Source organism: Halomonas aquatica, assembly GCF_040196335.1.
Lineage (GTDB): Bacteria > Pseudomonadota > Gammaproteobacteria > Pseudomonadales > Halomonadaceae > Halomonas > Halomonas aquatica.
This window is the reverse complement of record NZ_JBEGCJ010000003.1, coordinates 511,597-569,002: the sequence shown is the minus strand read 5'-3', so window position 1 is coordinate 569,002 and position 57,406 is coordinate 511,597. Positions and strand designations below refer to the sequence as shown.

The following is a 57,406-nucleotide window of genomic DNA, read 5'->3' as shown; positions in this document are numbered from 1 at the left end:
GCCCGCGAGCGTGGGCATATCCTCGAGGGCCTGGCTGTCGCCATCTCCAACATCGATGAGGTGATCGAGCTGATCAAGGCCTCGACGAACGCCTCCGAGGCCAAGGAGAAGTTGCTGGCCAAGTCCTGGCAGCCTGGGCAGGTCACCGGCATGCTCGAGCGTGCCGGCGCCACCTCGTGCAAGCCCGAGGACCTTGAGGAGGGCTTCGGCCTCAGCCGGACCGGCAGTGAGTACCGCCTGTCGCCGGCACAGGCCCAGGCGATCCTCGAGCTGCGCCTGCACCGCCTGACCGGGCTCGAGACCGAGAAGCTCCTCGACGAATACCTGTCGATCCTCGAGAAGATCGCCGAGCTCACCGCCATCCTGGCCTCCGCCGACCGCCTGCTCGAGGTGATCCGCGAGGAGCTCATCGCCGTGCGCGACCAGTTCGGCAATCCGCGCAAGACCGAGATCCAGGCCAGTCACCTGGACCTGCGCCTCGAGGACCTGATCGCCGAGGAGGACATGGTGGTCACCGTGTCTCGCACCGGCTATGCCAAGACCCAGCCGCTCTCCGATTACCAGGCACAGCGTCGTGGTGGTCGAGGCAAGTCAGCCACGGCCATGAAGGATGAGGATGTCATCGAGCACCTGCTGGTGGCCTCGACTCACGATACCGTGCTGCTCTTTTCCAACCGCGGCAAGGTCTACTGGCTGAAGGTCTACGAGATGCCGGTGGCCAGCCGTGGCTCCCGTGGCAAGCCGCTGGTCAACCTGCTGCCGCTTGACGAGGGCGAGGACATCAACGCCATCCTGCCGGTGCGTGACTACGACCCGGAGAGCTACATCTTCTTCGCCACCGAGCGTGGCACCGTCAAGCGCACCAGCCTCGAGCAGTTCTCGCGGCCGCGCAGCGTGGGCCTGATCGCCATCGACCTGGAGGAGGGCGATCGCCTGGTGGGCGCCGCCATCACCAGCGGCAGCGACCATGTCATGCTGCTCTCGTCCAACGGCAAGGCGATCCGCTTCGAGGAAGGCCGGGTCCGTGCCATGGGGCGCACCGCCCGCGGCGTGCGTGGCATGCGCCTGCTGGGTGGCGCCGAGGTGATCAGCCTGATCATCCCGCAGAGCCAGCAGATCGATGCCGAGGCCGACGTCGAGGACGAGGCCGAAGAAGACGCGATCGTCGAGAACGGCAACGGTGGGCAGATCTATATACTCACCGCCAGCGAGAACGGCTTCGGCAAGCGCTCCCGTCTCGAGGAGTTCCCGCTGCGAGGCCGTGGCGGCCAGGGCGTGATCGCGATGCAGACCAGCGAGCGCAATGGCGCTCTGGTGGCGGCCATGCAGGTGTATTCCTCTGACGAGATGATGCTGATCACCGACCGCGGCACCCTGGTGCGCACCCGGGTCGAGGAGGTATCCATCACCTCGCGCAACACCCAGGGCGTGATGCTGATCCGCCTGGGCAACGACGAGAAGCTGGTCAAGACCGTTCGGGTCGACGAACTCGAAGAGGGCGAGTCCGAAGAGACAGTGGGATCCGGAGAGACAGTGGAAACGGACATCGAGGAAGGCGCCGCGTCAGCCGGCGATGATGCACCGACCACCGGCGAGGAATAAGGACACACAACGCTGATGACACGTCACTACAACTTCTGTGCCGGCCCGGCCGCCCTGCCGGCGGCCGTTCTGGAACGCGCCCGGGACGAGATGCTGGATTATCGAGGCCGGGGCCTCTCGGTGATGGAAATGAGCCACCGAGGCGAGGCGTTCGTGGCCATTGCCGAGCAGGCCGAGGCCGACCTGCGCGAGCTGCTGGCGGTTCCCGACAACTACCATGTCCTCTTCACCCAGGGGGGCGCGAGCCTGCAGTTCTCCGCGGTGCCCTATAACCTGCTGGGACACGGGGGCCGCGCCAACTTCCTGCATACCGGCATCTGGAGCAAGAAGGCCATCGCCGAGGCCCGCCACCTGTTCGGGGACGTGCACGTGGCCGCCAGCAGCGAGGAGAACGGCCATAGCGCGGTGCCGCGTCAGGAGGACATCGTCCTCTCGGATGATGCCGCCTATCTGCACTACACGGCCAACGAGACCATCGGGGGGCTCGAGTTCGACTACATCCCCGGCAGTGTAGAGGGAGGGCTGCGCCGCTCGGACGGCACCGAGGTGCCGCTGGTCTGTGACATGTCCTCGAGCATCCTCTCGGGACCTATCGATGTCTCCCGTTTCGGAGTGATCTACGCCGGTGCCCAGAAGAACATCGGCCCGGCAGGCCTGGTGGTGGTGATCGTGCGTGATGACCTGCTGGATCGCGCCCGGGCCGACATGCCCACGCTCTTTGGCTACCGTGAGCTGGCCGAGGCCGGCTCCATGATCAACACCCCGGCCACCTATAGCTGGTACCTGGCGGGGCTGGTCTTCGACTGGCTGAAGGGCGATATCGGCGGGCTGGCCTCCATGGATGCCCTTAACACCCGCAAGGCCTCCCGACTCTACGCCGCCATCGACAACAGCGCGCTCTATGCCAATCCGGTCACGCTCCGTAATCGCTCGCGGATGAACGTGCCTTTCGTGCTCGCCGACCCCAGGCTCGACCGGGACTTCCTGGCCGAGGCCGAGGCGGCGGGTCTGCTCAATCTCAAGGGGCACCGCAGCGTGGGCGGCATGCGAGCCAGCCTCTACAATGCCGTGCCCGAGGACGCCGTTGAGGCGCTGATCGCCTTCATGGCCGATTTCGAGAAACGCAGGGGATAATTCATGACCGAGCCTTTCGTAAGCCTAGACGCGCTTCGGCAGCGCATCGACGCCCTGGACAACGATATCCTGCGCCTGATCAGCGAGCGCGCCGCCTGTGCCCAGGAGGTCGCCGCGATCAAGACCGAGTATGAACCCGACGGCGTCTTCTACCGTCCCGAGCGTGAGGCCCAGGTGCTGCGCCGAGTCATGGAGCTCAATAGTGGCCCCCTGGACAGCGAGGAGATGGCGCGGCTGTTCCGCGAGATCATGTCGGCCTGCCTGGCCCTGGAGCAGCCGGTCAAGGTCGCCTACCTGGGGCCGGAGGGAACCTTCACCCAGCAGGCGGCCCTCAAACACTTCGGTGAGAGCGCGATCAGCCTGCCGATGGCCGCCATCGATGAGGTGTTCCGCGAGGTGGAGGCCGGCGCCGTCAACTATGGCGTGGTGCCGGTGGAGAACTCCACCGAGGGGGTGATCAACCACACACTCGACTCCTTCATGGACTCGTCGCTGAGAATCTGCGGCGAGGTAGTGCTGCGCATCCACCATCACCTGCTGATATCCGAGACCACGCGTCGGGACAAGGTGTCACGGATCTACTCCCACCCACAGTCCTTCGCGCAGTGCCGCAAGTGGCTCGACGCCCACTTCCCCCAGGCCGAGCGGGTGCCGGTCGCCTCCAATGCCGAGGCGGCTCGACTGGTCAAGACCGAGTGGCACAGCGCGGCCATCGCCGGCGACATGGCCGCCAAGCTCTATGGACTGTCCAGGCTGGCCGAGAAGATCGAGGACCGTCCGGACAACTCCACGCGCTTCCTGATCATCGGCAACCAGGACGTCCCCGTGTCCGGTGAAGACAAGACCTCGCTGGTGGTCGCGATGCGCAATCAGCCCGGGGCACTGCACGACCTGCTCGAGCCCTTCCATCGCCACCAGATCGACATGACGCGCCTCGAGACGCGCCCGTCGCGCAGCGGTGTGTGGAACTACGTCTTCTTCATCGACTTCAAGGGGCATCGTGAGGAGCCGCGTGTCGCGGCCATGCTGGAGGAGGTCAAGCTGCGTGCCGCCGACGTGAAGGTACTGGGGTCCTACCCGGTCGGCGTGCTCTAGGCATGGTCGTGGAGGTCCGCGAATCCCGCATCCTGATCGTCGGGCTGGGCTTGATCGGCGGCTCGCTGGCCGCCGCCCTGCGAGCCGCCGGGTTCGGGGCGGCTGAGAACAGTGCCGCCGGGACGATGACGAAAACCGAGATCCTGGCCTGCGATCCGGATGCAGGCGAGATCGAACGCGGTATCGAGATGGGGCTGATCGACCGGGGTGACACCCGCCTGGCGCCGCTCATCGAGGGCGCCTCGCTGGTGGTGCTGGCGGTGCCTGTGCTGGCCATGGCCAGCGTGATGCGTGAACTGGCCGGTTGTCTCGAACGGGCCGCCCCGGGAGTGGTCGTCACCGATGTCGGCAGCACCAAGTCGGCGATCCGCGAGGCGGCCATTGCCGCCTTCGGACGGATGCCGGCGAACCTGGTGCTCGGCCATCCCATCGCCGGTTCGGAGAAGAGTGGCGTGGCCGCCGCCGACCCCGATCTCTATGTCCGCCACAAGGTGATCCTCACCCCCGAGCAAGACACCGACCCGGCCGCCACAGCCCGGGTGCGTGCGCTCTGGGAGGCCTCCGGGGCCGAGGTGCTGGAGATGGACGTGGCCCGACACGACCAGGTGCTGGCCCGCACCAGCCACCTGCCGCACCTGCTGGCGTTCTCGCTGGTCGACACCCTGGCCCGCCAGGACGAGCGCCTGGAGATCTTCCGCTATGCCGCGGGTGGGTTTCGCGACTTCACCCGCATCGCCGGCAGCGACCCGGTGATGTGGCGGGACATCTTCATCGCCAACCGTGATGCGGTACTCGCTTCCCTGGACGACTTCGAGGCCGGGGTGTCGCGACTTCGCCACGCCGTTGAGAGCGGCGACGGCGATGCCATGCTGGCCACCTTCGACCGCGCCAGCCATGCCCGACACTATTTCGAATCCCTGCTCAACCAGACCAGTTATCAGGCGGAGTACCAGATGCAACAACACGGCAAGCTGAGCTTCCGGGCCAGCCCCGGCGGCAGCGTCACCGGGCGGATCCGCGTGCCCGGCGACAAGTCGATCTCCCATCGCTCCATCATGCTCGGGGCGCTGGCCGAGGGCGTCACCGAGGTCAAGGGCTTCCTCGAGGGCGAGGACAGCCTGGCCACCCTGCAGGCCTTCCGCGAGATGGGCGTGGCCATCGAGGGCCCGTACCAGGGGCGCGTGACGATTCACGGTGTCGGGATGCACGGCCTCAAGGCTCCCGCCGGCCCGCTCTACGTGGGCAACGCTGGTACCGCCATGCGGCTGTTCTCGGGGCTTCTGGCCGGTCAGGCCTTCGACACACAACTCACCGGTGACGCCTCGCTGACCCGGCGTCCCATGGGCCGAGTGGCAGATCCGCTGCGAGCCATGGGTGCCGAGATCGATACCGCCGAGGGTGGTCGGCCACCACTTCACATCCACGGCGGCAAGTCGCTGAAGGGCATCCGCTATGACATGCCCATGGCCAGCGCCCAGGTGAAGTCCTGCCTGCTGCTCGCCGGGCTCTATGCCGAGGGCGAGACCCGTGTGCGCGAGCCGGCGCCGACCCGCGACCATACCGAGCGGATGCTCTCCGGCTTCGGCTATGCGGTCCACCGCGAGGGGGACACCTGCTGGCTCGAGGGCGGCGGTCGGCTGACCGCCGCGCCCATCGACGTGCCCTCGGACATCTCCTCCGCCACCTTCTTCCTGGTGGCGGCGGCGATCACGCCGGGGTCGGACCTGGTGCTCGAACATGTCGGCATCAACCCGACCCGCATCGGGGTGATCAACATCCTCAGGCTGATGGGCGCCGATCTGCGCCTGGAGAATGAGCATGAGGTGGGCGGCGAGCCGGTGGCCGACCTGCACATCCGCTACGCGCCGCTCCAGGGCATCGACATCCCTGTGGACCAGGTGCCGCTGGCGATCGACGAATTCCCGGCGCTGTTCATCGCCGCGGCCAACGCCCGGGGAGTGACGCGCCTGCGCGGGGCCGAGGAGTTGCGTGTCAAGGAGTCCGACCGCCTCAAGGCCATGGCCGACGGACTCGCCACCATCGGGGTCGAGCACACCCTGCTCGAGGACGGCATCGACATCGTCGGTGGCGATCGCCCAGAGGGCGCCAACTATGGCGGCGGACGGATCGACAGCCTGGGGGATCACCGCATCGCGATGTCGTTTGCCATCGCGGCCCTTCGCGCCGGGGAGCCGATCGAGATCGACGACTGCGCCAACGTGGCCACCTCCTTCCCCGGCTTCATCGACCTGGCGCGTCGCGTCGGGCTGACCCTCGAGGAACACCAGGAGGCGTCATGAGGGACACGGCACCGGTACTCACCATCGACGGCCCCGGCGGGGCCGGCAAGGGCACTATCAGCCGCCTGGTCGCAGAGCGTCTGGGCTGGCACCTGCTGGACAGCGGGGCGCTCTATCGCCTGACCGCCCTGGCGGCCGTGAAGCACGAGGTCCCGCTGGACGACGAGTCGAGCCTGGCCGAGGTCGCGGCAGGCCTCGACGTGGTCTTCGTCGCCGAGCCCGAGTCGACTCGCGTGCTGCTGGAGGGAGAGGACGCCACCTCGACCATCCGTACCGAGCAGGTGGGTGATGCGGCCTCACGGGTCGCTGCCTTGCCGGCAGTGCGAAAGGCCCTGCTGCAGCGCCAGCATGATTTTCGTATGGCCCCCGGGCTGGTCGCCGACGGACGCGACATGGGGACCGTGGTGTTCACCGAGGCGCCGCTGAAGATCTTCCTCACGGCGAGCGCCGAGGAACGGGCCCACCGCCGCCAGCGCCAGTTGCAGGAAGCGGGGGTCGATGCTAGTCTATCGAGTCTTCTGAAGGAGATTCAGGCGCGCGATGCACGCGATATGCAGCGCAGCGTGGCCCCGCTCAAGCCGGCCGATGATGCCGTCATGCTTGACACCACGCGCCTGACGATACCGGAAGTGGTGGATCGGCTGACGGAACTGCTGACCGAGCGCGGTCTGGCACCCGCCACCTGAAACTCCCTTGCGGCGCCCCCGGCAGTATGTGATGACGTGGTCCGGCACTTTTTGGTTTGATAATCCAACGCCGTGAGCCGGGCCAGGTCGAACCAGCGCTAACATCCCCGGGGGCTTGGTAAATAAGGCCCGCACTCGCTGGTGGTGCGGAGAAGGCGGCAACGCCGTACTCAACGTTGATCACGTAGGAACATCATGAGCGAAAGCTTTGCTGAACTGTTTGAACAGTCTCTCCAGGATATCAACATGGAGCCGGGCGCCATCGTCGTGGCTACCATCGTCGACATCGACGGCGACTGGATCACCGTCAATGCCGGCCTGAAATCCGAAGGTCAGATCCCCGCGGCGCAGTTCCGCGACGAAAATGGCGAGCTGTCCATCGCCATCGGTGACGAGGTGCATGTCGCCCTGGAAGCCGTCGAGGACGGTTTCGGCGAGACCCGTCTCTCCCGCGAGAAGGCCAAGCGTGCCGAAGCGTGGAAGGTGCTGGAAGCGGCCTTCGAGAAGGAAGAGATCGTCAAGGGCGTGATCAACGGCAAGGTCAAGGGTGGCTTCACCGTCGACGTCGACTCCATCCGTGCCTTCCTGCCTGGTTCCCTGGTGGATGTCCGCCCCGTGCGCGACACCACTCACCTGGAGAACAAGGAACTCGACTTCAAGGTCATCAAGCTCGACGCGAAGCGCAACAACGTTGTCGTATCTCGTCGCGCCGTGCTCGAGGCCGAGAACAGCGCCGAGCGTGAGGCCCTCCTGGCCACCCTGCAGGAAGGCCAGCAGATCATCGGTATCGTCAAGAACCTCACCGACTACGGCGCCTTCGTCGACCTCGGTGGCGTCGACGGCCTGCTGCACATCACCGACATGGCCTGGAAGCGCATCAAGCATCCGAGCGAGATCGTGGCCGTGGGTGACGAGATCAACGTCAAGGTGCTCAAGTTCGATCGCGAGCGCAACCGTGTCTCCCTGGGCCTGAAGCAGCTGGGCGAGGATCCGTGGGTCAACATCAAGGATCGTTACCCGGAAGGTACCAAGGTGCACGCCACCGTCACCAATCTCACCGACTACGGCTGCTTCGCCGAGCTGGAAGAGGGTGTCGAGGGTCTGGTTCACGTTTCCGAGATGGACTGGACCAACAAGAACATCCATCCGTCCAAGGTCGTGCAGGTCGGCGATGATGTGGACGTCATGGTGCTGGACATCGACGAGGAGCGTCGTCGCATCTCCCTGGGTATCAAGCAGTGCACCACCAACCCGTGGGAAGACTTCAACGCGCGCTACAACAAGGGCGACCGCGTCACCGGCACCATCAAGTCGATCACCGACTTCGGCATCTTCATTGGCCTGGAAGGCGGCATCGACGGGCTGGTGCACCTGTCCGACATCTCCTGGACCGATACCGGCGAGGAAGCCGTTCGCCAGTTCAAGAAGAGCGACGAGGCGGAAGCCGTCATCCTCTCCATCGATCCGGAGCGTGAGCGCATCTCGCTGGGCATCAAGCAGCTCGATACCGATCCGGTGTCCGAGTTCCTGGCCGTCAACGACAAGGGCTCCATCGTCACCGGCCGTGTGGTCGAGGTCGATGCCAAGGAAGCCCAGGTCGAGCTGGCCACCGATGTCGTCGCCGTGCTGAAGGCCTCCGAGATCAGTGCCGACCGCGTCGAGGATGCTCGCAACGCGCTGAACGAGGGCGACAGCGTCGAGGCCCGTATCATCGGTGTCGACCGCAAGAATCGCCAGATCGCCCTGTCCATCAAGGCCAAGGACCAGGACGATACTCGTCAGAACCTCAAGAAGCTGCGTGAAGAGAGCCCCGAGGCCTCTGGTGCCACTACCATCGGTGACCTCATCAAGCAGCAGATGGACCAGGACTGATCATCGCGGGCTTGTTCCCGCATCAGTCGACAAGGCGCCGCCCCTCGGGGCGGCGCTTTTTTTGGCAACGACATGGTCGTTTCGTAAGGCGGGGCGAACATGTCGCGCATGTCGCGACACGTCTTCGAGCCGCGGTACTTACTTGAATCAAGTTGTTTTCGAAAGTTGTTTTCTAAGTTTGCCGGGTAAAGTGCAAGATTGTTGTTTGCCGAACTAGGGATTAGTGCTCATACTCTTGCCAATGTAGTTGTTAAAGGTAATAATGCCGCCGCATCCCGTAATCTCGATAAGGAACATGGTATATGTCATCACTGCTCAGTAACTACATGCAGATGGAACAGCAACTGAAGCAACTCCAGTCAGACATGGACAAGCTGCAGAACGACGACCGCCTCAAGGCCGAGCTCCAGTTCAAGGAAAAGCTCGAGAAGTTGATGCGTGAGTTCGACAAGAGTGCAGCCGATGTCATTGCCCTGCTGAATCCCAAACCGTCAGCCCAGGGCAGTGCAGCCGCCCCGGCCAGTGGCGGCGCTCGGCGCAAGCGCAAGCTGAAGATCTACAAGAACCCCAATACCGGCGAAGTGGTGGAAACCCGCGGCGGTAATCAGAAGACGCTGAAGGCCTGGAAAGACCAGCACGGATCCGACACCGTCGAGTCCTGGCTGGTGCGTGTCGAGCAGTAATCGTCGACAGCACATCAGGCTAACGGCGCCGCCCTTCGGGGCGGCGCCGTTGTTTGAGCCCCATGTCCTGGCCGTTTAGAACCAAGCCCTGGCCGTTCAGAACCAAAGTCCTGGTCGTTCAGAAACAAAGCCGTGGTCGTTCAGAACCAAAGTATTGCAAGAGCAGGTCTTCGCCTGTCGACCCTGCGCGAGCACGGGTAGATGATTCACCCGGTCATTGCCGGTATAATTCCTTCATTCCCTAGTACTGGCGATGGCGCTTTCATTCAACTTCCCGCCTGGCCGTCGCCTCGACACCATTGGAAACGCATGAAACAACAGAATTCCCGCCAGCCCATGGACGAGCGAGATAAGTTACGCAAGTTCCGCGAGCTCGACGATGCCTTCGCCGAGGCATTACGTGGACTCGAGAGTCCCGGCGGTGAGCCGACCGGCCCCAGCGACGCGGCGGAGGTGTCTCTTGAGCGTGAGTCGCTGGAACGTCAGTTGCTGGAAGGTCAGAAGCAGGACGCGGCGGCCAGAGCCCGGCAAGAGCAGGCACGTCAGCATGCCTTCGAACAGCGCCTGAAGGCCTTGATGAACGAGTACGCTCAGCCGGAGGAAAGCGTCAGCAGGCTGCTGGAGACCCTCAGATCCCTCGGGCGCATCGCCTGAGGCGATCCGATACGAATTGCTCACCGATATCGATACACCCTCAGGCTCGGCAGGAAGACCGAGTCTTCCAGCCGCTCGTCGCTTCGTCGGGCCCTTGTACGCTTGGCGGGAGGGGTCGGGGCAGGCTCGTTGTGGTCGGGTAGTCGGCCGTCGGTGCTGGGAACGAACAATGGTAGGGCGATGTTCATGGCGCGGCGGCTTCGGCCATCCTCGAGGGGCTCTCGGTAGAAGAGGTTGGCTCGCATCAGGGGGGCCTGGGTCTGCACCTGGGCCAGCGGCTCACCATCGGGGATGCCGGCCAGTCTGCGCAACTGGATGCGGATATGCGGTGCCTCGCTGTCGAGTGCCAGTAGCTTCTGTTCGGCCTCGCGCACCGTCAGACGCTTGATGGAACGTCCGCTGGAGTACCAGGCGAGGCGCACACGAGCCACCGGAGCCTCGGCCAGGGGAATCGCTCGCCAGCACTGCTTGAGGTGCAGCCTCGCCAGTCCCGTGCCTTGCAGATGATCGTGCAGGGCCGGGTGGCGGAATGGCAGCACCGCCTTGATCTCGGGAATCAGCAACGGCACCTCGGTGCGGATCTCCGCGATCAGCGAGGCGAAGGCCTGCTTGGTGGCATTTACCCTGTGGGCCGCCTCCATCATCTTCTCGTCGGCGGCCACGAGGCCTACATGGCTGCGGGTCGCGCGGCCGTCCTGACCATCCTGGTACCAGACATCGAGCAGGCAATGACGGAGCCAGGCCGCGTCGGTCGTCTCGTGCTCGAAGGACCAGGCCGATGTCCCCGAAGCCTTCCAGGCCGCCACCAGCTCATCGGTCTGCTCCACCAGGCGGTCGAAGACGGCCTCCAGTTCCGCCAGCAGCCGATACTCCGGGGGTTGCCCATCCGGTGTCACGAGGGGTTGTCGTCCCGGTCGGCGCGGGCAAGCAGGGCGTCGAGGTCGGTCTCGTCCATGGCAGGCTCGCCGGCGATGCGGTGCGATTCGTCGGCCCAGGCGCCGAGGTCGAGTAGCCGGCAACGCTTGCTGCAGAAGGGGCGGTAGGGGTTGTCCTCGCTCCACAGCACCTTCTTGCGGCATTGCGGGCAGGCGACGTTCAGGGGGCGTGCGGTGTCTTGCGTGCTCATGGGGTATCGTCCTGGCCGGTATGTCGGCAAAGCATGGGGAATCAGGAAGAGTGAGGCAAGCCGGTGGCGCGGTAGCGGCGGTCGAGCTCCGCCACCTGGGCCGCCAGGGTGTCCTCGTCGGCGGAATTGTCGATCACGTCGTCGGCGCGGTCCAGGCGTTCCTGCCGTGACATCTGGGCGGCGACGATGGCGCGGGCCTGGGCCTCGTCCACGTCGTCCCGCGATGCGGTGCGGGCGACCTGAGTCGCCTCTGGTACGTCGACGACCAGGCAGCGGTCGACCAGGGCATGCTGGCCGGATTCGAACAGCAGGGGAGAGACCAGCAGCACATAGGGGGCGGCCTGTGCCTGGAGCCGCGCCAGGTGGGCGATGAGCCGCTCTCGGATGCGCGGGTGGGTGATGGCCTCCAGTCGGCGTCGCTCGGCGGCATCGCCGAAGACGATCGCACGCAGTGCCCGACGATCGAGGCTGCCGTCGGGGGCGATGACTTCGTTGCCGAAGTGTTCGGCAATCTCGTCGAGGGCCGGCTCGCCCGGTGCGACGATCTCGCGGGCCACCTCGTCGGCATCCACCCAGGGAATCCCCAGTGCGGCGAAGGCGCGCGCCACCGTAGACTTGCCCGAGGCGATGCCACCCGTCAGGCCAATGATCATCCTTGCCTCCCGTGAATGACTGCCGTCCTGTTGGTGGAGATTAATACAGCAGGCCAGTGTAGATCGCCATCAGGGGCTCACCCGCCAGCAGGGCGATCAATCCCGCCATGACAAGCCATGGCCCGAAGGGCAGGGGAGCGCCGCGAAGTCGCGGGATCGCCAGCTGGATGAGAATGCCGACCACCGCGCCGGACCCGGCGGAGAGGATCAGCACCAGCGGCAGATACTGCCAGCCCAACCAGGCACCCAGGGCCGCCAGCAGCTTGAAGTCGCCGTAGCCCATGCCCTCCTTGCCGGTGACCAGCTTGAACAGCCAGTAGAAGCTCCACAGCACCAGGTAGCCGGCCATGGCGCCGACCACCGCCGAGGGCAGCAGCAACGGCTGGAACAGCAACTGGTAGAGCAGGCCCGCCCACAGCAGCGGCAGGGTGAGCAGGTCAGGCAGCAGCTGGGTGCGCAGGTCGATGACCGCCATGGCCAGCAGCGCCAGGCAGGCACCCAGAATGAACAGGGCCTGAAGCGTCGGGCCGAATAGCGCCAGCACCGAAAGCGCCAGCACGCCTCCGGCCAGCTCTACCAGAGGATACTGGGGGCTGATCCGTGCATCGCAGCTGGCGCAGCGCCCTCGGCGCTTGATCCACCCCAGCAGCGGGATGTTGTCATGCCAGGCGATGGGCGCCTCGCACCGCGGGCACAGCGAGCGGGGAGTGACCAGGTTGAAACGTGGCGTCTCCTCCGGCGCCAGCTCCAGCGCCTCGCGGGCCTCGGCGCGCCAGCCCTGCATCATCATCACCGGCAGGCGCGTGATCACCACATTGAGGAAGCTGCCCAGGCACAGGCCCAGGACGGCCGCGAGCATCCAGAGCATCAAGGGGGGGAGGTCGGCGAGCAAGGGGTGACTCCTGTCCAGTCGGTTCCAGGCCCCATTGTATCGGGGGATAGCCTCGATTGCCCGGGTTCCCCGCGCGGGCTGTCCAGGTGTCCGGCTTTGGTCTAGAATCGGCTCCTTTTCATCTTCCACGGGGGCGCCCTCATGACCCAGATGCTCGGACCGGTGATGCTGGATCTCGAGGGCCAGCACCTGACCCCCGAAGAGGGAGATCTGCTGGCGCGTCCCGAGGTCGGCGGGGTGATACTGTTCGCCCGCAACATCGGCTCGGCCGACCAGGTTCGCACCCTGTGCGACGAGGTCCGCCGGATCCGTCCCGATCTGCTGCTGGCGGTCGACCAGGAGGGCGGGCGCGTCCAGCGCCTGCGTGAGGGCGTCACCCGATTGCCGGCCATGGGCCGCCTGGGGCGTGATTTTGCGGTGCAGCCCGAGGTCACCCTACGCCTCTGTCAGGATGCCGGCTGGTTGCTGGGCATGGAGATGGCGGCCTGCGGCCTTGACCTCTCCTTTGCACCGGTCCTGGACGTCGATGGCGGTACCTCGAGCGTGATCGGGGATCGCAGCTTCTCCGCCGACCCCATGGCCGTGGCCCGGATGGGACGCGCCTTCCTTGACGGCCTTCACGAGGCGGGCATGGTGGGCGTAGGCAAGCACTTCCCTGGGCATGGCGGCGTCGCGGCCGATTCCCACCACGAGCTGCCGGTAGATACACGGCCGTTGCAGGCGCTGCGTGACCACGACCTGGTGCCCTTCGCCCAACTGGCCTCACGCCTCGATGCGGTGATGCCCGCCCATGTCGTCTACTCCGATTTCGATCATCGCCCGGCCGGCTTCTCGCCAACCTGGCTGGGCATGCTGCGCCAGGGCCTGGGGTTCAAGGGGGTGATCTTCTCCGACGACCTGAGCATGGCGGGTGCGGCCTCCGCCGGCACCCCGGGCGAGCGAGCCCGCGCGGCGCTGGCCGCGGGTTGCGACATGCTGCTGGTCTGTAACGACCGTGCTGCGGCCCTGGAGGTCATCGATGCCTGCCGCGGCCGCCAGGTTCGGCGTCTGTCCAGGCTTCGTTATGGCCGTGCCCGACCGGACCTTCAGGCGCTGGGCGCGCTCTCGCGCTGGCGCCGTGTACATGCCCATCTGGAAGCCCTGGCGGCCCGCTAGTGGCCGCACTCCCCCTCGATTCCACCTGCCGATGACGAGTTGCTAGCCGATGCCCAAACATGATGCCGATCCCCATCAGTCGCTGGCCGACATGCGCGAGCTCATGGACAATGCCGACTGCCTGATCTCGCAGCCCGAGGTCGAGCGTGCGCTGGACCGCATGGCCGAGCAGATCACCCGTGACCTGGGAAACACGCTACCGGTCTTCTATTGCGTGATGAACGGCGGGCTGATCACCACCGGCCACCTGTTGACCCGCCTGGGCTTCCCCCTGGAGGTCGACTACCTTCACGCCACGCGGTATCGGGGCGGCATCCGCGGGGGCGAGCTGTTCTGGCGGGTCTCCCCTGAAGTGCCCATGGCTGGTCGCCATGTGGTGATCGTCGACGACATCTTCGACGAGGGCGCCACCCTCGCCGCCATCCTCGACTACTGCCGGGAGGCCGGGGCGGCAAGCATCTCCACCGCGGTGCTGGTCGACAAGCAGCACGAGCGCAAGGCGGTGCCGGGCCTCAAGGCGGATTACTGCAGCCTTGAGGTCGCCGACCGCTACGTGTTCGGCTTCGGCATGGACTACAAGGGCTACTGGCGCAACGCCCCGGGCATCTACGCCCCGAAGGGGATGTAAGCCCCAAGCAGCCAAGAAAAAACCTCCAGCAATGACCCTGCTGGAGGTTGTCTCTTATCATCGTAGTGGGCGAGAGCAGTATCTCGCTCGGCGCTTACGCCAATCCCAGCTCGTGGGTGGCTTCCTCGCGCATCTTGAACTTCTGGATCTTGCCGGTGACGGTCATCGGGAACTCGTCGACGAACTTCACGTAGCGCGGTACCTTGTAGTGGGCTATCTGGCCCTTGCAGAAGGCCTTGAGTTCCTCTTCGTCGAGGCTCTCGCCCTCACTGAGCTTGACCCAGGCCATCACCTCTTCGCCGTACTTCTCGTCGGGCACGCCGATCACCTGGACATCCGAGATGGCCGGGTGGGTGTAGAGGAAGTCCTCGATCTCCCGCGGGTAGATGTTCTCGCCGCCGCGGATGATCATGTCCTTGATGCGCCCGACGATCGCCACGTAGCCCTCGTCGTCCATGGTGGCGAGGTCGCCGGTGTGCATCCAGCCCGCCTCGTCGATGGACTTGGCGGTGGCCTCCTCGTTCTCCCAGTAGCCGAGCATCACGCTGTAGCCGCGGGTACACAGCTCGCCGGTCTCGCCGCGGGCCACCACTGCGCCGGTGTCGGGGCTGACCAGCTTGACCTCCAGGTGAGGGTGGATGGTTCCCACTGTGGTGACGCGCTTCTCCAGCGGTGCGTCGGTCTGGGTCTGGGTGCTGACCGGGCTGGTCTCGGTCATGCCGTAGCATATGGTGACGTCCTGCATGTTCATCTTGTCGATGACCTTGCGCATCACCTCGATGGGGCAGATGGAGCCGGCCATGATGCCGGTGCGCAGGGAGGAGAGGTCGAAGCTCTCGAAGTCCGGGTGCTCCAGTTCGGCGATGAACATGGTGGGCACCCCGTAGAGGGTGGTGGCCTTCTCCTCGGAGACGGCACGCAAGGTCTCGCTAGCCTCGAAGCCATCGCCGGGATAGATCATGGTGGCGCCGTGGGTCATGCAACCCAGGTTGCCCATCACCATGCCGAAGCAGTGGTAGAGGGGCACCGGGATCACCATGCGGTCGGTCTCGTCGAGGTTCATGGTGCGGGCCACGAAGAAGCCGTTGTTGAGGATGTTGTGGTGGGAGAGGGTGGCGCCCTTTGGCGCGCCCGTGGTGCCGGAGGTGTACTGGATATTGATCGGGTCGTCGAACTGCAGGGTGGCCTGGATGTCGGCCAGGTGAGCGGCGGAGACCTCGTCGGCATGGCCGAGCATCCTGGACCAGGTCAGCATGCCGGTCAGGGCACGCTGCTCATCGAGGCAGACCACCCGGGCGAGGTCAGGCAGCCGCTTGCAGGCGAAGGTGCCGGGCGCTCCATCGCGCAGTTCCGGGGCCAGTTCGGCCAGGGTGGCGACATAATCGGAGGCCTTGAAGGCACCCTGCAGGATCAGCGTCGAAGCACCGGATTGCTTGAGGGCATATTCGAGCTCGTGGGTGCGGTAGCTGGGGTTGATGTTGACCAGGATGGCGCCGATCTTCGCCGTGGCGAACTGGGTGATGGTCCATTCGGCGCAGTTGGGCGACCAGATGCCGACCCGGTCGCCCTTCTCAACTCCCAGATCGATCAGGGCGCGCGCCGCTAGATCCACGGCCTCTTGCAGCTCCTTCCAGCTGTAGCGCAGCCCCTGGTGGCGGCTGATCAGGGCATCGCGCTCGGCGAAATGTGCCACGGTATCGTCGAAGCAGTCACCGATGGTCTGGCCCTTGAGGGGGGTGTCACTGATACCACTGACGTAGCTGATCGATGGTTGTTGGCGTGTCATGGTGTTTCTCGTCTTGTTGTTGCCTGTGGCGGTTTACGTGAAACGCAGGATGACGTCGTTGTAAGTGGCCGGCAGTGGTGAGGCGCGCGCATGGTGCTCAGGCCTAGTGGCCGAGGCTGCGCAAGACCTCCCGGGCACGGTCGTCCACGTCATCGAGCTCCATGCGCATCAGACGGATATCCTCCAACTGGCGCTCGAGGTTGGCGCGCTTGTCGGCCAGTATTTCCAGCAGGCGCTGCAGCTGGCGCGCGTTACCGTCGGGCATGGCGTCATACATCATCACCACCTCGCGGATCTCTGCCAGCGAGAACCCCAGTCGCTTGCCGCGCAGGGTCAGCTTCAGTCGTACCCGATCCTTCTCGCGGTAGATGCGCTTCTGGCCTTCGCGACGCGGCGCCAGCAGGCCCTCCTGCTCGTAGAAGCGGATGGTGCGTGGCGTGACCTCGAACATCCTTGCCAGTTCACCGATGGTGTACTGTCGGTGCTGGCGTGGCAGGGCGTCCGGGCTGCTTGCCTTGTCCGGGGTGGTTGACTGTGTCATGACGTTGATCCTGTGGCCGGGTGGTGAACCGGCGGTTTCCCACCTCGTCTGGCAACATTAGACGAGGTTGACGTTAACGTAAAGTGCTTGTTCGACCATGGAGTGATATGGGATAAACCTAGCAAATGCTAGGTTGGTGTCGAGACGGTTCACCCATCCACAGCCGAACACGAGGGATTCCCATGGACTTCTCGCTGACCGATGACCAGAAGGCGCTGGCCGCGGCCGCGGCTGATTTTGCCAGCGCCGAGCTTGCCGACCACGCGGCCGAGTGGGACGCGACCTCCCACTTCCCGGTGGACGTCATCCGCCGAGCGGGAGAGGCAGGCTTCCTGGGTATCTATACCCCGGAGGAGCATGGCGGCCTGGGTCTTTCGAGGCTCGAGGCCTCGCTGATCTTCGAGCAGCTCTCCCAGGGCTGCATCTCCACGACCGCCTACCTGACCATCCACAACATGGTGACCTGGATGATCGCCAGCTGGGGTGACGACGCCCTTCGGGAGACATGGGTACCCGCCATGGTGGCCGGCGAAGCGCTGGGCTCCTACTGCCTGACCGAGCCGGGTGCTGGCTCCGATGCGGCCAGCCTGCGCACCAAGGCCGTCAGGGAAGGCGATGAGTATGTCATCTCGGGCAGCAAGATGTTCATCTCCGGGGCGGGAGCCACCGAGGTGCTGGTAGTGATGGCCCGCACCGGAGCTCCCGACAGCGGGGCCGGCGGCGTCTCGGCGATCGTGGTGCCGGCGGATGCCGCGGGGGTCGAGTACGGCAAGAACGAGGAGAAGATGGGCTGGAAGAGCCAGCCGACCTGTCTGGTCAGCTTCGACGGCGTGAGGGTGCCGGTCACCAACCGCCTCGGCCAGGAAGGCGAGGGCTTCAAGTTCGCCATGAAGGGCCTCGATGGTGGACGCCTTAACATCGCCAGCTGCTCCCTGGGGGCGGCCCAGCAGGCCCTGACCCTGTCGCGGGACTATATGGCCGAGCGCAAGCAGTTCGGCCGCGAGCTGTCGAGCTTCCAGGCCTTGCAGTTCAAGCTGGCCGACATGGCAAGCGACCTCACCGCGGCCCGGTTGATGGTGCGCCACGCCGCCTGGCGCCTCGACCAGGGAGATCCCGAAGCGGCCGCTCACTGTGCCATGGCCAAGCGGTTCGCCACCGACATGGGCTTCAACGTCTGCAACGAGGCCCTGCAACTGCATGGCGGCTATGGTTACATTCGTGAATATCCTCTGGAGCGGCTGGTTCGCGATACTCGGGTACACCAGATACTCGAGGGCACCAATGAGATCATGCGCCTGATCGTCGCCCGTCGCCTGCTGGCCGACGGCGTCATCGAGTCGCTCCAGTAACCGTTCCCTGACACCAGATCCAGGAGATCCCCGGATGACGGACCTTGCAGTGCTCTTCGACGAGTTGCCCACCCGTGATGGCGGCCGTATCGGTGTGGCCACCCTGAATGCCCCGAAGTCGCTCAACGCCCTGTCGCTGGAGATGATTCGCCAGCTCGAGGCAAAGCTCGAGGCCTGGGCGGTGGATCGCAGCGTGGTGGCCGTGTGGCTCGAGGGCAGCGGGGACAAGGCCTTCTGTGCCGGTGGTGACGTGGTGGCCCTCTACCGCTCGCTGACCGAGGAAGGCGAGAACCGTGGCGCCGGCCGAGACGGCATTTTCGCCGAGACTTATTTCACGGCGGAGTATCGGCTCGACTACCACATACACACCTATCCAAAGCCGTTGATGGTGTGGGGAGACGGTATCGTCATGGGCGGGGGGCTGGGCCTGATGTCCGGGGGGGGGCAGCGCCTGGTGACCGAGACTACCCGTATCGCCATGCCGGAGATCACCATCGGCCTCTATCCCGATATCGGGGCTAGCTGGTTCCTGGGCCGCATGCCGTCCGGGGTAGGGGCCTATCTGGGCCTCACCGGGGCTCAGCTCAATGCCCGGGATGCCATCGACCTGGGCATGGCCGACCGCTTCATCCCACGGGATCGTCGTGAGGCGCTGCTAGGTGCCCTTCAGGAGGCCGATTATGGTGATCGCGCTCCGCGTGCCCTGCGGGCCGGCGTCCAGTCCGTGATCGATGATCATGAAGACCGCCAGGCGGCACCGGCAGCACAGGTCTGGCCGCATCTCGATCATATTCAGTCTCTGGTGGGGTGGGTCGGCGCCGCCAATGCGGTCAAGCGTATCCTGCGCGACACCACCGAGGATGCCTGGCTTGCTGTCAATCGCTCCCGGCTCGAGGCCGGCTGCCCGATGAGTGCCCAACTGGTGTGGCTGATGCTCGAGCGCCATGCCCACACTGGCCTTGCCGATGCCTTCCGCGAGGAGCTGAGCCTCTCGGTGCAGTGCTGCCGCAAGGGTGACTTCGTCGAGGGGGTTCGTGCCCTGCTGGTCGACAAGGACAAGTCGCCCCGCTGGTCCCATGCCTCGACGGCCGCGGTTCCCGAGGCCGACATCCAGACCCTGATGACTACGCTCTGGTCCAGCGAGTCACACCCGCTTCGCGACCTCGGTCGTCGCATCGACTAAGCGTATCGCGTCGGCTTAGTCGCTCGCGCTTTCATGAACAACGCATACCGCAACAATAACGCTATAGGAGCCATGCCAATGAACATCGCCTTTATCGGTCTCGGTAACATGGGGGCTCCCATGGCTATCAACTTGGTCAAGGCCGGCCATGACGTGACCGTCTTCGACCTGGTCGAGAGCGCCATCCAGGCGCTGGAAGCCGAGGGCGCGAGCCGTGCCGCCAGCGCCGAGGCGGCCGCCTCGGGCGCCGAGGTGGTCGTCTCCATGTTGCCCGCCGGCCCCCACGTGAAGAGCCTCTACCTGGGGCGCGACGGCGCGCCGGGCCTGCTGGACGCTCTGGACGACAAGCCGCTGTTGATCGATTCCTCGACCATCGCCCCGGACGATGCACGCTTGGTGGGCGCTGCCGCCACCGAGCGCGGCTTCACCTACCTGGATGCCCCGGTCTCCGGCGGGATCGGGGGCGCCAAGGCCGGCACCCTGACTTTCATCGTCGGCGGCGATCAAGACGGCTACGAGAAGGGCAAGCCCCTGCTCGAGACCATGGGCAAGAACATCTTCCATGCCGGGGAGGTGGGCGCCGGTCAGGTGGCCAAGATCTGCAACAACATGCTGCTGGGCGTCCTGATGTCGGGGACCGCCGAGGCGCTGGCGCTGGGCGTCAAGAATGGCATGGACCCGGCGGTGCTCTCCGAGATCATGAAGCAGAGCAGCGGCGGCAACTGGGCGCTCAATGTCTACAACCCCTGGCCGGGGGTCATGGAGGGCTCCGCGGCGTCCCGAGACTACCAGGGCGGCTTCCTGACCGACCTGATGGCCAAGGACCTGGGGCTGGCCTGGGAGCTGGCGCTGGGGTCGAAGGCCACCGTGCCGATGGGCTCCCAGGCGCGCAACCTCTTCGCCCTGCACAGTGCCCAGGGCAGTGGCCAGCTGGACTTCTCCAGCATCCAGAACCTCTATCGGGAAGGCGAGGAGAAGTAGTCACGTATGACCTGCGCCACCCGCCTGTCAGGTGACGTCGAAAACGGGCACACTTTCGTGCCCGTTTCTCGTCGAGAGCCCGCATGAGCACACCCGCATCATCGCCTTCCTCCGCCACACCCTCTTCCTCGACCCCGCGTCCTGGGCGTCGCGACCTGCTCGAGGGGCCCATCGCGACCACCCTGCTGCGCAAGAGCCTGCCGGTGGTCGGCGGCATGATCGCCATGATGAGCTTCAACCTGGTGGATACCTGGTTCATCTCCCGGCTCGGGACCGAGGAACTGGCGGCGGTCTCCTTCACCTTTCCGGTGGTGTTTACGGTCATCAGCCTGGCCATTGGCCTGGGCATCGGCACCTCGGCGGTGGTGGCACGTCGGCTGGGGCAGGGCGAGCTCGGGACGGTGCGCCGTCGGGCCACCGATGCGGCCTTGCTGGCGCTGGTAGTGGGAGTCTGCATGACGCTGCTGGGCCTGGCCACTCTGGACCCTCTGTTTCGGCTGCTGGGGGCCGACGACGTGCTGATGCCCCATATTCGCGACTACATGGGCATCTGGTACCTGGGGGCGGCCGCGATGATCGTCCCACGGGTGCTCAACAGCATCCTGCGCGCCCATGGCAACACCGCCACTCAGGGGCTGATGATGGCCCTGGCCGCCGGCGTCAACGTGCTGCTCGACCGGTGGCTGATCTTCGGGGCCGGGCCGATCCCGGCCATGGGAGTTTCCGGGGCGGCGCTGGCCACCGTGCTCAGCTGGGGGGTGATGGCGGCAGCCCTGGTCTGCCATCGCGAGCTGCGTGAGCTCTTCGACCTGGCCGGCCTCACCCTGCAGGGGCTGGCCGCCTCCTGGCGCGAGCTCGGGCGCATCGCGGGCCCGGCGGCCCTCACTAGTGTCTTTACCCCCGTCGCCCTGGGGCTGGTGACGCGCATCATCGCCGACCATGGTCACGACGCCGTGGCCGGTTACGGCGTCGGCACCCGCATCGAGGCCATCTCCCAGATCGTCGTGCTGGCGCTCTCTATGACCCTGTCACCGCTGGTCAGCCAGAACGCGGGTGCCGGCCAGCATGATCGGGTACGCCGGGCGATCCTCGGCTGCTTCGTCTTCGTGCTGGCCTGGCAGTTGCTGGTATGGGGGGTGCTTCAGCTGCTGGCTCCCTGGCTGGTGGCAGGCTATGCCGAGAAGGCCGAGGTGGCCCAGGTGTTGCGAACCTTCCTGTGGCTGGTGCCCCTCGGGCTCGGGGCCCAGGGTGTGGTGATCCTGGCAGTCTCGTCGCTCAACGCCCTGCATCGTCCGGCGCTGGCCATGCGCCTGTCGGTGGTCAGGCTCTTCGCGCTCACAGTGCCGCTGGCCTGGCTGGGCGGGCGGTTGGCCGGCAGCACCGGTGTCTTCGCCGGGATGCTCTCGGCCAACCTCCTGGTCGGGCTGGTCGCCTGGGGGCAGATCCGCCTCCAGCTGTCGCGTCAGTCGACGTGACGCGGGTCTCGGGGAAGGTGCCGCCGGGCTTGGCACAAGGAGTATTTTGGTCTACATTCGGTATAAATATAGAAATTAATGGAACGCCACTCGAGGAATCTTCATGAGCCAGATCACCCCCGTCACCTGGGACGACCCCTTCCGCCTCATCGACCAGTTCAGCGAAGATGAGCGCATGGTCCAGCAGACGGCCCATGACTACTGTCAGGAGAAGCTCTTCCCGCGGGTGCTGGAGGCCAACCGCCATGAGCGCTTCGACCGCGAGATCATGAACGAGATGGGTGAGCTGGGCTTGCTCGGCGCCACCATCGACGGCTACGGCTGTGCCGGGCTCAACTATGTCAGCTACGGGCTGATCGCCCGCGAGGTGGAACGGGTCGACTCCGGTTATCGCAGCGCGATGAGCGTGCAGTCTAGCCTGGTGATGTATCCGATCCATGCCTTCGGCAACGAGGCCCAGCGCGAGAAGTACTTGCCAAAGCTGGCCAGCGGCGAGTGGGTGGGGGCGTTCGGCCTCACCGAGCCCGACCACGGCTCCGACCCGGGCGGCATGAGCACCCGCGCCACCCGGACCGCGGACGGCTGGCGGTTGAACGGCACCAAGACCTGGATCACCAACTCGCCCATTGCCGATGTCTTCGTGGTCTGGGCCAGGGATGAAGAGGGCGTGGTCAACGGCTTCATCCTCGACAAGGGCATGAAGGGCCTCTCCGCGCCCAAGATCGAGGGCAAGTTCAGCCTGCGTGCCTCCATCACCGGCCAGATCTCCATGCAGGATGTAGAGGTCGGAGACGAGGCTCGTCTGCCCGGCGTCACCGGCCTCAAGGGGCCGTTCTCCTGCCTCAATCGCGCCCGCTACGGGATCGCCTGGGGCACCATGGGCGCTGCCGAGGCCTGCTGGCATGCTGCCCTCCAGTACACCCTGGATCGCAAGCAGTTCGGCCGCCCGCTGGCCGCCAACCAGCTCATCCAGAAGAAGCTCGCCGACATGCAGACCGAGATCGCCTTGGGCCTGCAGGCTGCCCTGCGGGTGGGGCGGATGATCGACGACGGTCAGCTGGTGCCAGAGGCGATCTCGCTGATCAAGCGCAACAACTGCGGCAAGGCGCTGGATATCGCGCGTGTGGCCCGTGACATGCACGGCGGCAACGGCATCAGTGACGAGTATCACGTGATCCGACATGTGATGAACCTCGAGGCGGTGAATACCTACGAGGGTACCCACGACGTGCATGCCCTGATCCTGGGGCGCGCCCAGACAGGTATCCAGGCCTTCACCGGCTGACGAATAGACACCGTAGACGACCAATCAGGGGCGCCTTTTGCCTGTTCAGCCCCGAGCGCGCAAGGAGCTCAAGATGAGCGGACCGCTGGAGGGCATTACGGTGCTCGATCTTTCGCGGGTACTGGCCGGGCCCTGGTCCGGCCAGCTGCTGGCCGACCTGGGTGCCCGGGTGATCAAGGTAGAGCACCCCACCCGGGGCGACGACACCCGAGGCTGGGGGCCGCCCTGGCTGGCCGAGGATCATCAAGCCGAGCGGATGGCGGCCTACTACCTCTGCACCAACCGCGGCAAGCAGTCGCTGGCGGTAGATATTGCCACCGAGGGTGGCCAGGCCCTGATCAGGGAACTGGCCAAGGGCGCCGACATCCTGCTCGAGAACTTCAAGGTCGGCGGCCTCGAGAGGTACGGCCTCGATTACCCCAGCCTGAAGGCGCTCAACCCGCGGCTGATCGGCTGCTCGATCACCGGCTTCGGCCAGGATGGGCCCTATGCGCATCGCGCGGGCTATGACTTCATGATCCAGGCCATGGGTGGCCTGATGAGCCTCTCAGGTGAGCCCGACGGCATGCCCATGAAGACCGGCGTGGCCATCACCGACGTGATGACCGGGCTCTACGCCACGGTCGGGGTGCTGGCCGCGCTGCAGGAACGTTCTCGCACCGGAAGAGGCCGCCACATCGACCTAGCGTTGCTCGACGTGCAGGTCGCGACGCTCGCCAATCAGGCCCTCAACACCCTGGTCACCGGCACGTCGCCACAGCGTCACGGCAACGCCCATCCCAACATCGTGCCCTATCAGGCCTTCGCCTGCCGCGACGGACACCTGGTGCTCACCGTGGGCAACGATGCCCAGTTCGCCCGCCTGGCCGACCTGTTGGGTCATCGGGAATGGGCCGAGGACCCCGCCTACGCCACCAACGCTGCCCGGGTCGGCAACCGGGAGGTACTGGTGCCGATGATCCAGACGCTTCTGTTGGGCCGCGAGCGGGACGATTGGCTCGCCGAGCTGGAAGCGCGCGGCATACCCGCCGGGCCCATCAATACCTTGACCGAGGTCTTCGACGACCCCCAGGTGCGTCATCGAGGCCTGCACAGGGAACTGCAGCGCGGGACGCTCGAGGTGCCCCAGGTGGCCAATCCGCTGCGCTTCGACGGTGAGCCCCTTACCAGCGATATTGCGCCGCCAGGGCTCGGGCAGGATAGCGATGCGATACTCGCCGAGATGGGTCTCACACCGGACGATATCGCCCGGCTGAGGCGCCAGGGCGTGATCCGTTAGCGCGGCGAGAAACGGCGGGTGAGCCCGGTCTCGGCGATCATCCGGGTGGATATCTCCTCCACCGAGAAGCGGGTGGTATCGATGTAGGGGATGTGCAGCTGGCGATAGAGGCCCTCGGCCTGCTCGACCTCCTGGACGCACTGGTCCATGGAACTGTAGCGGCTGTTGGGCCGGCGCTCGTGGCGGATCGCCGCCAGCCGCCTGGGGTCGATGGTCAGTCCGAACAGCTTGTGACGATGAGGGGCCAGGGCCTTGGGCAGCTTGAGGCTACCGTTGTCGTCCAGGTCATCCTCGGTGAGCGGGTAGTTGGCGGCGCGGATGCCGAACTGCAGCGCCAGATAGAGCGAGGTCGGGGTCTTGCCGCAGCGGGAAACCCCTACCAGGATGATGTCCGCCTGGTCGTACTGGTGGGTGCGCGCCCCGTCGTCGTTGTCCAGCGCGAAATGCACCGAGTGGATGCGGTCCATGTAGACGTCGTCGCGGCCGATGGCATGGGTGCGTCCGACGCTGTAGGACGAATGGGCCTCCAGCTCCTCCTCCAGCGGCTTGAGGAAGGTCGAGAAGATGTCGACCTTGAAGCCGGGCGCCTTGCGGATCACCTCTCGAATTCCCTCGTCGACGATGGTGTCGATGATGATTGGCTGCTCGCCGTCGCGCACAGCCGTGGCCTCGATGATCGCCACCAGGGTATGGGCCTTCTCGAGGGAGTCGATGTAGGGCTTGGTGAGCATGCGGATATCGACGTTCTCGAACTGGGCCAGCAGGCTGCGCCCGAGGCTCTCAGCGGTGATGCCGGTTCCGTCGGAGATGAAGAAGGCGGTGCGCGTCATGGCGGGTCGCTGTCGTCCGGTCGGGAGGGGGACCTATTGTCGGTGCTGGTAGACGCGGGGACAAGAGGCGAGATGCCTGGCCCCGTGTGGGCTTGCCACTACAGGAAACGGCCGAATCGCCATGCTGTTGTAAAAATCCTACAGTGACTTCGATGTTAGACCAATGGCGAATATGGAAACCCGCTGATAGAGTCGCCATCATCTCATCATGCCTGGGTATTTCGAGACAGCTCATCGAGACAGCTTCTCGAGACAGCTTCTCGAGACAGCCCTTCAAGGGAGCTCCCTGAGTGAGACCTGCGAGCGAGGCCCGCCAGCGTGATGCACCCATCGACATTATTCTGGGAGATCCCATGGACGATTACATTCAGTGGTTCGATCAATTGGGCATGGACGATGTCGAGCGGGTAGGGGGCAAGAATGCCTCCCTCGGCGAGATGATCTCCAACCTTTCCGGCGCGGGTGTCACGGTTCCCGGCGGCTTCGCTACCACGGCCCATGCCTATCGCGAATTCCTCTCCCATGAAGGCCTGAACGATCGCATCAACCAGGCCCTTGCGACCCTGGATGTCGACGACGTCAATGAACTGGCCCGGGTCGGGGCCGAGATCCGCCAGTGGGTCATCGACACGCCGTTGCCGCCGACCTTCGAGCAGTACCTGCGCGAGAGCTACGAGACGCTGTTGGCCATGCACCCCAGGCTCAAGGTGGCGGTACGCAGCTCGGCCACGGCCGAGGACCTGCCGGATGCCTCCTTCGCCGGGCAGCAGGAAACCTTCCTCAACATCGAGGGCTTCGACAACATCAAGCGTGCCGTCCACGAGGTCTTCGCCTCGCTGTTCAACGATCGTGCCATCTCCTACCGCGTGCACCGTGGCTATGCCCACGAGAATGTGGCGCTGTCGGCGGGCATCCAGAAAATGGTGCGCTCCGAGACCGGCGCCTCGGGCGTGATGTTCACCCTGGACACCGAATCCGGCTACCGTGACGCGGTCTTCGTCACCGCCTCCTGGGGGCTGGGCGAGACGGTGGTGCAGGGGGCCGTGAACCCCGACGAGTTCTACGTGCACAAGTCGACCCTGGCCGCGGGGCGTCCGGCGGTGCTGCGCCGCAACCTCGGCTCCAAGCTGATCAAGATGGTCTACACAGACGACACCAGTGCCGGCAAGTCGGTGGCGACCGTGGACGTGCCGCTGGCCGACCGTGGGCGCTTCTGCATCAACGACGAGCAGATCATGGACCTGGCGCGCCAGGCGATGACCATCGAACAGCACTATGACCGCCCCATGGACATCGAGTGGGCACTGGATGGGGACGACGGCAAGCTCTACATCGTCCAGGCCCGTCCCGAGACGGTGGTCTCCCAGCAGGAGGGCGGCAAGCTCGAGCGCTTCCAGCTCAAGGAGAAGGGCCGCACCCTGGTGGCAGGCCGGGCCATCGGCCAGCGTATCGGTAGCGGGGCCGTGAAGGTGGTCTTTTCCCCGGACGACATGCAGAAGGTCCTTCCCGGCGACGTGCTGGTCACCGACATGACCGACCCGGACTGGGAGCCGATCATGAAACGGGCCTCCGCCATCGTCACCAACCGCGGGGGACGCACCTGCCATGCGGCGATCATCGCCCGTGAACTGGGCATCCCCGCCGTGGTCGGCTGTGGCGATGCCACGGAGATGCTGGCCGACGGTCGTGACGTCACCGTCTCCTGCGCCGAGGGGGACACCGGGCACGTCTATGACGGCCTGCTGGATTTCGACCGTCGCGTGACGAGCGTCGATGCCATGCCCGAGATTCCCTTCAAGATCATGATGAATGTGGGCAACCCGGATCGCGCCTTCAGCTTCGCCAGTCTGCCCAATGCCGGTGTCGGCCTGGCGCGTCTCGAATTCATCATCAATCGCATGATCGGCGTGCATCCCAAGGCATTGCTTGAGTACGACACCCTGCCCGCCGACCTGCAGCAGACCATCGATCTGCGCACCGCCGGTTACGACGGCCCGGTCGAGTTCTATGTCGAGAAGCTGGTCGAGGGGATCTCCACCCTGGCCGCCGCCTTCTATCCCAAGCGGGTCATCGTGCGCCTGTCGGACTTCAAGTCCAACGAGTACGAGAACCTGATCGGCGGCAAGCTCTATGAGCCCGGGGAGGAGAACCCCATGCTCGGGTTCCGCGGGGCGTCGCGTTACATCTCCGAGTCGTTCCGCCCCTGCTTCGAGCTGGAGTGCCGTGCCCTCAAGCGGGTCCGCGAGGTGATGGGCCTGGACAACGTCGAGATCATGGTGCCCTTCGTGCGAACCCCCGACGAGGCCCGCGAGGTCGTGGAGCTGCTGGCCGCCAACGGTCTCACGCGTGGCGAGAATGGCCTCAAGGTCATCATGATGTGTGAGCTGCCGGCCAACGCCCTGCTGGCCGACGAGTTCCTTGAGTACTTCGACGGCTTCTCCATCGGCTCCAACGACCTGACCCAGCTGACCCTCGGTCTGGATCGCGATTCGGGCATCATCGCCCACCTCTTCGACGAGCGTAATCCGGCCGTCAAGAAGCTGCTGTCCATGGCCATCCAGGCCTGCCGCGCCCAGGGCAAATACATCGGCATCTGCGGCCAGGGTCCCTCAGACCACCCGGACCTCGCCAAGTGGCTGATGGAGGAGGGCATCGATTCGGTGTCCCTGAATCCGGATGCCGTGCTCGAGACCTGGTTCATGCTGGCCGGGGAAACGCTGGGGTAAGTCGCTCACTGCTCCCTGCGACCATCGACCCCGCCTCTCGAGGCGGGGTTTTCGTTGCCATGCACGAGGCAGGAGGATGTGTCCTCACAACAGACATCGTTCTTGCACTTAGTCTGCTTGATGTGGGACTACACTGATGACGTATTTTCCCATCGAGGAGCTTGTCATGAAACGCACGGGTTTTCTTTACCCTCTGATGCTTGGCGCCGCCCTAAGCTTGGTACTCGCGTCCACCCCCCTGCTGGCCAACCCCGGTAACGGACAGGGTGAAGGACAGTCGACCTGGAAAAAGTCGGGGGACGGGCAAGGCAAAGAGCAGCGGGGCGGTGGTCAGAGCCAGGGAAAAGGTCAGCGTGGCCAAGGGCAGGACGGCGATGACGACCGCTATCGCCATGAGTCGCGTGAACGTGAGCGCAAAGAATATCGGGAGCGGGACGATGATCGGGAATGGGCACGTCGGCCGAGGGTCGATGAACGCGAGATTCGCGATATCTTCCGCCGCCGGCAGGAGTACCTCTACGCTGACGACATTGACAGCCTGCCGCCCGGCATCCGCATGAATCTGCAACGGGGCAAGCCTCTGCCTCCCGGTATCGCCAAGAAATTCGACAATCAGGTGTACCGAGATCTGCCGAACTACGATGGCTATGAATGGCGCCGAGTGGGGACCGATGCGGTGCTGGTCGATCTCACCAACGAGATCATCTACGAGGTGATTCAGGATATTCTGCGCTGACTGGCCGCCGGCTCGCTGTGCCGGCCCTTCGCCGACGGCCGCCTGGACCCTCTCATGACCAACGCCCCGAGCTGTCTCATTCTTCCCACATCGGCTTATTTGGGTGAATGTACGTGAGTTGGTGGGTGAATGTTCGTAGTTGAGGGTTCGTAGTTGAGGGTTCGTAGTTGAGAGTTCGTAGGTGATAGTTCGTAGGTGATAGTTCGTAGACGAGCGTTGTCACAGGTGGGCCGCTAGAGGACAGCAGTCAGAGGCGACCAGCCAAAGGAGAATGGCCATGGTGGAACCCCTTGGGGTGGCGCAGGTGTACCGCAGCTGTCGGGTCGATGCGTTCGATTTCGAGGTCACCAGCGAACTCGAGTCGTTGGACCTCCTGACCGGGCATGAGAGGGCCCGGGATGCACTGAGTTTCGGTACCGCGATTCGCAGCGACGGCTTCAACCTCTTCGTGCTGGGCCAGCCAGGGCATGACCGGCAGAGCCTGGTGGGTCGTTTCCTCTCCGAGAAGGCACTAAGCGGCTCTCCTCCCCGGGACTGGTGCTATCGCTACAACTTCGATGACCCGGCCATGCCGCTCGCCCTCTCCCTGCCGCCTGGCATGGGGCAGGCGTTACGGTCGGATCTCGAGTCCATGATCGAGGAGCTGCGCAGTGCGATCCCCTCGGTCTTCGAGAGCGAGGAGTACCAGAATCGCTTCCATGAGCTGAAGCAGGCCATGGGCGAGCGTCAGCGCGATGCCGTCGAGGCCGTGCGCCGCGAGGCCCGGGAACACGGTATCCTGCTGCTTTCAACTCCCAACGGTTTTACCTTTGCGCCAGCCGATGGCGACAAGATGATGGCTCCGGAGGTCTTCGAGAAACTCCCCACCGAGGAGCGCGAGCGCATCGAACACAAGGTCGAGGAACTGCAGCGCCAGCTGAGCCAGGCGATTCGCCAGATGCCTCGTCTGGCCAAGCGGCTTCGGGAGCAAACCAATACCCTCAACGAGGAGATGCTTCAGTCGGCCATTGGTACGCCACTGGACGAGCTCAAGGAACGTTTCGCCGCTCAGGAAGGGGTCATCACCCACCTCGATTCGATACGCGAGGCGATCCTGTTCAATGCCGACTCCTTCATCGACGAGGAGCCCGACATCCCGGCGGAGGCGGTGTTCAGTCGGTTCCAGATCAACCTGCTGGTGGATAACGCCGAGGCCGAAGGGGCACCGGTGATCCATCAGGACCTGCCCACCCACCAGCATCTGGTGGGTCGCATCGAGCACCATGTGCACAACGGTACCCTGCTCACCGACTTCTCGCTGATTCGCGCCGGAGCCCTGCATCGGGCCAACGGCGGCTACCTGGTTCTTGACGTGCGCGGCATCCTCACTCAGCCCGGGGCTTGGGAGACCCTCAAGCGCGTGCTGATGGCCGGTGAGATCCGTACCGAGTCTCTCGAGCAGGCCTATGGCCTGATCAGCACCGTGACCCTCGAGCCGGAGCCGATTCCGCTGGACGTCAAGATCGTGCTGCTGGGTGAACGCCTGCTCTATTACCTGCTCTGCGAGCATGATCCCGAGTTTCTGGAGCTGTTCAAGGTGCAGGCCGACCTGGAAGACGAACTCGATCGCGACCCCGAGCATGAGGCCTTCTACGCCCGCATGGTGGCGACCCTGGCTCGCGAGGCGGCCTTGCGTCCGCTGGATCGAAGCGGCGTGGCCGCCGTGATCGAGCGGGCCAGTCGCCTGGCCGATGACCAGTGCAAGCTGACCGCGCGTCACCGCGATCTCCATGATCTGGTGCTGGAGGCCGACCACTGGGCCGGCGAGGAATCGGCCAAGGTGATCGCCCGGCGCCATGTCGAGAAGGCGGTCAGTCAGCAGCTCTGGCGGGCGGGACGCATTCGCGAGCGAAGTCACGAGATGATCACTCGCGGCACCTTGATGGTCGCCACCGAAGGATGGGTGGTCGGCCAGGTCAACGGACTCGTCGTCATGCAGCTGGGTGACTTCGCCTTCGGGCAGCCGTCGCGCATCACCGCCACGGCGCGTCCCGGCAACGGTCAAGTGGTCGACATCGAGCGTGAGGCCCGCATGGGCGGTCGGATTCACTCCAAGGCGGTGATGATCCTCTCTCGTTACCTGGCCAGTCGCTACGCCGGGGACGAACCGCTCTCGCTCTCCGCGAGCCTGGCCTTCGAACAGTCCTATGGGGGGGTCGAGGGCGACAGCGCCTCGGTGGCCGAGGTCTGCGTCCTGGTGTCTGCCATCGCCGGGGTGGAACTCGACCAGGCGTTCGCCGTGACCGGCTCCATCGACCAGCATGGCCGGGTTCAGCCGGTGGGCGGCGTGAACGAGAAGATCGAAGGGTTCTTCGATGTCTGCCGGGCGCGCGGCGAACTCGAGGGCCAGGCGGTGATCCTTCCGGCGACCAATGTCGAGCACCTGATGCTCAAGGCCGAGGTCCGCGAGGCCATCGAACAGGGGAGCTTCCGCGTCTTTGCGATTTCCCGTGTGGACGAGGCACTGGAACTGCTCACCGGCCTGTCCATCGGTGCGCCAGACGTTCACGGTCGCTTCCCCGAGGGTAGCCTCGATGCGCGGATGGTCGAGCGGCTGACGCACTTCCGCGAAGTGGTGAAACACTCGCGCCAGGAGGAACGGGGCATCGATGACGGCGAGCAGCAGGAAGATGACGATGAGCACTGATGAGGCCCGGCCGCCGGCGGGGGGAATGCCGGCCGGCGAGGAGGCTGGCAAGGAGGCCAGGGTGATGCGGGTGCTGACGCTGCTCGATGCCTCCCGCCACAGCCTGGCGGCACTCGCCGCCGCGGTGGATCTCGCCGAAGAGCGCCGTGCCGACCTGGTGGCGTTGTTCGTCGAGGACCAGGACCTGCTGGGCAGCGCCGGCTTTCCCTTTGCCCATGAGATCGGTGCCGTCTCAGGGCGGGTGCGCAGGCTCTCGAGACATGACCTCGAGGCCGGACTGGCCAGTCAGGCCCGCCGCGTGACCGAGGCGCTGGATGCCGCGGTGGCCGGACGGGACCTGCGGCATGAACTCAGGGTCAGCCGTGGCCGGGTGACCAGCGAGGCGCTGGCTCTGGCCGGCCCGGGGGACGTACTGTTGTTGGGCAAGGCCGGGTTCTCGGAGCATTGGGGGGTGCGTCTGGGAGCCACCAGCCGTGCCCTGGTTCTGGAGGCTCCTTGCACGGTGATCATCTGGGACGAGCGGTTGCCGCTGGCTCGCGGCCCCTTGCGTACCCTGGATGAACCGGCCTCGGAGAGCTGTGACCTCACGGCGATCCCCGAGGTGCTGACTCGCCTGTTCGACGGTGGAGAGGTTCTGCAGGCGAGAGATGCCCGGCAGCTGGAGCAACAGCTCTCCCGGGCGACCAGTGGTGCCCTGCTGCTGCATCGTTCACGGCTCGCCCAACTGGCCGACGAGGACCCAGACATCCTGGCACGGTTGCCGATTCCCGTCATCGTGGTGCCATGAGCGCTTCGGCGACCGCGCGGTAGCATGGACTGACCGATGGAATGCCCACAGGACGGCGGGAATTTGGCAAGATAGCGCCTTCAACGAGGCGACGAGGGGGATCTTTCGGGATGGCATACTTGCTGGTGATGGGGGGGCTGGCGTTGTCCGTCTTCTTCACCCTTGGCTGGGGACTGGTCAGCGTGTTGCGGTGGTTTGGTCGCAGGCTGACCGGGGCGTGCCGTCAGTCGCCTCGGCAGCAGGCGCGTCGTGCGTCGAACAGACCCAAGGCATCTTCCAGGGCCAGTCCCAAACATCAGACGGCCTCAAGGTCCACCCCCGACAACAAGACTTCTTCCAAAGCCACCACGGCCAAGGTCTCGTCGAAGCCATGGGGAGTGACCCGCTGGTTGGCTCGCCAGCATTCGTTGCTGCCGCTGGGGCTGCTGGTCCTGCTGCTCTATGGCGGGAGTCGTCTGGCCGAATACGGCATGGCCTTCCGGCCGCATGAGGCCCCCGGTGCATACCACAGCCTCGTCAGCTCCCTGGGCTGGGTCTCTGCCGTGCTGCTGGCACTGGCCGTCGTGAATCTGCTGGCTGTCTGGCGCTGTCGCCGCTAAGGGGACGACGACCGGGCAAGGCGGCACCTATCCAGGCATGACTCTGATTCGAGACCCTGGTTCGAGACACCGCTTCAACACAAGGCGTCATGATCATGGACACCCCCGTCGTTTGCCGTCGTTTGGCGACTCTCCTGCTGTTCTCGCCCCTGCTGCTGTCGTCTGCGGCTCTGGCAGAGAGCGACTTCCAGTACCAGCGACCGGACATCGCGCCGGAAACGGTCTCCGGCCGCGAGCAGGAGCCGGGCTGGGCCGCCCAGCGCTTCGCCGTGGCCGCGGCCAATCCCCTCGCCACCGATGCCGGCTACCAGATCCTCAAGGCAGGAGGCTCGGCCATCGATGCCGCCATTGCAGTACAGATGGTGCTCACCCTGGTCGAGCCCCAATCCAGTGGCATCGGCGGCGGTTCCTTCCTGATGTATCACGATGGCGAGGAGGTAAAGGCCTACGATGGTCGCGAGACTGCGCCGTCCTCGGTGGACGAGGGGCTCTTCCTGGACCGGGACGGTGAAGTCCTGGCGTTCATGAAGGCTGTGGCCAGCGGACGTTCGGTTGGCGTGCCCGGTACCCTGCGCATGCTGGAGATGGCCCACAAGGCACATGGTCGCCTGCCTTGGGCAGCCGTCTTCGAACCGGCCATCACCCTCGCCGACGAGGGGTTTCCGGTCAGCCCCAGTCTGCACAGCGGCCTGGCCGACACCGACGCCCTGCGAGATGACGCCAGGGCGTCGGCCTTCTACTTTACCGAGGAGGGGGAGCCGCTGCCGGAAGGACACATGCTCAAGAACCCGGCCCTGGCGGTGATCCTCGAGCGGATCGCCGAGCAGGGCAGCTCGGCGTTGCACACTGGGGGTGTCGCGGAAGACATCGTGGGACGGGTGCAGAACCACCCCGCCATTCCCGGCAGCCTGAGCCTTGAGGACCTCGCCACCTACACGGCAAGGAAGCGCAAGCCGCTCTGCACCGACTGGCAGGACTATCGGGTATGCGGCTTTCCGCCGCCCTCCTCGGGGCACCTGACCATGATGCAGATTCTTGGCATCCTGGAGCAGCTAGCTCCCTCGAAGGCGGGCCTGGAGGATGACCTTCCCGGTGTCGACTGGCTGCACTCTTTTCTCGAGGCCTCGCGACTGGCCTTCGCCGACCGCGGGCGCTACATCGCCGACCCGGATTTCGTCGAGGCGCCCGGAGGGGACTGGTCGCGAATGCTCGCCCCCGACTACCTGGCCGAGCGCGCCGACCTGATAGAGGATGAACAGAGCATGGGCAGCGGCGGCGCCAGCCCAGGCAATCCCGGTGCCCTGGCCACTGCCTGGGCCGTGCAGCCCGCGCAGCCGGAATATGGCACCAGCCACATCAGCATCATCGACGAGCACGGCAACGCTTTGGCCATGACCAGTTCCATCGAGCAGACCTTCGGGGCGCGCATCCTCTCCGATGGGGGAACCGGCATGCCGGGTGGCTTCTTGCTCAACAATGAGCTGACCGACTTCTCCTTTACCCCTTCGGATGATAATGGCACCCCCATCGCCAATCGGGTGGAGCCCGGCAAGCGTCCACGCTCCAGCATGAGTCCGACGCTGGTCTTCGACCGGAACAGCGACCAACTGGTGGCGAGCCTCGGATCGCCGGGGGGAGCGGCCATCATCCACTATACCGCCCGCTCGCTGGTGGCGATGTTCGACTGGGGCCTGGACGCCCAGCGGGCGTTGGACCTGCCCCACGCCATTACCCTGGGCGGGACGGTCTACCTGGAGGCGGGGCGCTTCCCCCCGGCTACTCTTGAGGCGCTGCGCGCTCGTGGTCACGAGGTGGAGGAGCGCGAGCTGACCAGCGGCCTGCAGGCAATACAGCGTACCGAAGAGGGCCTCTTCGGTGGTGCCGACCCACGCCGTGAAGGGATTGTGATGGGCGAGTGAGAGCCACGCAGGCGCCCCTGACGCCTCTAGTTCCGCAACCAGTTACGCAGTTTGACCAGTAGCAGGGCGCCGTCACCCAGGCGGCGCCGTTCGGCGATCAGGGCGGCAAGCATGGCCGGGCGGTCAGTGATGATGCCATCCACCCCCAGGTCGATCAGGCGAGACATGACGGTCCGCTCATTGAGGGTCCAGGCGTACAACTCGTAGCCGTAGTGCCCGGCCAGGCGAATCTCCTCCTCGTCGATCCGGTTGTGGCGAAGCGCCAGGGCATCGAAACCCCGGCGCTCCAGACTTCCCGCAAGAACCAGCTGCGCCAGCAGTGTGGTGTCCAGTCGAGGTTCGCGCAGGGCGGCTTCGCGCAGCAGCCAGGGCGACCGGGTGGCCACGCGCATCTCCCCCAGAATGTCGGGATCGCCGCAGGCCCGGGAGGTGATCCTGTCCTCGGCCCGGTCCCGGCAGACACGACGGCGATCCCTTTCCCTCTCCAGCTCGGCGAGCACTGCGTCGACCAGGTCGAGTTCGCGGCCGGGATCAGGCTTGAGCTCGATCAGCAGCCAGGCGCGCTCTCGCACCGTCTCCAACGCCTCGTCCAGCCCCGGGATCCGCTCGCCTATGAAGGGGTCGCCGAACCAACTTCCGACATCGAACGCGCCGAGAGAGGCCCGCGGCAAGGTGCCGATCCTCTGGTCGTCGCCTGTCAGTCGCCTGAGGCTTTCGTCATGGTAGAGGACCACCTTGTCATCGGCGGTGAGTCGCACATCGATCTCGATGCCGTCGGCCCCGTCCAGAATGGCCTGTTCCAGCGCCGGCAGGGTGTTCTCCGGAGCCTTCAGCGAGCTGCCCCGGTGGGCGATGATCTCGACCTCGTCGCGGATCTCGAAGCGATGGACGATCAGCCAGGCCTGGCCGATGGCGAAGAGAACCACGGCGATCTCGACGGTCCAGGCCAGGCGACGCAGATGGGTGCCGGGAGGCGGGGGCTCGGGACGCGGTTCATGGTGGGCGATCCGCAGGTAGAGGCAGGTGGCCTGGAGGGCGTTCGCGGCGATGCCGCCGAAGGTGATGGATAGCGCGATCAGCAGGTAGGCGGTGAGGTAGGCCAGCATGGCCGGGATCAGCACCTCGTTGCGCTCGGGCAGCCACCACAACAGCGGAGTCACGGCTCGGTCGAACAGGGTCGTTGCCAGCAGAGGCAGGCCGACGATGCCCAGCAGCAGCAGGATGACCGCCGCGGCGATGTGGCGTCCCTGGCCCCTGGTCAGCTGCATGCTTCGGCGCAATGCCGCTCTCGGGGCGAGTGCCTCCAGGGTCAGCACCGTCAGCGCCAGATGCCAGCGCACATAGAGGCTCCCCGCCAGCAGTGCCCATGCCAGCAAGGGCAACAGGGCGCTGGCGAGGAAGGCCCAGAAGGCCGGGGGGCGCACGCTTTGCACGAAGAATGGATCCAGGCCGCCAAGGAAGAACTCGTGCAGCCAGCCGAGGCCGAAGGCCAGGGGGGCAAGCAGCAACAGCTGTGCGCCGACCTGCACCACGACCAAACCAGTGATGGACGGCAGTCGCCGGAGTGTGGCCCACAAGGCTTCGAAGGCCAGGCGGACGTGATTGCCGTGAGGACGTACCGCGACCAGGATCATGCCGGACTGCTGCAGGTAGAGCACCAGGAAGGTCAGGCCCACTGCGGCCAGCAGCCACAGCATTCCCCCCGGACTCATCAGTAGCTCGAACAGCTCCCCATTGGTGATCACCGGCCGACCGAACTGACGGAGCAGGCTCGATAGCGTCCACCCCACCGCCGGCAGCAGCAGGCTCGAGGCCAGCAGGGTGAAGAAGAGGTGGTAGGCGATCAGCGGACGCAGGTGCTCGCGCAGGGTGCGCAGCACGTCGCCGCTCAGTCGTGACAGGGCCAGCATGGACGGATGCGAGAGTACGCGATCATGGCGCTCCTTCGTTCAGCGTTCCAGGTCCAACTGCTCGTCGGCGACGAGGATGCCGTTGTTGTCGGCATAGAGCCACTGGCCCGGCGAGAGGGTGACGCCGGCGAAGCTGACCGGGATGTCGCGGCTTCCCTCGCCCCGCTTCTCGCTCTTGCGTGGATGGGCCCCCAGGGCCTGGATGCCGAGCTCGGTCTCGGCCAGCACATCGACGTCACGCACGCAGCCGTAGATCACCACGCCGGCCCAGCCATTGCCGACGGCCTGTTCGGCGACCATGTCGCCGAGCATGGCGCAGCGGGTCGACCCGCCGGCATCGACCACCAGCACGGCCCCATCGCCGGGTTCAGCCACCGCCTGCTTGACCAGCGAATTGTCTTCGAAGCACTTGACGGTACGGATCGGGCCACAGAAGGCCTCGAGGCCGCCGAAGTTGACGAAGATCGGTTCGAGTACCGCTATCTCGGGGTAGGCGTCGCAGATGTCGGGAGTGATGATATGGATCACGGCGATGACTCCTGATGAAGGGAGGGATTACCCGATGATGCCACGGTCGGGGCAGAACGAAAGGCCTCTTTCGTGGAAGGCGCCGCCCCGAGGGCGGGTCGGACGAAAAAAAAGCGCCCCTGACGGGGCGCTTTGGTCATCGGCTCCGGCCACCGAGAACGGTGGCCTTCGATGTTGCGAGCATCGGAGTCGACAGTCAGGGTATCAGGCTTCCTGGGCGACGGGAATCACGTTGGAAGCGGCGTTCTGATACTCCTCGATCTCGTGGAAGTTCATGTAGCGATAGATCTCGCCTGCCATGGCGTCAAACTCGCCCATGTAGCGACGGTACTCGTCGACGCTCGGCAGGCGACCCTCCACCGCGGCCACGGCCGCAAGCTCCGCGGACGCCAGGTAGACGTTGGCGCCGTCGCCCAGGCGGTTGGGGAAGTTGCGGGTCGAGGTGGAGACCACGGTACTCTTGGCGGCGACCCGGGCCTGGTTGCCCATGCACAGCGAGCAGCCCGGCATCTCCATGCGGGCGCCGGCGCGACCGTAGATGCCGTAGTAGCCTTCCGCCGTCAGCTGGTGCTGGTCCATCTTGGTCGGGGGCGCCAGCCACAGGCGAGTCTTCAGGCTGCCGGCCGGCTGCTTCTCGAGCAGCTTGCCCGCGGCACGGAAGTGACCGATGTTGGTCATGCATGAGCCGATGAAGACCTCGTCGATCTTCTCGCCGGCGACCTCGGAGAGCAGGCGGGCATCATCCGGGTCGTTGGGGGCGCACAGGACCGGCTCCTTGAGTTGCTCGAGATCGATCTCGATGACCTCGGCATATTCGGCGTCCTTGTCGGCGCGCATCAGGCTCGGGTTGGCCAGCCATTCCTCCATGCCCTGGATGCGGCGCTCGATGGTCCGGCGGTCGCCGTAGCCATTTGCGATCATCCACTTTAGCAGGGTGATGTTGGACTTAAGGTACTCGGAGACAGAGTCATCGCCCAGGGTGATGGTGCAGCCCGCGGCGGAGCGCTCGGCGGAGGCGTCGGAGAGCTCGAATGCCTGCTCGACGGTGAGCTCCTCGAGTCCCTCGATTTCCAGCACGCGGCCGGAGAAGGCGTTCTTCTTGCCGGACTTCTCGACGGTCAGCAGTCCCTGCTGGATGGCGTAGTACGGGATGGCGTGGACCAGGTCACGCAGGGTGACGCCGGGCTGGCGCTTGCCCTTGAAGCGCACCAGGACCGATTCGGGCATGTCCAGCGGCATCACGCCGGTAGCGGCGGCGAAGGCGACCAGGCCCGAGCCGGCCGGGAAGGAGATGCCCAGCGGGAAGCGGGTATGGGAGTCGCCGCCGGTGCCCACGGTGTCGGGCAGCAGCATGCGGTTGAGCCAACTGTGGATGATGCCGTCGCCCGGCCGCAGGGAGACGCCGCCGCGGTTCATGATGAAGTCGGGCAGGGTGTGGTGGGTGTCCACGTCCACCGGCTTCGGGTAGGCCGCGGTGTGACAGAAGGACTGCATCACCAGGTCCGCCTGGAAGCCGAGGCAGGCCAGGTCCTTGAGCTCGTCGCGGGTCATGGGCCCGGTGGTGTCCTGGGAGCCCACGGTGGCCATCTTCGGCTCGCAGTACATGCCCGGCCGCACGCCGTCCAGGCCGCAGGCCTTGCCGACCATCTTCTGGGCCAGGGTGAAGCCCTTGCCGGTGTCGGCGGGCTGCTCGGGCAGACGGAAGACGTCTGAGGGAGCCAGGCCAAGGGACTCGCGTGCCTTGGTGGTCAGGCCACGGCCGATGATCAGCGGGATGCGTCCGCCGGCGCGGACCTCGTCGAGGATCAACTGGGTCTTGAGCTCGAAGGTGGTGACCACCTCGTCGGTGCCGTGCTTGCACACCTTGCCCTCGTAGGGGTAGACGTCGATCACGTCGCCCATCTCGAGCTTCTCGACGTCCATCTCCACGGGCAGGGCGCCGGAATCTTCCATGGTGTTGAAGAAGATCGGGGCGATCTTGCCGCCGAAGCAGAAGCCGCCGGCACGCTTGTTCGGAACGTTGGAGATGTCGTCACCGAAGAACCACAGCACGGAGTTGGTCGCGGACTTGCGCGAGGAACCCGTGCCGACCACGTCGCCCACGTAGGCGACCGGGAAGCCCTTGGCCTTCACTTCCTCGATCTGCTTGAGCGGACCGGTGGTGCCGGGAGCCTCGGGGCTGATGCCGTCGCGCTCGTTCTTGAGCATGGCGTTGGCATGCAGCGGGATGTCCGGGCGCGACCAGGCATCCGGGGCCGGGGACAGATCGTCGGTATTGGTTTCCCCCGGCACCTTGAAGACACTGAGGGTGATCTTCTTCTCGAGGGCCGGCTTGGACAGGAACCACTCGGCGTCGGCCCAGGACTGGATCACGTCCTTGGCCACGGCGTTGCCTGCCTTGGCGCGCTCTTCCACGTCATGGAAGGCGTCGAACATCAGCAGGGTGTGCTTGAGCTGCTCACCGACTTCCTTGGCCAGGTCCGCATCGTCAAGCAGTTCGACCAGGGAGACGATGTTGTAGCCCCCCTGCATGGTGCCCAGCAGCTTCACCGCGTGGATAGGGTCGATCAGCGGTGACTGGGCATCGCCCTTGGCGATGGCGGTGAGGAAGCCGGCCTTGACGTAGGCTGCCTCGTCGACACCGGGCGGAACGCGATTGGTGAGCAGGTCGAGGATGAATTCCTCCTCGCCGGCGGGGGGAGTCTTCAGCAGATCGACCAGTGCGGCGACTTGCTCGGCGTTCAGCGGCTTCGGTGGCACGCCTTCGGCGGCGCGCTCCTCGACATGTTGGCGATAGGCTTCAAGCACGTTGGGGCCCTCATCTTTGGTGGTGGCCGAAGCCGGCAATCCTTGTCGAGAGATCGACGAATGGCACGCTTCGGCACGGGAACAAGTCTGGCAGACCCTCCCGGTATGACCAGAGTGTCAGCGGTGTCGCGATTCTAGAGGAAACTGTCGACAATGTTAAGTTGAGCCCGTCGTGGCGGCCTTGAACTTTGGTCGGCGGCAACTTCGGGATGCCAGGATGCCGTTCTACGCGTTACCATGACGTTTTATCAACGCACCTGAGCGTCAACGGGAGTGGACATGGGAGAGCGCATCATCTCGCCCTGCGTCGGCGTATGCTCGACCACCCTGGGTGATCGGGTATGTCGCGGCTGCCAGCGCACCGACAGCGAGATTCGTGACTGGCCGGCCTTTTCCTCCGACGAGCGGCGCCGCCGGCTGGCCGAGCTCGACCGGCTGCGCGCCGAGGTTGCTGCGCGCTTCCTGGTGGTCGAGGATGCGGCGAGCCTCGAGGCTCAACTATGTCGTCACCGCATCCGCTTCCGCGACGGACAGCCATCCCTCTCCCGGGCCGTGGAGCTGTTGCGGGTGGGCCGCGGCCGTATCCGCGAGCTCTCACGCTATGGCCTGAGCGGTCGCGACAACCAGAATGCCGCCACGCTGCAGGCGCGCATCACCCGTGACCTGCTGGCTGCCGCCGATCGACGCCAGGTGACGTCAGCCGATTTCACCGACCAGCCGACCCCGATCCCATGACACCCTCGTCCCCGATGCTTGAATCGCCCGATTGCCAGGACCTGCTTCCCGCCGAGCTGATGTCGTTCCTGCCCTGCGATACCCCTGAGGCCTGGGTGGAATGGGCCCTGGCCAACCCTGAGCTGCTGCTCATCGACCACGCGCAGTGCGAGAAGAAAGCGGCCTCCACTGCCATGAGCCTGCTCTACCGCTATGTGGACCAACCGCTGCTGTTGACCAAGATGTCGCAGCTCGCCAGGGAGGAGCTGCTGCACTTCGAGCAGGTCGTCAAGTTGATGGAGGCGCGCGGTATTGTCTATCGCCATATCAGCGCATCCCGCTATGCCGAAGGGCTTCGCCGGCATGTTCGCGGGCAGGAACCACAGCGACTGATCGATATTCTGATCATCGGTGCGCTGATCGAGGCGCGCAGCTGCGAGCGTTTCGCTCGGCTGATTCCGTATCTTGATGATGAGCTTGCAAAGTTCTATCGCAGTCTGGTTAAGTCGGAAGGTCGCCACTTCGAGGATTATCTGATGCTGGCGCGCCGCCTGGCCCCGGCGTCCATTGATGCGCGCATCGCCTTCTTCACTGACCGCGAGGCCGAACTGGTCACCATGCCGGACACGGTCTTCCGTTTTCACAGCGGTGTGCCGGCCTGAGGCCCATCACTTCCGCCACGCAGGAATGATCACCATGCGGGATGCTGCCGACGACCTTCACGACAATGACCGGGACCACCTGGCACTCTTCGGCCACTTTTCGCTGAACCTGGGCGATGACGTCATCACTCAGTTCAGTTATGACAAGGTCAAGGCCTTGCTGGTCTACCTCCTGTTGCATGACCAGCCCGTCAACCGTGCCACCCTGGCCGAGCTGTTATGGCCCGATCAGGGGCTGTCGTCGGGACGCACCAACCTGCGCCATGCCCTGCATTGCCTCCGTCAGTCCTTGGGCAACGATGCCGAACGGGTGCTGGCGGTCTCTCGACAGACCATCGCGTTCCAGCTTCCCGAGACCTGGCGATTCGACATGCACCGGCTGCAGGCCCTTCTCGATGGTCCTGGAGACGTGGCCACCCTCGAGGCGGTGCTGTCCTGCTACCGGGGTGATCTTGCCGAGGAACTGCAGCTCTCTCATTGTGCCGAGTACCAGCGTTGGCTGGTGCAGGTACGCAACGAGTGGCGCCAGCGCGTGATCCGATTCGCCGAAACCGTGCTGGAGCGCCAGGAACCGGTGCCCGCCGACGTGCTGGAGTCGCTGGTCAGTCGTTTCTCGGGCTACGGGCCCTTCCATGAACGCCTGGTAAGCCAACTGGCCGAGCAGGGCCAGCTGGCCGCTGCCCATGAGCAATACAACGCCTATCTGCAACTGCTGGCGCTCTCCGGTCAGCAACCGGAGCCCGCTTTCCTGCAACTGGCCCGCTACTGGTCCGATGTCCCGGCCGAGGGACCGCCTCTGGGGCCCAGCGGGGCCTTCTCACGGACCCTGGCCATGGACAGCGCGCCGCTGCGCGAGGATGAGATCGAGCAACGCCAGCTGTCGGTCATGGCCATTCGCCTTCGACTCAAGGCCGACCTGTCGGCGCGTGCCGATGTCCGGGCCTGCCTGGCGCTGCAGGTCGAACTGATGCGCTGGCTTGAACAGCAGTGCCACCACCTTGGGGGGTTCTGGCTCCCCGGGGCAACCGGCGGCCTGGGGCTGGCCTGCTTCGGCACCCATGGCCCGGCGCATCAGTTGGCCGAACTGGTCGCTCTCTATGAGCATTGTCGGCGCGTGCTGCCCGAGGAATCCCTGCGCCACTGGAGTGGAGAGGGCGAGCCGCCCTGTATCGAGCTGGCCGCAGGCCTGGACAGTGGGCGGGTGGTGTACCTGCCTGAGCGCCATCTGGTCGACCCGCTGGGTCAGGTGACTCAGGGCTCTCTGGATCTGATGAGTGCCGCCGGCGGCAGCGAACTGGTGATTTCCCAGGACGCCAGCCAGCACATGCCACCGGCTCTGGACCTGCAACCGCGGCTCTCCACGCGGCTGGTGGCCAGCGACGGCCGTGTGCGCCTGCGTGCGCTTGTCCTCGGGGAGAACGAAGGCGGGCGCGAAGCACTGCCGCCTAGCCTGGTGGGTCGTGGGGCCCCGCTGCGCACCCTTCGCGATGCTCTGGCCCGCGCCGGTATCGGCCTGAGGCAGAGCGTCCTGGTGCGAGGCCCATCGGGGCTCGGCAAGTCGGCGCTGCTGGTGGGCTTTCGTCAACTCGAGCAGAGCCGCGAGGCGGCGATCTGCTGGCAGCCTACCACACGGCTCTCTGTCCAGGAGCCCTATGGCGTGGCGCGCGAGCTGCTGCGTTGGCACCTGAGTGGCCGCATCGATGAGGCGTCGATGACGCAACTTCTCGACAGCGTCGATGACCTGGCGCCCGGATCAGACACCCGGCTGTTGCTCGAAGAGGCGCTCGGCGTGCGTGAGCCCCGCGAGATGGCGGTGCTGGCCCAGAGTGGCGAGGCCGTCGAACTCGTCGTGGGACTGCTCCACCGCCTGATCGGCGAGCTGACCCGTGAGCGCACCCTGGTGCTGATGATCGATGATCTGCAGTGGCTCGATGAGCCCTCGTTCAAGGTGCTGGCCGGGCTGCAGGCGCGTCTGCCGATCAACTGTCCCTTCCTGATGGTGGCCAGTCACCACGGCCGGGAGGCCCTGCCGGCGCGGTTGCACTGGGACCAGCAGATCTCGCTGGGGCGGCTGGATGCCATGCAGTCCTCCAGGCTACTGTCCCAGTTGGCGCGCCGCTACCGGATTCATCTCAGCCCGCGTCTGCGAGGTCAGATCATCGAGCGCTGCGACGGGGTGCCGCTCTACCTGCAGGAAATCTGTCGGCGGGTGGACATGGATCGCCGGGAGGGACGCAGCGTCCAGTTGGACGAGTTGCCTCGTGGCCTTCTCGGGCTGCTGGCGAGCCGAATCGACCAGCTCGACTCTGACCGAGAGGTGGCTCATGTGGCGGCGGTATTGGGGCGTCGCTTCCGCCTCGACTTCCTTTCCGAGTGCAGCGGCTGGGAGATGAACCGCCTCTCCAATGCGCTTGAGCACATGCGCCGGCTTGAGATCATCGAGCCTGCCGAAGGCGACCAGGCCGAGCGCGAATACCAGTTCACCCATCAACTTCTCCAGGAAGCCGCCTATCTCGCCTGCCCGCGGGACGTGCGGGTGAACATCCATCGTCAGGTGGTCAACCTGATCGAGGAACACTTCCCCATGTGGATCAGTCGCCATCCTGGCGACTTCGCCACCCACCTTCGACGCAGTGGCCACTATGCCCGCGGCGCTCGTTATTTCGAACTGGCCGCCCGGGAGGCCCTCAAGGTCAGTGCCAACCGCACGGCGATGAAGATGGCCGATTTCGGTCTGGCCAGCCTGCGCCATGTCGAAGATCAGGCCGAGCGCGAGATCAGCCTGCTCACCGTGCGTGGCCAGGCGGCCTTCGCCCTGGAGGGCCACGGTTCGCCCACGGCCCACGAAAGCTTCGTGCGCGCCCGGGAACTGCTTGCCCAGGCAGACGTCGGCCCGGATGACGGCGACGATCTCGAGCAGGCCTTCCTGGTCCAGTGGGGGCTCTGGGTGGGCTGCAGCCAGCGTCATGCCCATGCCGATGCCTTCTCGCTGGCCTCTCGGCTGGCCGGCCTTGCCGACCGCCTGGAGGATTCCCGCTATCGGCGACTGGCCGACTTCGCCAGGGCCAGCTGCGAATACTGGGCCGGGCGCATCTCCCAGGCCTACGACCATCTCGAAGAGATCGACCCGCTCAACTCTCCGATGATGATCGAGTGGCTGCCGTTCTCTGACCATCCTCAGGTGGCTGCGGCTTGCTTCCAGGGCTGGGCGCTATGCCTGCGCGGTGACTATCAGCGGGCGGAACGGCAGGTGGAGTCGGCCATCCGCCTGGCAGAACACATCAACCATCCCGGCAGCCTGGCCATGGCGCTCATGTACGCAGCGGCCCTCTATCGCCAGCTAGGCCATGTGCACCTGGCCACCATGCGAGCGGAACGTGCCTGCGAGCTGACCGGCACGCCCGACCTTCACCTCTGGCAGGTGGCCTCTCGATGCGTGCTGGGCTGGCAGAAGGCCCTGGCGGGGGATCGCGAAGGCCTCACCCAGATCCAGGCTGCCCAGGAGGAGCTGCTCGAGGTCACCGGGCGTGATTCCTATCAGAGGCCGGGCCTCTGGTATGTGGATGCCTGCGTGGCTTTGGGCGAACTCTCGAGTGCAGAGGACTATCTCGACCAGTGCCTGATGATTGCCCGCGAGCGTACCACCCTGTTCGTGCCTGAGCTGGCCCTCAACCTGGCGCGTATCCGCCACCGTCTGGGGCATGACCGCGAGCAGGTCAGGAGCCTGGCCGAACAAGGCCTGATGCAGGCCCGGGAGGACGGCAATCTGCACCAGCAGCTCTCCGCACTGGAAGTCTGGTTGACGCTGATCGATCCGCTTGACGAGGCGGCTCGGGCAGAGTTCCGCAGCCTTCTGGGGCAGGTGAGTCATGGCGATGCCCCGGTACTGATGCGCTGGCGAAGCCTGCTCGACCGTCGCATGCCCCAGGCCGAGGATGTTTCCTCCTGATGCGCTGACGCGAAGCCCGAAAACCGAAACCCGAAGACTGAAGTCCGAAGACCAGAACGGCGCCCCAAGGGGCGCCGTTTTCGTTCATGACTGCGAGTCCTGTCAGGGTGACGTCGGTCAGGCACCAGCGGTCAGGTTGCCAGCTCAAGGGCCTCGATGCGCTCGAGAGCCTCGTCCCGCCGGTCGCCGCACAGCTCGGGGTCATAGTCGAAGCGTGCGCACACCGACGGACGGCGCGGGTCGCCGAACAGCCGACATAGGTTAGCCTCGTCGAGCTGGACGCAACGCATGCCCGCCGGTTTGCCGTCGGGCATGCCGGGGATCGGCGAGCTGATCGAGGGGGCGATGCAGCAGGCGCCGCAGCCAGGGCGGCACTCCCCCGGGGAGACGGTCTCGGCGGGGTCCCTCATGGTCGCGCCTCGGCGATGGCCCCCTTGTCGATGCCCTCGAAGGCCTGGACCCGGGTGGCGCGGCCACTCTCCCGGGTGATCGCCTCGGCCAGCCAGGCGGCGATGTGCTCCACTGTGGTGGGGGTCGGCATCACGGCGCAGCGGTGGCGGGGCAGACGCAGGAAGAACTGCCCCTGCTCGGCGCGGTAGCGGCTGGTCAGCAGGTCGCGGAAATCCGGCTCGTCGTCCTCGATGATGTCCGCCTCGTCGACCAGGTAGCGGTCGGCCAGCCAGTCGGCCCAGCGCGCCTCCAACGCCGGCATCCGCTGTCCGCCCTGCCAGACGTGCAGCCGCGAACGATGGCCATGGGCGATGCGCTGGCAGTTGCCGGCATGGCGCTTCAGGCCGTGGCTGTAGGTGTAGGCGGCACCGTCGATCGCCTCCTCGCTCAGGGTCAGGCGAATGTTGCTGACCCGGGGCGGCGGCCGGCGCATCAGCTCGGCCGAGAGGTAGTCGGCGAGACGCTCCGGGGTGATCTTGGGCCAGGGCAGCAGGCTCAGGGCCTGTCGCGGGGCGCGAATCTCCAGGGGATAGGGGATGTCGCTGCGCAGGCAGAGCCCCTCCCGGCAGTCGTGCAGCGTCACGCCCCGCGCCCGGGCGGGGACCAGCAGGGTATGGTCGACCCCGGCGTCGATCGACGACTTGATCCAGGGCTTCACCTCGCCGAAATCGAAGAGCATGCCGTCCTCGCCGAGCTCGCCGTCGAGTTCGACGTCGACCCGCCAGCTGGCGCCGACCAGGCCCCGCGTGGGGCACCACAGAGAGACGTCGAGGTGGGTGAGACGGTTGACGAAGAGGGTCATCAGTCGACTCCCGCGATCTTGTGGGTCTGCAGCGACAGCCGCCACTGGGGGTGGGCCAGGCAGTAGGCCACCGTCTGGGCCATGCTGTCGCCCGCGATGCCGGCGGGAGCGGTGTCCATGGGCTGCAGGAAGAAGTGGGCGAAACCCAGCCGCGCGAAGCCTTCGGGTGAGACCCCGGCCTGGGGGTGGACCAGCTTGAGCTCGTCGCCGCCGGTGAGGACGAGGGGGGCGTCGCCCTTGGGGCTCACGCAGAGCCAGTCGATGCCGGCGGGGGCGGGAAGGGTGCCGTTGGTCTCCACCGCGACTTCGAAGCCGCGTTCATGCATGGCGGTTACCAGGGCCTCGTCCAGCTGCAGCAGCGGTTCGCCGCCGGTGAAAACCACATAGGGCGTGGCGACGCCGTCCTGATCCGGCCAGAGGGCGGCCAGGTGGTCGGCCAGAGCGGTGGCATCCGAGAAGCGACCGCCATGCTGGCCGTCGGTGCCGATGAAGTCGGTATCGCAGAAGCGACAGGCGGCCGTGGCACGATCCCTCTCGCGGCCCGACCAGAGGTTGCAGCCGGTGAAGCGGCAGAAGACGCTGGCGCGGCCCGCCTGGCCTCCTTCGCCCTGCAGCGAGTAGAAGGCCTCCTTGACGCTGTACATCAGGGCGCTCCTTCGTGGAGGTCGGTCCGCTGGGCATCGGCGGCGGGGTCGGGCCGCTCTGAATAGCCCAGGGGATCGACGGCGCCATTGGCGCGGAAGGCCGCGAGGCGCTCCCGACAGCTGCCGCAGCGGCCGCAGGCCAGGGCCTCGCCGCGGTAGCAGGTCCAGGTGTCGGCGTAATCCAGGTCCATGGCCAGGCCCTCGGCGAGGATCTCCGCCTTGCCCGAGCGCAGGAAGGGGGCATGGATCGTCACCGGCGTGAAGTTGGCGATCCCGGCCACGGCATTCATCGCCTGGACGAACTCGGGGCGGCAGTCCGGGTAGAGCACGTGGTCACCGCCGTGGGCGCCGTAGTCGACCCGACCGGCCCCGATGTTCACCGCCTTGGCGATGGCCAGCGACAGCAGGATCATGTTGCGGTTCGGCACCACGGTGTCGGTCAGGTTGCCGGCCGCGTAGTCGCCGTCGGGCATCTCCCGGCTCGCGTCGGTGAGCGCCGAATTGTCGATCAGGCCGTGGATGGCGGTGATGTCGACCACCTGGTGGGGCACGCCGAGTTCGCGGCAGACGCGCTCGGCCACTTCCAGCTCGCGGCGGTGGCGCTGGCCGTAGTCGAACGAGAGGGCGTGGACGTCGAGCCCCTCGCGAAGGGCGCGATGCAGCACGGTGAAGGAGTCCATGCCGCCGGAGTAGATCACCACGGTGGCGGGATCGGAGGAGTGGATCATGTCGGAAGCTCTGGTCGGAGAATTTGTCTCTCCCGCCCCGCCGTGGGCGAGGGGTGGGAGCGGGTGCCGGGGTCCGGTCCGGCGCGCGACAGTTTACTCAAGGGTGCCGGATCTGGCCAGAATCGGTGCCAATTGCTAGACTTCTGCGCCTCCCACTCCTTGCACCCGTGCGGGTCTCCTGCCGAGCGGTGCCATCGTCCTGACAACGGTGATCCCATGAAAGCCCCCGAACTGCTGTCGCCTGCCGGCACCTTCAAGAACATGCGCTATGCCTTCGCCTACGGGGCGGACGCGGTCTATGCCGGCCAGCCGCGCTACTCGCTGCGCGTGCGCAACAACGACTTCAAGATCGACAACCTGCACAAGGGCATCGCCTATGCCCACGAGCGGGGCAAGCAGTTCTATGTGGCCTCCAACATCGCGCCCCACAACAGCAAGCTCAAGACCTACCTGCGCGACATGGAACCGGTGATCGAGGCCGGGCCGGATGCCCTTATCATGTCCGATCCGGGTCTGATCATGATGATCCGTGAGCGCTGGCCCGACCAGGTCATCCACCTCTCGGTGCAGTCCAACGTGGTGAACTATGCCGCGGCCCGATTCTGGCAACAGCAGGGCATCAGCCGCATCATCCTCTCCCGCGAGCTGTCGCTGGAGGAGATCGCCCAGATCCGCGCCGAATGCCCGGATCTGGAGATCGAGACCTTCGTTCACGGCGCGCTGTGCATCGCCTATTCCGGACGCTGCCTGCTCTCCGGCTACTTCAACCACCGCGACCCCAATCAGGGCACCTGTACCAATGCCTGCCGCTGGAAGTACAACACCGTGGCGGCGTCAGAGGACGAGACCGGTGACCTGGTGCCGGCCAATTCGGCCCGCGCCCATGCCGCCAGCGGCATCTGGACCCCGGGTCAGTCGGGAGCCCAGGGCAGCGGCATGATTGCCTCCGGCGGCGGCAGTGCCGAGATGGTCGACACAATGGAGAATACAGCCACCGCCGGTGGCGTGGAGGGCCAGGACGAGCTCTCTGCGCTGATCGAGGATCGCACTCGGCCCGGTGAGATGATGCCGGTCTACGAGGACGAACACGGCACCTACATCATGAACTCCAAGGACCTGCGCGCCGTGCAGCACGTCCCGCGCCTGACCGAAATGGGCGTGACCTCGCTGAAGATCGAAGGTCGCACCAAGTCGCCCTACTACGTGGCGCGCACCGCCCAGGTCTACCGCCGGGCCATCGACGACGCCGTGGCCGGTCGGCCCTTCGACATGCGACTGATGGACGAACTCGACAACCTGGCCAATCGTGGCTACACGGAAGGGTTCTATCGTCGTCACGTCCACGACCAGTACCAGAACTACGAGCAGGGCAACTCGGTGGGAGTGCATCAGCAGTTCGTCGGCGAGATCACCGCCTACGACCCGGATCGCGGCGTGCTGGAGATCGACGTCAAGAACCGCTTCGAGGTCGGTGATTCCATGGAGCTGATGCTGCCCGGCGGCAACCGCCGCTTCGTGCTCGAGCATATCGAGAATCGTCGTGGCGAGTCGGTCGGCGCGGCGCCCGGGTCCGGCCATGTGGTGCGCATCCCCGTGCCCGGCGAGGAGATCGCGCCTGAGCGTATCGAGTTCGCGCTGCTGATGCGCGACCTTTGAGCCAGTGGGCGGCTGGACTTCCATGGCCGCCGGCGACAAGGTAGTGGACGATTGGCATTCGAGCAGTCGAACAGGGAGCGGTATGGCGACCATCGAACACAGTGCGATTATCAAGGCATCCCCGGAACGGGTCTTCGCCCTGCTCGAACGGGTCGAGGACTTTGCCGACTACTCCGACCTGATCCAGGCCATCGAGCCGCTCGGCGGGGACCATTATCGCTGGCATGTGCATGCGGTCGGGATGGACTGGACCTTCGACGTCGCCATCACCGAGTCGCGTGCCCCGAAGGTGCTGGCCTGGGAGTCGCTGGACGGTGTTCGCAACCAGGGCTGCTATCGGCTGACGCCGGTCGAGGAGGGCACCGAGGTGGCCCTGACCCTGACCTACACGATTCGCAATCGTCTACTGGAAAAGGCCGTCAACCGCGCCGCCAGGCCCCTGGTGGGCAAGGTCAGCCGGCAGATTCTGGAGCGCGTCGAGGCGCGGCTCTAGCCGGTCCCGCACGCCGTCACCGGTCACAACACGATGCCGCCCGTCACGATGACGGGCGGCATCGTAGCGTTAGCGTGGTGGCCTCAAGAGGTGATCACGCGGCGTGGGCCTCAGCCCTTGCGCAACGAGGCGTCGAGGTGATCCACCACCTCCGCCCAGTCGGCGTCCTCGTCATGGGCCTCGCGCAGGAACTCCGCCTGGCCCTCGTTCCAGCAGGCGGCATCGGGCAGCGCGACATCCTCGGGAATGGGTGCGTGGTGATCGATGAACCGCTTGATCGCCGCTGGATCCGAGGCGAGGCCGAGCTGCTCGAAGAGTTCGGTGAAGGGGTGGTCGGGATGTTCCATGGAGTGACTCCTGCTGACCGGTAGAGATACTCACACCTTAGCGATTTCCGCACCGGCGTGCTTGTTGCTGTGCGTCAACGCTGCCGATGGCGTCTCAACGCTCGCCGACCAGCGGCGTGAGGAAGCGTCGCCGTCGCTCGCTTTGCTCGAATGGCTGGGCCAGCAGATGGACCAGCTTGGTGAAGGTGGCCTCGGGGGTCATGTCCTCGGCCGAGAGCACTCCGGCATCGGTGAGTCCCTGACCCGCTGCGTAGCCGCCGAAGGCCACCGGGCCGTGGGGACACTGGCTGAGGGCGGCCAGCAGCTTGCCCTCGCCGCTCGCCCGGGCCAGGGCCCCGACCAGTGCCGGGTCGTCAGGCAGGTTGCCGCCTCCCCATACCTCCAGCATCGCGCCGCGTACCCGATCGTCGCAGAGCCAGGCCTCGATCTGCCAGGCCTGCAGGCCTGGCCAGAGTGCCAGGCGAATCACCCCGCCCGATGCCAGCGTGGAATAGTCGGGCAGCTCGAAGCGTGGCGCACCGCGCTGTTGATCCGCCAGGCCGCGCCCCGGATAGATCACCACCTCCTGGTCCACCCGCTCGCCGAGGAGGGACTGGTTGGGGCTGGCAAAGGCGTCGGCGTCCTGGGTCTGCCATTTGCGGGTACGGCAACCCCGCAGGAGCCTGCCCGCGAAGCAGATCGCTACCTCCTGCAGGCGTGGCGTTACCGCGAAACGCAAGGCGTCCTCGACATTGGTCGTCGCATCACTGCCCTCGGCCTCCAGGGGTCGCATGGCGCCGGTGAGGATGACGGGTCGATCGACCCCGAGCAGCTGGAAGGCCAGGCTCGAGGCCGTCCAGGCCAGGGTGTCGGTGCCATGCAGGATGACGATGCCGGCATGCTGGCGGTGGCGTCGGGCCACCAGCGCGGCCAGCGCCTGCCATTGGTGCGGCGTGGCGCTGCTGGAATCGATGGGAATATCGGTCTCGAGTACCTCGAAGGTCGGCAGGCTCGCCTGGCGCGCCGGGGGCAGGGCGGCCAGGGACCGACGCAGCCGGGCCTCGATGTCCCGGCCCGGGATCAGGCCCTCCGGGCCCGGCACCATGCCCAGGGTGCCACCGGTATAGATCACCAGTACGCTGGGGGTGGGGTCGTCTGCGGCGGTCATGGGGACTCCAGAGCTTCCGGGCGGTCACAGGCCCCATCATACGGCGGGCACGACGCCAGGCAAGTCGCCGGGGTCATTCTTCCGACGTGACCGCCGCCCCGTCGGTGAGCGCATCGCCCGGGTGGGTCACGACGCGCGCACCTTCCTCGATCCCGGAAAGGACCTGGCTGGCCAGCCCGCTCTGGCGGCCGATCTCCAGCTGGCGCAGCCGGGCGCGATCGTCCTCGACCACGTAGGCCGCCCAGCGCCCGTCGTCGCGGAACAGGGCGCTGGTGGGTATCTGCAGCACGTCATCGCCCTGCCAGATCAGGAACTCCACCTCGACACGGAACCCGGTGCCGAGCCCCAGAGCGGCGGGGTCGGTCTCCTCGGCGAAGTCGATGACCACCGGGACCCGCTGCTCGTCGACCCCCAGCGCCGAGGTGCGGGTAAAGCCGGCGGGCTCGATGCGCCTGACCGTTCCGGAAAGCGCTGTGCCGCCCCAGCCGGTGATCCGGACCTTCATGCCCGACTGCAGGCGTACCGCGTCCATGGAGAGCAGGTCGACGAGGACCTCCATGTCCGCTAGTCGGCCGATCTCCAGGATAGGCTGGCCGGCTTCCACCGTCCCCTCGCAGCAGCGAAACCGCTCCAGCACGACGCCGGACACGGGCGCCGCCACCTCCAGCACCGGCTGGTCCGTGCCACTGCGCTGTCCGCTGGTTACCGCGAGCATCGCTCGGGCGCTCTCCACCTCGAAGCGCGACGCCTCCACGCTAGAGGCAGCGGCCCGTTCCAGCGCCCGCTGCCGATCACGAAGGCTTTCACGATGCTCCAGGTCAGCGGTCGACACCAGGCTGCGTCCATGGAGTCGGAGGTAGCGCAGGTACTCGGCCTCGGCGAATCGGCGTTCGGCAGTGGCCGTCTCCAGATTGGCCTGTGCCGCCTGGAGCCTGGCCCTAGAGGCCTGGAGGGCGTCCTTGGCCTGCTCGCGACTGCGGGCATCCAGAGCGGGCGCAGGGCTTGGCTCGAGGCGGAACAGCACCTGGCCTTCGTCCACATCGTCGCCCACTTCCAGCGCCACGCGAAGCAGGTAGCCAGTGATGGGGGCACTGACGTGCCAGGTGTCTCGAAGCCGGGTACGTCCCTCCTCGGTGACCGAGTCCACGAAGGGGGCGCTCGCCACCGTGGCCGTGTTCACTCGGACCGGCGCCGGGCGCAGCGCCCAGATGAGCAGGGTCAGCGCGACGAGGGCGGACAGGGTCCAGAGGATGCGTCGTGGAGTGAGTAGGGGGTGGGGCATGACGGACTCCATGTCGAGCGGCAGGCTCAGGCGTTGCCGGTAATCATTCCGGGGCCTTGAGGACGGCGACCTGATCCAGGCGCCACAGTCGGCGAAGCATCAGCAAGCCCACCAGTGCCGAGGCAGACACCACGCCGGCGGCGGACAGGCCGAAGATGCGCGGGCTGAAAGCCAGCGGGATACGGAAGAGATCATTGCTGAACGCTTCGCTGAGCAGGGTGCAGAAGCCGATGCCTATGGCCCAGCCAGGGATAATGGCCAGACCCCCCAGCAGGGCGATCTCTCCCAGCAGTATCCGTGATACTTCCGCCCGGGTGTAGCCCAGAATGAGCAGGGTGGCCAGTTCTCGGGCACGCTCGGCGAAGGTGATCCGGGCATTGTTGTAGATCACTCCGAAGGCGATCGAGCCGGCCAGGATCACGAACACGATGGCGAACACCAGCAGAGTCTCGTCCAGGTAGCGGCGCACGCCATTTTCGGCTTCGTCCATCAGGCCGATGCCCGCCACCACCGGCAGGTCATGGAGCTCATCAATCAGGTCATCGCGCCGGTTGTCGTCGACCAGCAGCCAGGCCCCGCTGATGGCGGGTCCCTCCCGCATCAGATGATTGAGGCGATCCCGGCGCAGGTAGGCACCCACCCCGATCGGTTCTTCCACCAGGGCGGCCACCGGAAGCGACAGTCGACGGCGATGACCCTCCATGATCGCCACCTCCACGGAGTCGCCGACCCCGACCCCCAGCCTTTGGCCCAGATAGCGGGTCAGCACCAGGCCCTCCGGGGGGAGTGGCTGAGGATTGCCTGCCTCGTCCACGATCTGGCGCAGACGGGGAACGGCCTCGAGCCCCAGCAGGCCGGTTCGATAGCGGCGATGGCCGTTGATCAGGGTGGCGGGAACCCGACGCCAGGGCTCTACGGCCAGCACACCGGGCAGGTGACGCAGTTCGCCCACGGCCCTGGTAGGAGCGGGATCGCCGAAGGTCAGCTCGATGTCCATGCGCATGATGTCCCGATACTGGCGGTCGAGCATCCGGTCCAGCGCCTCGATCTGCCAGGCGCCCATGATCAGCAGGCCCGCCGAGAGGGCGATGCCGGTCACCGACAGGGCCATCTTGGCAGGTTGCCGGGCCAGGTGGCGCAGGACGATCCGCCCTGAATTGCCCAGGGCGTGACGAAGCGGGGAGCGCTCGAGCCAGGTGCGATGGAAGCGCTGTGGCGCCGGTGGGCGCATCGCTTCGGCAGGGGGCGCGCTGACCGCCTGCCAGACGGCTCGCCAGCTGCCTGTCAACGCCGACAGGCCGGCCAGCAGTAGCGACAGGGCGAGCGCCCAGTGGGGAATCGGGAAGCGCATCTCGGGGAAACGGAAATATTCGGCATAGAGATCAGCCATCCAGCGAGCGGTCCAGGCGCCGAGCCCTACGCCCAGCGCCCAGCCCAGCAGCACAATCAGCAGAGCGAGTCCGGCGTAGTGGCGGGCCAGTTCGCTATCCCGGTAGCCGAAGGCCTTGAGGATGGCGATCTGCTCACGCTGGGTTCGAATGATGCGGGTCATCACGACGTTCAGCAGGAAGGCCGACACCAGCAGGAAGATGGTGGGCAGGATCCTGGCCTGGGCGCGTTGCCCCTTGAGCTCCTCTTCCAGGAATCGGTGAGACTGCTGGTCGTGCCGGGTGCGGGCGCCGGTCCCACCGTAGCGTGACAGGGCCAGGTCCAGGGCATCGATGACGCTATCCCGGTCGGCGCCCGACTGGAGGGTCAGCGAGAGCTGATTGAAGGCGCCGTTCATGCCATAGGCATCGGCCAGCGCCTGCTGATTCATCCAGAGGATGGCATAGCGTCGATAGTCGGGAACCAGATCCGTTGGACCGGCCTGGTAGAGGAACTCGGGGCTCAGAGCGATGCCGCTGAGAGTGAGAGGGGTGCGGCGTCCATTGATGATCGCCTCGACGCTGTCTCCGGGAGTGAGCCCGTGGGCCTCGGCGAAGGCGTCGCTCACCACCACCTGCTCCTCGCGACCCACCGTGGGTAGGTGGCCCGCCACCAGATGGAGGCGGTTGAGTGTCGGTTGGCGGCCGTCGGGAATCGAGACCATCTGGCCGCGCACGGGGTCATCGAAATCGGCGACGGCGAGCCTCACTGGTGCGCCGACGCGAGCCTCGATGAGATTGACCCCGGGGATGTTCTGCAGGCGCTCCACAAGCCCCAGAGGGGCGCGCTTGACGTCGACGAATACTTCGGCGAAGTGATGGCTGGCGTAGAAGCGTTGCTGGGCATGGGTCAGGGCGCCCAGCATCGTCACCGAGAGGATCAGCGTCATCACTCCGCCTGCGACCACCACGGCGATGGCCAGCGCCTGGCCCTTGAGCCGGCCGAGGTCGCGCAGAAGCTTGCGATGCAGGGCCCTCATGGGCTCACCACTGAAGCTCACGGGCTCGACGGCGATGGGCGGGCACCGTGACCCCGTCCACGCAGCCGTCGCGCAGGTGCACGACCCGGTCTGCCATGTCGCCGATCACCGCGTTGTGAGTGATGATCGCCATGGTGGTGTCGGTGTCGCGGTTGAGGGCCTCGATCACCTCCAGGACCCGAATGCCGGTGCGAAAGTCCAGCGCACCGGTTGGCTCATCGCAGAGCAGCAGGGAAGGGCGCTTGGCGATGGCCCGAGCGATGGCCACGCGTTGCTGCTCGCCGCCGGAGAGCTGGGAGGGGAAGTGGTCGAGCCTGTCCTGAAGCCCGACCATCGACAGGGCCGACTCAGGAGACAGTGGATCGCGGCTGATATCGGTGACGATCGCCACGTTCTCGCGGGCGGTAAGGCTCGAGATCAGGTTGTAGAACTGGAACACGAAGCCCACGTGCTGGCGCCGGTAGGCGGTCAACTGGCGCTGGGAGGCATGGGTCAGGTCGTGGTCCCTGTAGCACACCGTGCCGGACGTGGCCCGGTCCAGTCCGCCGAGGATATTGAGCAGGGTCGACTTGCCGGACCCCGACGCGCCGAGCATCACGATGAGTTCCCCGCGATGCAGGGCGAGGTCGACGCCGCGCAGTGCCTGGATGTCCACCTCCCCCATGCGGTAGGTACGGGTGAGGGCGCGGGTCTCGAGGACGATGTCCACCGTCTGGTCCATGAACGGCCTGCCGACAGGAGGGAAACTTGCCTAAGCCTAGCAGGGCCAGCGGCCTTCTCCCTTGTGCAGGATCAAGGGATGTTCGGCCGTGGACGTGAACACAGGAAGAAGAAGTGGCGTCAGTTGCGCTTTTTCCGGGGATCGTTGATCGGTGGAGGCGCCTCCAGCTCGTTCTCGGGGCGGAAGATGACCGTGCCGGGGGGAGTGGGCGTGTCCTGGTCGATACGCTCACGGATGGGCGAGACATCCTCGGCGCTGACCAGGCCCAGGCCGCCGACGTTGCTCACCTTTTGCGCGACCAGACGGCCATCGAAGCTCCAGCATCGCTGGGGCACCTGGGAGACGCGCCAGAGGCGGCCACGCCAATGGGCATGGCCATCGTCGGTCAACGTCAGTTCGTCAAGCGGCACCAGGGTGGCGAACAGTCGGGCATTGAGCACCAGGCCACTGCCGGCCAGGTGAACGGCGCCCTGAAACTGATCCTGCGCCAGCGAGGCGAGCACGGCCTTGCGCTTGCCCCCGCCCTCGAGCGAGGCCTGGCCACACAGGTGGAGCAGGTCATCATCGACCTGCTTGATGACCCAGACGTCGACGGGTTGCTTGCCGAACAGTTTCTTCAGCATTCTGACCTCACGCCATGTGTCTGCGCAGGTCACCCCGCACCGTATCGAGCAGGGTGATGAATCGAGTATCACGGTTCCCTTCGGTTCTGTCGACCCGAACCACGCTGCTCATGCCGCGGTCGACCTGCAACTGGTCGAATATCTCCAGGGTGACCTTCTCGGCCGGTCGGTTGCCGGGTTCGATGCGACCCGCCTCGAGGGTGAAGGTGGTCAGCAAGGTGGCTCGCACCCGGGTGGAGCCCCCTTCGGCCAGCACTCGGCGCACGAACAGCCAGCCTTCGCAGGCCAGGGCCGTGTCGTCGTGGTCGCGCAGGAAGAGGGTGCGATAGCTGGCACCTTCGCTGGCTCCCTTCTCGGCCATGCTGCGGTAGGCCTCGGTCATGCGGGTGGCCGAGACCTTCGACTCCTCGAGCCGCTGGCGGCCGCCGCGGTGTTCACGGTCGAGTTGCGCCTGCTGCTGGAAGGTCAGCCAGCGGCGATAGTCGCTGACGAGGTTCTTTTCATCCATGGACGTGTCCTGCCTTGGATGGTGGACGGATAGCGACAAGGGGACCTGGCGGACTACATTTGCTCATTACGGTGAAGTCCGCCAGGCAAGCTTCAGGCCTGGCGCGACCCGGCGCCACCGCCGCGCCGACGCCGCGGGGCGCGGTTCTCGTCGGTGCCGCGGCGCTGGCCGGAGGCCTGCCCCTGACGACGCTGACCCTGGCCGTTGCGACCACCACCCCCCGAACGCTTGCCGCGGCCGTTCTCAATGGGTTCGGGCCGTGCGTTGGGGTCGGGTTCGAAACCGGGCTCGATGTGCTTCTCGAGGTCGCGCTTGATCAGCCGCTCGATGCCCTTGAGCAGGCCGTGTTCATCGACACAGACCAGCGATACGGCCTTGCCTTCGC

General features: G+C 65.9%; 49 protein-coding genes (2 of these 49 running past the window's edge). 27 read left to right on the top strand and 22 right to left on the bottom strand.

Annotated elements, in window-relative coordinates:
* The 8 genes from gyrA to ABE960_RS08930 form a co-directional block, all read left to right on the top strand.
* A protein-coding gene (gene gyrA / locus ABE960_RS08965; RefSeq protein WP_349761904.1) for a DNA gyrase subunit A crosses the window boundary here: on the top strand, positions 1–1,602 show its 3' portion. It extends 1,116 nt beyond the left edge of the window; 1,602 of the gene's 2,718 nt are visible here — the last part of the coding sequence; its start codon lies off the left edge, out of view; it ends in the stop codon at positions 1,600–1,602.
* A 15-nt stretch (positions 1,603–1,617) separates the two neighbouring features.
* Positions 1,618–2,736 (top strand): 3-phosphoserine/phosphohydroxythreonine transaminase, encoded by a 1,119-nt coding sequence (gene serC / locus ABE960_RS08960; protein ID WP_349761903.1) that lies wholly within the window; start codon positions 1,618–1,620, stop codon positions 2,734–2,736.
* A gap of 3 nt (positions 2,737–2,739) precedes the next feature.
* A complete protein-coding gene (gene pheA / locus ABE960_RS08955) occupies positions 2,740–3,831 on the top strand; it encodes a prephenate dehydratase (protein ID WP_349761902.1) in 1,092 nt (363 codons plus the stop codon).
* Between the two features lie 2 nt (positions 3,832–3,833).
* Positions 3,834–6,131, top strand: coding sequence for a bifunctional prephenate dehydrogenase/3-phosphoshikimate 1-carboxyvinyltransferase (locus tag ABE960_RS08950; RefSeq protein ID WP_349761901.1), 2,298 nt, complete (start codon positions 3,834–3,836; stop codon positions 6,129–6,131).
* Entirely contained in the window at positions 6,128–6,817 is a 690-nt protein-coding gene (gene cmk / locus ABE960_RS08945; RefSeq protein ID WP_349761900.1) for a (d)CMP kinase, read from the top strand. Before ABE960_RS08950 ends, cmk begins: the two co-directional genes overlap by 4 nt.
* Before the next feature lie 195 nt (positions 6,818–7,012).
* Positions 7,013–8,689 (top strand): 30S ribosomal protein S1, encoded by a 1,677-nt coding sequence (rpsA, locus tag ABE960_RS08940; RefSeq protein ID WP_349761899.1) that lies wholly within the window; start codon positions 7,013–7,015, stop codon positions 8,687–8,689.
* 302 nt (positions 8,690–8,991) lie between these two features.
* On the top strand, positions 8,992–9,372 hold the full coding sequence (locus ABE960_RS08935; RefSeq protein ID WP_349761898.1) for a histone-like nucleoid-structuring protein, MvaT/MvaU family: 381 nt from the start codon (positions 8,992–8,994) through the stop codon (positions 9,370–9,372).
* A gap of 309 nt (positions 9,373–9,681) precedes the next feature.
* Positions 9,682–10,026, top strand: a complete 345-nt coding sequence (locus tag ABE960_RS08930; RefSeq protein ID WP_349761897.1) for a hypothetical protein — start codon at positions 9,682–9,684, stop codon at positions 10,024–10,026.
* A 20-nt stretch (positions 10,027–10,046) separates the two neighbouring features.
* Here the strand turns inward: ABE960_RS08930 and ABE960_RS08925 are convergent, their stop codons facing one another.
* Genes ABE960_RS08925 through ABE960_RS08910 form a run of 4 tightly spaced genes read right to left on the bottom strand, consistent with a single transcriptional unit; the run spans position 10,047 to position 12,673 of the window.
* Complete coding sequence (locus ABE960_RS08925; RefSeq protein ID WP_349761896.1) at positions 10,047–10,922, bottom strand: DNA replication terminus site-binding protein; 876 nt, start codon at positions 10,920–10,922, stop codon at positions 10,047–10,049.
* Entirely contained in the window at positions 10,919–11,152 is a 234-nt protein-coding gene (gene yacG, locus ABE960_RS08920; protein WP_349761895.1) for a DNA gyrase inhibitor YacG, read from the bottom strand. Before yacG ends, ABE960_RS08925 begins: the two co-directional genes overlap by 4 nt.
* A gap of 41 nt (positions 11,153–11,193) precedes the next feature.
* Positions 11,194–11,805, bottom strand: a complete 612-nt coding sequence (gene coaE / locus ABE960_RS08915) for a dephospho-CoA kinase (protein WP_349761894.1) — start codon at positions 11,803–11,805, stop codon at positions 11,194–11,196.
* Positions 11,806–11,845: 40 nt separating this feature from the next.
* A complete protein-coding gene (locus ABE960_RS08910; protein WP_349761931.1) occupies positions 11,846–12,673 on the bottom strand; it encodes a prepilin peptidase in 828 nt (275 codons plus the stop codon).
* 165 nt (positions 12,674–12,838) lie between these two features.
* Here ABE960_RS08910 and nagZ point away from each other — a divergent pair, with 165 nt between their 5' ends.
* Both nagZ and ABE960_RS08900 read left to right on the top strand, forming a co-directional pair.
* Positions 12,839–13,852 (top strand): beta-N-acetylhexosaminidase, encoded by a 1,014-nt coding sequence (gene nagZ, locus ABE960_RS08905; RefSeq protein ID WP_349761893.1) that lies wholly within the window; start codon positions 12,839–12,841, stop codon positions 13,850–13,852.
* Positions 13,853–13,901: 49 nt separating this feature from the next.
* Positions 13,902–14,480: a hypoxanthine-guanine phosphoribosyltransferase gene (locus tag ABE960_RS08900; RefSeq protein ID WP_349761892.1), complete on the top strand. Its 579-nt coding sequence runs from the start codon at positions 13,902–13,904 to the stop codon at positions 14,478–14,480.
* 94 nt (positions 14,481–14,574) lie between these two features.
* On the opposite strand, the gene ABE960_RS08895 is transcribed toward ABE960_RS08900, so the two are convergent.
* Complete coding sequence (locus ABE960_RS08895) at positions 14,575–16,266, bottom strand: AMP-binding protein (RefSeq protein WP_349761891.1); 1,692 nt, start codon at positions 16,264–16,266, stop codon at positions 14,575–14,577.
* Between the two features lie 103 nt (positions 16,267–16,369).
* Entirely contained in the window at positions 16,370–16,807 is a 438-nt protein-coding gene (locus tag ABE960_RS08890; RefSeq protein WP_349761890.1) for a MerR family transcriptional regulator, read from the bottom strand.
* A 182-nt stretch (positions 16,808–16,989) separates the two neighbouring features.
* On the opposite strand from ABE960_RS08890, the gene ABE960_RS08885 reads away from it, so the two are divergent.
* The 6 genes from ABE960_RS08885 (at position 16,990) to ABE960_RS08860 (ending at position 24,359) form a co-directional block, all read left to right on the top strand.
* Entirely contained in the window at positions 16,990–18,156 is a 1,167-nt protein-coding gene (locus ABE960_RS08885) for an acyl-CoA dehydrogenase family protein (protein ID WP_349761889.1), read from the top strand.
* 34 nt (positions 18,157–18,190) lie between these two features.
* Positions 18,191–19,339, top strand: coding sequence for an enoyl-CoA hydratase/isomerase family protein (locus ABE960_RS08880; protein ID WP_349761888.1), 1,149 nt, complete (start codon positions 18,191–18,193; stop codon positions 19,337–19,339).
* A 78-nt stretch (positions 19,340–19,417) separates the two neighbouring features.
* The gene (mmsB, locus tag ABE960_RS08875; RefSeq protein ID WP_349761887.1) at positions 19,418–20,320 is read left to right on the top strand and encodes a 3-hydroxyisobutyrate dehydrogenase; all 903 of its coding nucleotides are present in this window, start codon (positions 19,418–19,420) and stop codon (positions 20,318–20,320) included.
* 83 nt (positions 20,321–20,403) lie between these two features.
* The gene (locus ABE960_RS08870) at positions 20,404–21,795 is read left to right on the top strand and encodes an MATE family efflux transporter (RefSeq protein WP_349761886.1); all 1,392 of its coding nucleotides are present in this window, start codon (positions 20,404–20,406) and stop codon (positions 21,793–21,795) included.
* 103 nt (positions 21,796–21,898) lie between these two features.
* A complete protein-coding gene (locus ABE960_RS08865) occupies positions 21,899–23,080 on the top strand; it encodes an acyl-CoA dehydrogenase (RefSeq protein ID WP_349761885.1) in 1,182 nt (393 codons plus the stop codon).
* A 73-nt stretch (positions 23,081–23,153) separates the two neighbouring features.
* Positions 23,154–24,359: a CaiB/BaiF CoA transferase family protein gene (locus tag ABE960_RS08860; RefSeq protein ID WP_349761884.1), complete on the top strand. Its 1,206-nt coding sequence runs from the start codon at positions 23,154–23,156 to the stop codon at positions 24,357–24,359.
* Here ABE960_RS08860 and ppsR read toward each other — a convergent pair.
* The gene (gene ppsR, locus ABE960_RS08855) at positions 24,356–25,189 is read right to left on the bottom strand and encodes a posphoenolpyruvate synthetase regulatory kinase/phosphorylase PpsR (RefSeq protein WP_349761883.1); all 834 of its coding nucleotides are present in this window, start codon (positions 25,187–25,189) and stop codon (positions 24,356–24,358) included. The genes ABE960_RS08860 and ppsR overlap by 4 nt on opposite strands.
* Before the next feature lie 353 nt (positions 25,190–25,542).
* On the opposite strand from ppsR, the gene ppsA reads away from it, so the two are divergent.
* From ppsA to ggt, 6 genes are all read left to right on the top strand, one after another.
* Positions 25,543–27,915: a phosphoenolpyruvate synthase gene (ppsA, locus tag ABE960_RS08850; RefSeq protein WP_349761882.1), complete on the top strand. Its 2,373-nt coding sequence runs from the start codon at positions 25,543–25,545 to the stop codon at positions 27,913–27,915.
* Positions 27,916–28,051: 136 nt separating this feature from the next.
* Positions 28,052–28,651, top strand: coding sequence for an anti-virulence regulator CigR family protein (locus ABE960_RS08845; RefSeq protein ID WP_349761881.1), 600 nt, complete (start codon positions 28,052–28,054; stop codon positions 28,649–28,651).
* 277 nt (positions 28,652–28,928) lie between these two features.
* Positions 28,929–31,337 (top strand): Lon protease family protein, encoded by a 2,409-nt coding sequence (locus ABE960_RS08840; protein WP_349761880.1) that lies wholly within the window; start codon positions 28,929–28,931, stop codon positions 31,335–31,337.
* The gene (locus tag ABE960_RS08835) at positions 31,327–32,124 is read left to right on the top strand and encodes a universal stress protein (protein WP_349761879.1); all 798 of its coding nucleotides are present in this window, start codon (positions 31,327–31,329) and stop codon (positions 32,122–32,124) included. The genes ABE960_RS08840 and ABE960_RS08835 overlap by 11 nt, the downstream gene beginning before the upstream one ends.
* 389 nt (positions 32,125–32,513) lie before the next feature.
* Positions 32,514–32,723: a hypothetical protein gene (locus tag ABE960_RS08830; protein ID WP_349761878.1), complete on the top strand. Its 210-nt coding sequence runs from the start codon at positions 32,514–32,516 to the stop codon at positions 32,721–32,723.
* A 95-nt stretch (positions 32,724–32,818) separates the two neighbouring features.
* Positions 32,819–34,642 (top strand): gamma-glutamyltransferase, encoded by a 1,824-nt coding sequence (gene ggt, locus ABE960_RS08825; RefSeq protein WP_349761877.1) that lies wholly within the window; start codon positions 32,819–32,821, stop codon positions 34,640–34,642.
* Positions 34,643–34,668: 26 nt separating this feature from the next.
* Here the strand turns inward: ggt and ABE960_RS08820 are convergent, their stop codons facing one another.
* The 3 genes from ABE960_RS08820 to acnB form a co-directional block, all read right to left on the bottom strand.
* Positions 34,669–36,552, bottom strand: a complete 1,884-nt coding sequence (locus tag ABE960_RS08820; protein WP_349761876.1) for a glycerophosphodiester phosphodiesterase family protein — start codon at positions 36,550–36,552, stop codon at positions 34,669–34,671.
* 39 nt (positions 36,553–36,591) lie between these two features.
* Complete coding sequence (rraA, locus tag ABE960_RS08815) at positions 36,592–37,080, bottom strand: ribonuclease E activity regulator RraA (RefSeq protein WP_349761875.1); 489 nt, start codon at positions 37,078–37,080, stop codon at positions 36,592–36,594.
* A 204-nt stretch (positions 37,081–37,284) separates the two neighbouring features.
* Positions 37,285–39,888 (bottom strand): bifunctional aconitate hydratase 2/2-methylisocitrate dehydratase, encoded by a 2,604-nt coding sequence (gene acnB, locus ABE960_RS08810; RefSeq protein ID WP_349761874.1) that lies wholly within the window; start codon positions 39,886–39,888, stop codon positions 37,285–37,287.
* A 279-nt stretch (positions 39,889–40,167) separates the two neighbouring features.
* Here acnB and ABE960_RS08805 point away from each other — a divergent pair, with 279 nt between their 5' ends.
* From ABE960_RS08805 to ABE960_RS08795, 3 genes are read left to right on the top strand one after another with little or no spacing between them, the layout of a single operon-like run.
* Entirely contained in the window at positions 40,168–40,623 is a 456-nt protein-coding gene (locus ABE960_RS08805; protein WP_349761873.1) for a DUF1289 domain-containing protein, read from the top strand.
* 14 nt (positions 40,624–40,637) lie between these two features.
* Positions 40,638–41,264 carry a MiaE family protein gene (locus ABE960_RS08800; RefSeq protein WP_349761872.1) on the top strand — a complete coding sequence of 209 codons (627 nt, stop codon included), beginning with the start codon at positions 40,638–40,640 and terminating at the stop codon, positions 41,262–41,264.
* 34 nt (positions 41,265–41,298) lie between these two features.
* A complete protein-coding gene (locus tag ABE960_RS08795) occupies positions 41,299–45,213 on the top strand; it encodes an ATP-binding protein (RefSeq protein ID WP_349761871.1) in 3,915 nt (1,304 codons plus the stop codon).
* 131 nt (positions 45,214–45,344) lie between these two features.
* Here the strand turns inward: ABE960_RS08795 and ABE960_RS08790 are convergent, their stop codons facing one another.
* From ABE960_RS08790 to queC, 4 genes are read right to left on the bottom strand one after another with little or no spacing between them, the layout of a single operon-like run.
* Positions 45,345–45,623 (bottom strand): YkgJ family cysteine cluster protein, encoded by a 279-nt coding sequence (locus ABE960_RS08790; RefSeq protein WP_349761870.1) that lies wholly within the window; start codon positions 45,621–45,623, stop codon positions 45,345–45,347.
* Positions 45,620–46,465, bottom strand: a complete 846-nt coding sequence (locus ABE960_RS08785) for a 6-carboxytetrahydropterin synthase (RefSeq protein WP_349761869.1) — start codon at positions 46,463–46,465, stop codon at positions 45,620–45,622. The genes ABE960_RS08790 and ABE960_RS08785 overlap by 4 nt, the downstream gene beginning before the upstream one ends.
* A complete protein-coding gene (gene queE / locus ABE960_RS08780) occupies positions 46,465–47,109 on the bottom strand; it encodes a 7-carboxy-7-deazaguanine synthase (RefSeq protein ID WP_349761868.1) in 645 nt (214 codons plus the stop codon). Before queE ends, ABE960_RS08785 begins: the two co-directional genes overlap by 1 nt.
* Positions 47,109–47,837 carry a 7-cyano-7-deazaguanine synthase QueC gene (gene queC / locus ABE960_RS08775; RefSeq protein WP_349761867.1) on the bottom strand — a complete coding sequence of 243 codons (729 nt, stop codon included), beginning with the start codon at positions 47,835–47,837 and terminating at the stop codon, positions 47,109–47,111. The genes queE and queC overlap by 1 nt, the downstream gene beginning before the upstream one ends.
* A 216-nt stretch (positions 47,838–48,053) precedes the next feature.
* Here queC and trhP point away from each other — a divergent pair, with 216 nt between their 5' ends.
* Positions 48,054–49,493 (top strand): prephenate-dependent tRNA uridine(34) hydroxylase TrhP, encoded by a 1,440-nt coding sequence (gene trhP / locus ABE960_RS08770; protein WP_349761866.1) that lies wholly within the window; start codon positions 48,054–48,056, stop codon positions 49,491–49,493.
* Between the two features lie 82 nt (positions 49,494–49,575).
* Entirely contained in the window at positions 49,576–49,986 is a 411-nt protein-coding gene (locus ABE960_RS08765; protein ID WP_349761865.1) for an SRPBCC family protein, read from the top strand.
* Between the two features lie 110 nt (positions 49,987–50,096).
* On the opposite strand, the gene ABE960_RS08760 is transcribed toward ABE960_RS08765, so the two are convergent.
* The 8 genes from ABE960_RS08760 to ABE960_RS08725 form a co-directional block, all read right to left on the bottom strand.
* Positions 50,097–50,333 (bottom strand): DUF2789 domain-containing protein, encoded by a 237-nt coding sequence (locus ABE960_RS08760; protein WP_349761864.1) that lies wholly within the window; start codon positions 50,331–50,333, stop codon positions 50,097–50,099.
* 94 nt (positions 50,334–50,427) lie between these two features.
* Positions 50,428–51,480, bottom strand: coding sequence for an asparaginase (locus ABE960_RS08755; protein WP_349761863.1), 1,053 nt, complete (start codon positions 51,478–51,480; stop codon positions 50,428–50,430).
* Between the two features lie 73 nt (positions 51,481–51,553).
* Positions 51,554–52,762: an efflux RND transporter periplasmic adaptor subunit gene (locus tag ABE960_RS08750; protein WP_349761862.1), complete on the bottom strand. Its 1,209-nt coding sequence runs from the start codon at positions 52,760–52,762 to the stop codon at positions 51,554–51,556.
* A gap of 43 nt (positions 52,763–52,805) precedes the next feature.
* Positions 52,806–55,169 (bottom strand): ABC transporter permease, encoded by a 2,364-nt coding sequence (locus tag ABE960_RS08745; RefSeq protein ID WP_349761861.1) that lies wholly within the window; start codon positions 55,167–55,169, stop codon positions 52,806–52,808.
* A gap of 4 nt (positions 55,170–55,173) precedes the next feature.
* Positions 55,174–55,890, bottom strand: a complete 717-nt coding sequence (locus ABE960_RS08740; RefSeq protein ID WP_349761860.1) for an ABC transporter ATP-binding protein — start codon at positions 55,888–55,890, stop codon at positions 55,174–55,176.
* 119 nt (positions 55,891–56,009) lie between these two features.
* Positions 56,010–56,513 (bottom strand): hypothetical protein, encoded by a 504-nt coding sequence (locus tag ABE960_RS08735; protein WP_349761859.1) that lies wholly within the window; start codon positions 56,511–56,513, stop codon positions 56,010–56,012.
* 7 nt (positions 56,514–56,520) lie between these two features.
* Positions 56,521–57,021, bottom strand: coding sequence for a hypothetical protein (locus ABE960_RS08730; protein WP_349761858.1), 501 nt, complete (start codon positions 57,019–57,021; stop codon positions 56,521–56,523).
* Positions 57,022–57,113: 92 nt separating this feature from the next.
* Positions 57,114–57,406 carry the final stretch of a DEAD/DEAH box helicase gene (locus tag ABE960_RS08725; protein ID WP_349761857.1) on the bottom strand. 1,015 nt of this gene lie beyond the right edge of the window, so the window shows 293 of its 1,308 coding nt (coding positions 1,016–1,308); the start codon falls outside the window, past its right edge — the gene reads right to left on this strand; the stop codon is at positions 57,114–57,116.

What these genes read in the sequence shown, in the direction of transcription:
- ABE960_RS08880 (WP_349761888.1), top strand. Translation starts at nt 18,191, where the DNA reads ATGACGGACCTTGCAGTGCTCTTCGACGAGTTGCCCACCCGTGATGGC.
- rpsA (WP_349761899.1), top strand. Translation starts at nt 7,013, where the DNA reads ATGAGCGAAAGCTTTGCTGAACTGTTTGAACAGTCTCTCCAGGATATC.
- ABE960_RS08865 (WP_349761885.1), top strand. Translation starts at nt 21,899, where the DNA reads ATGAGCCAGATCACCCCCGTCACCTGGGACGACCCCTTCCGCCTCATC.
- ABE960_RS08730 (WP_349761858.1), bottom strand. Translation starts at nt 57,021, where the DNA reads ATGGATGAAAAGAACCTCGTCAGCGACTATCGCCGCTGGCTGACCTTC.
- ABE960_RS08840 (WP_349761880.1), top strand. Translation starts at nt 28,929, where the DNA reads ATGGTGGAACCCCTTGGGGTGGCGCAGGTGTACCGCAGCTGTCGGGTC.
- ABE960_RS08790 (WP_349761870.1), bottom strand. Translation starts at nt 45,623, where the DNA reads ATGAGGGACCCCGCCGAGACCGTCTCCCCGGGGGAGTGCCGCCCTGGC.
- mmsB (WP_349761887.1), top strand. Translation starts at nt 19,418, where the DNA reads ATGAACATCGCCTTTATCGGTCTCGGTAACATGGGGGCTCCCATGGCT.
- ABE960_RS08935 (WP_349761898.1), top strand. Translation starts at nt 8,992, where the DNA reads ATGTCATCACTGCTCAGTAACTACATGCAGATGGAACAGCAACTGAAG.
- ggt (WP_349761877.1), top strand. Translation starts at nt 32,819, where the DNA reads ATGGACACCCCCGTCGTTTGCCGTCGTTTGGCGACTCTCCTGCTGTTC.
- ABE960_RS08795 (WP_349761871.1), top strand. Translation starts at nt 41,299, where the DNA reads ATGCGGGATGCTGCCGACGACCTTCACGACAATGACCGGGACCACCTG.
- ABE960_RS08930 (WP_349761897.1), top strand. Translation starts at nt 9,682, where the DNA reads ATGAAACAACAGAATTCCCGCCAGCCCATGGACGAGCGAGATAAGTTA.
- ABE960_RS08950 (WP_349761901.1), top strand. Translation starts at nt 3,834, where the DNA reads ATGGTCGTGGAGGTCCGCGAATCCCGCATCCTGATCGTCGGGCTGGGC.
- ABE960_RS08755 (WP_349761863.1), bottom strand. Translation starts at nt 51,480, where the DNA reads ATGACCGCCGCAGACGACCCCACCCCCAGCGTACTGGTGATCTATACC.
- ppsR (WP_349761883.1), bottom strand. Translation starts at nt 25,189, where the DNA reads ATGACGCGCACCGCCTTCTTCATCTCCGACGGAACCGGCATCACCGCT.
- ABE960_RS08765 (WP_349761865.1), top strand. Translation starts at nt 49,576, where the DNA reads ATGGCGACCATCGAACACAGTGCGATTATCAAGGCATCCCCGGAACGG.
- ABE960_RS08800 (WP_349761872.1), top strand. Translation starts at nt 40,638, where the DNA reads ATGCTTGAATCGCCCGATTGCCAGGACCTGCTTCCCGCCGAGCTGATG.
- ABE960_RS08890 (WP_349761890.1), bottom strand. Translation starts at nt 16,807, where the DNA reads ATGACACAGTCAACCACCCCGGACAAGGCAAGCAGCCCGGACGCCCTG.
- ABE960_RS08750 (WP_349761862.1), bottom strand. Translation starts at nt 52,762, where the DNA reads ATGCCCCACCCCCTACTCACTCCACGACGCATCCTCTGGACCCTGTCC.
- ABE960_RS08805 (WP_349761873.1), top strand. Translation starts at nt 40,168, where the DNA reads ATGGGAGAGCGCATCATCTCGCCCTGCGTCGGCGTATGCTCGACCACC.
- queC (WP_349761867.1), bottom strand. Translation starts at nt 47,837, where the DNA reads ATGATCCACTCCTCCGATCCCGCCACCGTGGTGATCTACTCCGGCGGC.
- trhP (WP_349761866.1), top strand. Translation starts at nt 48,054, where the DNA reads ATGAAAGCCCCCGAACTGCTGTCGCCTGCCGGCACCTTCAAGAACATG.
- coaE (WP_349761894.1), bottom strand. Translation starts at nt 11,805, where the DNA reads ATGATCATTGGCCTGACGGGTGGCATCGCCTCGGGCAAGTCTACGGTG.
- ABE960_RS08870 (WP_349761886.1), top strand. Translation starts at nt 20,404, where the DNA reads ATGAGCACACCCGCATCATCGCCTTCCTCCGCCACACCCTCTTCCTCG.
- ABE960_RS08785 (WP_349761869.1), bottom strand. Translation starts at nt 46,465, where the DNA reads ATGACCCTCTTCGTCAACCGTCTCACCCACCTCGACGTCTCTCTGTGG.
- queE (WP_349761868.1), bottom strand. Translation starts at nt 47,109, where the DNA reads ATGTACAGCGTCAAGGAGGCCTTCTACTCGCTGCAGGGCGAAGGAGGC.
- pheA (WP_349761902.1), top strand. Translation starts at nt 2,740, where the DNA reads ATGACCGAGCCTTTCGTAAGCCTAGACGCGCTTCGGCAGCGCATCGAC.
- ABE960_RS08885 (WP_349761889.1), top strand. Translation starts at nt 16,990, where the DNA reads ATGGACTTCTCGCTGACCGATGACCAGAAGGCGCTGGCCGCGGCCGCG.
- ABE960_RS08735 (WP_349761859.1), bottom strand. Translation starts at nt 56,513, where the DNA reads ATGCTGAAGAAACTGTTCGGCAAGCAACCCGTCGACGTCTGGGTCATC.
- ABE960_RS08860 (WP_349761884.1), top strand. Translation starts at nt 23,154, where the DNA reads ATGAGCGGACCGCTGGAGGGCATTACGGTGCTCGATCTTTCGCGGGTA.
- ppsA (WP_349761882.1), top strand. Translation starts at nt 25,543, where the DNA reads ATGGACGATTACATTCAGTGGTTCGATCAATTGGGCATGGACGATGTC.
- ABE960_RS08895 (WP_349761891.1), bottom strand. Translation starts at nt 16,266, where the DNA reads ATGACACGCCAACAACCATCGATCAGCTACGTCAGTGGTATCAGTGAC.
- serC (WP_349761903.1), top strand. Translation starts at nt 1,618, where the DNA reads ATGACACGTCACTACAACTTCTGTGCCGGCCCGGCCGCCCTGCCGGCG.
- yacG (WP_349761895.1), bottom strand. Translation starts at nt 11,152, where the DNA reads ATGAGCACGCAAGACACCGCACGCCCCCTGAACGTCGCCTGCCCGCAA.
- ABE960_RS08745 (WP_349761861.1), bottom strand. Translation starts at nt 55,169, where the DNA reads ATGAGGGCCCTGCATCGCAAGCTTCTGCGCGACCTCGGCCGGCTCAAG.
- ABE960_RS08910 (WP_349761931.1), bottom strand. Translation starts at nt 12,673, where the DNA reads ATGCTCTGGATGCTCGCGGCCGTCCTGGGCCTGTGCCTGGGCAGCTTC.
- ABE960_RS08835 (WP_349761879.1), top strand. Translation starts at nt 31,327, where the DNA reads ATGAGCACTGATGAGGCCCGGCCGCCGGCGGGGGGAATGCCGGCCGGC.
- ABE960_RS08845 (WP_349761881.1), top strand. Translation starts at nt 28,052, where the DNA reads ATGACGTATTTTCCCATCGAGGAGCTTGTCATGAAACGCACGGGTTTT.
- ABE960_RS08740 (WP_349761860.1), bottom strand. Translation starts at nt 55,890, where the DNA reads ATGGACCAGACGGTGGACATCGTCCTCGAGACCCGCGCCCTCACCCGT.
- nagZ (WP_349761893.1), top strand. Translation starts at nt 12,839, where the DNA reads ATGACCCAGATGCTCGGACCGGTGATGCTGGATCTCGAGGGCCAGCAC.
- ABE960_RS08760 (WP_349761864.1), bottom strand. Translation starts at nt 50,333, where the DNA reads ATGGAACATCCCGACCACCCCTTCACCGAACTCTTCGAGCAGCTCGGC.
- ABE960_RS08900 (WP_349761892.1), top strand. Translation starts at nt 13,902, where the DNA reads ATGCCCAAACATGATGCCGATCCCCATCAGTCGCTGGCCGACATGCGC.
- cmk (WP_349761900.1), top strand. Translation starts at nt 6,128, where the DNA reads ATGAGGGACACGGCACCGGTACTCACCATCGACGGCCCCGGCGGGGCC.
- ABE960_RS08820 (WP_349761876.1), bottom strand. Translation starts at nt 36,552, where the DNA reads ATGCTGGCCCTGTCACGACTGAGCGGCGACGTGCTGCGCACCCTGCGC.